Origin of the sequence: Pedobacter paludis (assembly GCF_003173575.1) — a bacterium.
Taxonomy (GTDB): domain Bacteria; phylum Bacteroidota; class Bacteroidia; order Sphingobacteriales; family Sphingobacteriaceae; genus Pedobacter; species Pedobacter paludis.
This window is the reverse complement of the sequence record NZ_QGNY01000002.1, coordinates 749729-807399: the sequence shown is the minus strand read 5'-3', so window position 1 is coordinate 807399 and position 57671 is coordinate 749729. Positions and strand designations below refer to the sequence as shown.

Annotated in this window: 57 protein-coding genes (2 of these 57 running past the window's edge); 19 read left to right on the top strand and 38 right to left on the bottom strand. The window is 35.6% G+C overall.

Features of this window, described 5'->3' with window-relative positions:
• From DF947_RS08000 to DF947_RS07915, 18 genes are all read right to left on the bottom strand, one after another.
• Positions 1–525, bottom strand: partial view of a glycosyltransferase family 2 protein gene (locus tag DF947_RS08000; RefSeq protein ID WP_109929160.1) — the 5' portion only. The gene continues 390 nt to the left of window position 1, outside the view; only the first 525 of its 915 coding nucleotides appear in the window; its start codon is at positions 523–525; its stop codon lies beyond the left edge, outside the window.
• Positions 516–1550 carry a glycosyltransferase family 10 domain-containing protein gene (locus tag DF947_RS07995; protein ID WP_146202885.1) on the bottom strand — a complete coding sequence of 345 codons (1035 nt, stop codon included), beginning with the start codon at positions 1548–1550 and terminating at the stop codon, positions 516–518. The genes DF947_RS08000 and DF947_RS07995 overlap by 10 nt, the downstream gene beginning before the upstream one ends.
• Before the next feature lie 50 nt (positions 1551–1600).
• Entirely contained in the window at positions 1601–2578 is a 978-nt protein-coding gene (locus tag DF947_RS07990; RefSeq protein ID WP_109929158.1) for a glycosyltransferase family 2 protein, read from the bottom strand.
• Between the two features lie 41 nt (positions 2579–2619).
• Positions 2620–3921 (bottom strand): lipopolysaccharide biosynthesis protein RfbH, encoded by a 1302-nt coding sequence (gene rfbH, locus DF947_RS07985; RefSeq protein WP_109929157.1) that lies wholly within the window; start codon positions 3919–3921, stop codon positions 2620–2622.
• A gap of 33 nt (positions 3922–3954) precedes the next feature.
• Entirely contained in the window at positions 3955–5676 is a 1722-nt protein-coding gene (locus tag DF947_RS07980) for a thiamine pyrophosphate-binding protein (protein WP_240615335.1), read from the bottom strand.
• Positions 5673–6584 (bottom strand): NAD-dependent epimerase/dehydratase family protein, encoded by a 912-nt coding sequence (locus tag DF947_RS07975; protein ID WP_109929156.1) that lies wholly within the window; start codon positions 6582–6584, stop codon positions 5673–5675. Before DF947_RS07975 ends, DF947_RS07980 begins: the two co-directional genes overlap by 4 nt.
• The gene (rfbG, locus tag DF947_RS07970) at positions 6577–7656 is read right to left on the bottom strand and encodes a CDP-glucose 4,6-dehydratase (protein WP_109929222.1); all 1080 of its coding nucleotides are present in this window, start codon (positions 7654–7656) and stop codon (positions 6577–6579) included. The genes DF947_RS07975 and rfbG overlap by 8 nt, the downstream gene beginning before the upstream one ends.
• 2 nt (positions 7657–7658) lie before the next feature.
• Complete coding sequence (rfbF, locus tag DF947_RS07965; RefSeq protein WP_109929155.1) at positions 7659–8435, bottom strand: glucose-1-phosphate cytidylyltransferase; 777 nt, start codon at positions 8433–8435, stop codon at positions 7659–7661.
• 8 nt (positions 8436–8443) lie between these two features.
• Positions 8444–9478 (bottom strand): flavin reductase family protein, encoded by a 1035-nt coding sequence (locus tag DF947_RS07960; RefSeq protein WP_109929154.1) that lies wholly within the window; start codon positions 9476–9478, stop codon positions 8444–8446.
• A gap of 1 nt (position 9479) precedes the next feature.
• Entirely contained in the window at positions 9480–10607 is a 1128-nt protein-coding gene (locus tag DF947_RS07955) for a Wzz/FepE/Etk N-terminal domain-containing protein (RefSeq protein ID WP_109929153.1), read from the bottom strand.
• 113 nt (positions 10608–10720) lie between these two features.
• Entirely contained in the window at positions 10721–13186 is a 2466-nt protein-coding gene (locus DF947_RS07950; RefSeq protein ID WP_109929152.1) for an SLBB domain-containing protein, read from the bottom strand.
• Positions 13187–13325: 139 nt separating this feature from the next.
• The gene (gene gmd, locus DF947_RS07945) at positions 13326–14477 is read right to left on the bottom strand and encodes a GDP-mannose 4,6-dehydratase (protein WP_109929151.1); all 1152 of its coding nucleotides are present in this window, start codon (positions 14475–14477) and stop codon (positions 13326–13328) included.
• A gap of 120 nt (positions 14478–14597) precedes the next feature.
• Positions 14598–15881, bottom strand: coding sequence for a nucleotide sugar dehydrogenase (locus DF947_RS07940; RefSeq protein WP_109929150.1), 1284 nt, complete (start codon positions 15879–15881; stop codon positions 14598–14600).
• A gap of 713 nt (positions 15882–16594) precedes the next feature.
• Positions 16595–17455: a glucose-1-phosphate thymidylyltransferase RfbA gene (gene rfbA / locus DF947_RS07935; protein WP_109929149.1), complete on the bottom strand. Its 861-nt coding sequence runs from the start codon at positions 17453–17455 to the stop codon at positions 16595–16597.
• A 125-nt stretch (positions 17456–17580) separates the two neighbouring features.
• Positions 17581–18441, bottom strand: a complete 861-nt coding sequence (gene rfbD / locus DF947_RS07930) for a dTDP-4-dehydrorhamnose reductase (RefSeq protein ID WP_109929148.1) — start codon at positions 18439–18441, stop codon at positions 17581–17583.
• Positions 18441–18980 carry a dTDP-4-dehydrorhamnose 3,5-epimerase gene (gene rfbC / locus DF947_RS07925; RefSeq protein ID WP_109929147.1) on the bottom strand — a complete coding sequence of 180 codons (540 nt, stop codon included), beginning with the start codon at positions 18978–18980 and terminating at the stop codon, positions 18441–18443. The genes rfbD and rfbC overlap by 1 nt, the downstream gene beginning before the upstream one ends.
• A 2-nt stretch (positions 18981–18982) precedes the next feature.
• On the bottom strand, positions 18983–20032 hold the full coding sequence (gene rfbB / locus DF947_RS07920) for a dTDP-glucose 4,6-dehydratase (RefSeq protein ID WP_109929146.1): 1050 nt from the start codon (positions 20030–20032) through the stop codon (positions 18983–18985).
• Positions 20033–20162: 130 nt separating this feature from the next.
• Entirely contained in the window at positions 20163–20846 is a 684-nt protein-coding gene (locus DF947_RS07915; protein ID WP_109929145.1) for a hypothetical protein, read from the bottom strand.
• 108 nt (positions 20847–20954) lie between these two features.
• Between DF947_RS07915 and DF947_RS07910 the strand changes: the two genes are divergently transcribed.
• Entirely contained in the window at positions 20955–21602 is a 648-nt protein-coding gene (locus DF947_RS07910) for a LexA family transcriptional regulator (RefSeq protein WP_109929144.1), read from the top strand.
• 114 nt (positions 21603–21716) lie between these two features.
• On the opposite strand, the gene DF947_RS07905 is transcribed toward DF947_RS07910, so the two are convergent.
• The 11 genes from DF947_RS07905 to DF947_RS07855 all read right to left on the bottom strand — a co-directional run bounded on the left by DF947_RS07905 (position 21717) and on the right by DF947_RS07855 (position 34747).
• Positions 21717–22280 carry a DUF3109 family protein gene (locus tag DF947_RS07905; RefSeq protein WP_109929221.1) on the bottom strand — a complete coding sequence of 188 codons (564 nt, stop codon included), beginning with the start codon at positions 22278–22280 and terminating at the stop codon, positions 21717–21719.
• Positions 22281–22282: 2 nt separating this feature from the next.
• Positions 22283–23056: a DUF3108 domain-containing protein gene (locus tag DF947_RS07900; protein ID WP_109929143.1), complete on the bottom strand. Its 774-nt coding sequence runs from the start codon at positions 23054–23056 to the stop codon at positions 22283–22285.
• Positions 23057–23156: 100 nt separating this feature from the next.
• The gene (locus DF947_RS07895) at positions 23157–23672 is read right to left on the bottom strand and encodes a DUF2480 family protein (protein ID WP_109929142.1); all 516 of its coding nucleotides are present in this window, start codon (positions 23670–23672) and stop codon (positions 23157–23159) included.
• A 66-nt stretch (positions 23673–23738) separates the two neighbouring features.
• Positions 23739–25823: a peptidylprolyl isomerase gene (locus tag DF947_RS07890; protein ID WP_109929141.1), complete on the bottom strand. Its 2085-nt coding sequence runs from the start codon at positions 25821–25823 to the stop codon at positions 23739–23741.
• A 221-nt stretch (positions 25824–26044) separates the two neighbouring features.
• A complete protein-coding gene (locus tag DF947_RS07885; protein ID WP_109929140.1) occupies positions 26045–26620 on the bottom strand; it encodes an LptA/OstA family protein in 576 nt (191 codons plus the stop codon).
• Complete coding sequence (locus DF947_RS07880) at positions 26620–27912, bottom strand: OmpP1/FadL family transporter (protein WP_240615334.1); 1293 nt, start codon at positions 27910–27912, stop codon at positions 26620–26622. Before DF947_RS07880 ends, DF947_RS07885 begins: the two co-directional genes overlap by 1 nt.
• Position 27913: 1 nt before the next feature.
• Positions 27914–28648 (bottom strand): type III pantothenate kinase, encoded by a 735-nt coding sequence (locus DF947_RS07875; protein ID WP_109929138.1) that lies wholly within the window; start codon positions 28646–28648, stop codon positions 27914–27916.
• A gap of 136 nt (positions 28649–28784) precedes the next feature.
• Positions 28785–29765, bottom strand: a complete 981-nt coding sequence (locus tag DF947_RS07870) for a DUF6427 family protein (RefSeq protein ID WP_109929137.1) — start codon at positions 29763–29765, stop codon at positions 28785–28787.
• A gap of 267 nt (positions 29766–30032) precedes the next feature.
• Complete coding sequence (locus DF947_RS07865; protein ID WP_109929136.1) at positions 30033–31025, bottom strand: glycosyltransferase family protein; 993 nt, start codon at positions 31023–31025, stop codon at positions 30033–30035.
• 20 nt (positions 31026–31045) lie between these two features.
• Entirely contained in the window at positions 31046–31900 is an 855-nt protein-coding gene (locus tag DF947_RS07860; protein WP_109929135.1) for a UDP-2,3-diacylglucosamine diphosphatase, read from the bottom strand.
• Between the two features lie 351 nt (positions 31901–32251).
• Entirely contained in the window at positions 32252–34747 is a 2496-nt protein-coding gene (locus tag DF947_RS07855; protein ID WP_109929134.1) for a YfhO family protein, read from the bottom strand.
• A 130-nt stretch (positions 34748–34877) separates the two neighbouring features.
• On the opposite strand from DF947_RS07855, the gene DF947_RS07850 reads away from it, so the two are divergent.
• The 5 genes from DF947_RS07850 to DF947_RS07830 all read left to right on the top strand — a co-directional run bounded on the left by DF947_RS07850 (position 34878) and on the right by DF947_RS07830 (position 38837).
• Entirely contained in the window at positions 34878–35960 is a 1083-nt protein-coding gene (locus tag DF947_RS07850) for an alginate lyase family protein (protein WP_109929133.1), read from the top strand.
• Between the two features lie 50 nt (positions 35961–36010).
• Positions 36011–36517, top strand: a complete 507-nt coding sequence (locus DF947_RS07845; protein ID WP_109929132.1) for a GbsR/MarR family transcriptional regulator — start codon at positions 36011–36013, stop codon at positions 36515–36517.
• Between the two features lie 101 nt (positions 36518–36618).
• The gene (locus DF947_RS07840) at positions 36619–37434 is read left to right on the top strand and encodes a DUF393 domain-containing protein (RefSeq protein ID WP_109929131.1); all 816 of its coding nucleotides are present in this window, start codon (positions 36619–36621) and stop codon (positions 37432–37434) included.
• Positions 37435–37438: 4 nt separating this feature from the next.
• On the top strand, positions 37439–38365 hold the full coding sequence (locus DF947_RS07835; protein WP_109929130.1) for a TIGR01777 family oxidoreductase: 927 nt from the start codon (positions 37439–37441) through the stop codon (positions 38363–38365).
• A gap of 10 nt (positions 38366–38375) precedes the next feature.
• The gene (locus tag DF947_RS07830; RefSeq protein WP_109929129.1) at positions 38376–38837 is read left to right on the top strand and encodes an SRPBCC family protein; all 462 of its coding nucleotides are present in this window, start codon (positions 38376–38378) and stop codon (positions 38835–38837) included.
• A 200-nt stretch (positions 38838–39037) separates the two neighbouring features.
• On the opposite strand, the gene DF947_RS07825 is transcribed toward DF947_RS07830, so the two are convergent.
• From DF947_RS07825 to uvrB, 5 genes are all read right to left on the bottom strand, one after another.
• A complete protein-coding gene (locus DF947_RS07825) occupies positions 39038–39286 on the bottom strand; it encodes a DUF4834 family protein (protein ID WP_109929128.1) in 249 nt (82 codons plus the stop codon).
• Between the two features lie 105 nt (positions 39287–39391).
• A complete protein-coding gene (locus tag DF947_RS07820; RefSeq protein WP_109929127.1) occupies positions 39392–39925 on the bottom strand; it encodes a hypothetical protein in 534 nt (177 codons plus the stop codon).
• A complete protein-coding gene (locus DF947_RS07815; protein WP_086548157.1) occupies positions 39925–40122 on the bottom strand; it encodes a YwbE family protein in 198 nt (65 codons plus the stop codon). Before DF947_RS07815 ends, DF947_RS07820 begins: the two co-directional genes overlap by 1 nt.
• A gap of 57 nt (positions 40123–40179) precedes the next feature.
• Positions 40180–41466 carry a DUF3472 domain-containing protein gene (locus tag DF947_RS07810; RefSeq protein WP_109929126.1) on the bottom strand — a complete coding sequence of 429 codons (1287 nt, stop codon included), beginning with the start codon at positions 41464–41466 and terminating at the stop codon, positions 40180–40182.
• A gap of 89 nt (positions 41467–41555) precedes the next feature.
• Positions 41556–43598, bottom strand: coding sequence for an excinuclease ABC subunit UvrB (uvrB, locus tag DF947_RS07805; RefSeq protein WP_109929125.1), 2043 nt, complete (start codon positions 43596–43598; stop codon positions 41556–41558).
• Positions 43599–43795: 197 nt separating this feature from the next.
• Between uvrB and DF947_RS07800 the strand changes: the two genes are divergently transcribed.
• Positions 43796–44953 (top strand): ATP-binding protein, encoded by a 1158-nt coding sequence (locus DF947_RS07800; protein ID WP_109929124.1) that lies wholly within the window; start codon positions 43796–43798, stop codon positions 44951–44953.
• A 172-nt stretch (positions 44954–45125) separates the two neighbouring features.
• On the opposite strand, the gene DF947_RS07795 is transcribed toward DF947_RS07800, so the two are convergent.
• Positions 45126–47498, bottom strand: coding sequence for a M1 family metallopeptidase (locus DF947_RS07795; protein ID WP_109929123.1), 2373 nt, complete (start codon positions 47496–47498; stop codon positions 45126–45128).
• 13 nt (positions 47499–47511) lie between these two features.
• On the bottom strand, positions 47512–48096 hold the full coding sequence (locus tag DF947_RS07790) for a HupE/UreJ family protein (protein WP_109929122.1): 585 nt from the start codon (positions 48094–48096) through the stop codon (positions 47512–47514).
• Positions 48097–48186: 90 nt separating this feature from the next.
• Here DF947_RS07790 and DF947_RS07785 point away from each other — a divergent pair, with 90 nt between their 5' ends.
• The 11 genes from DF947_RS07785 to DF947_RS07735 all read left to right on the top strand — a co-directional run bounded on the left by DF947_RS07785 (position 48187) and on the right by DF947_RS07735 (position 56866).
• On the top strand, positions 48187–48699 hold the full coding sequence (locus tag DF947_RS07785) for a DUF6702 family protein (protein WP_109929121.1): 513 nt from the start codon (positions 48187–48189) through the stop codon (positions 48697–48699).
• 150 nt (positions 48700–48849) lie between these two features.
• Positions 48850–50112: a DUF7033 domain-containing protein gene (locus tag DF947_RS07780; protein ID WP_109929120.1), complete on the top strand. Its 1263-nt coding sequence runs from the start codon at positions 48850–48852 to the stop codon at positions 50110–50112.
• A gap of 106 nt (positions 50113–50218) precedes the next feature.
• Complete coding sequence (gene upp / locus DF947_RS07775) at positions 50219–50863, top strand: uracil phosphoribosyltransferase (protein WP_109929119.1); 645 nt, start codon at positions 50219–50221, stop codon at positions 50861–50863.
• A gap of 154 nt (positions 50864–51017) precedes the next feature.
• On the top strand, positions 51018–51335 hold the full coding sequence (locus tag DF947_RS07770) for a low molecular weight protein tyrosine phosphatase family protein (RefSeq protein WP_109929118.1): 318 nt from the start codon (positions 51018–51020) through the stop codon (positions 51333–51335).
• Between the two features lie 48 nt (positions 51336–51383).
• Complete coding sequence (locus DF947_RS07765) at positions 51384–52082, top strand: YjjG family noncanonical pyrimidine nucleotidase (RefSeq protein WP_109929117.1); 699 nt, start codon at positions 51384–51386, stop codon at positions 52080–52082.
• A gap of 21 nt (positions 52083–52103) precedes the next feature.
• Positions 52104–52628 (top strand): DUF1569 domain-containing protein, encoded by a 525-nt coding sequence (locus DF947_RS07760; RefSeq protein WP_109929116.1) that lies wholly within the window; start codon positions 52104–52106, stop codon positions 52626–52628.
• Between the two features lie 19 nt (positions 52629–52647).
• The gene (locus DF947_RS07755; protein ID WP_109929115.1) at positions 52648–53967 is read left to right on the top strand and encodes a flippase; all 1320 of its coding nucleotides are present in this window, start codon (positions 52648–52650) and stop codon (positions 53965–53967) included.
• Entirely contained in the window at positions 53964–54611 is a 648-nt protein-coding gene (locus tag DF947_RS07750; RefSeq protein WP_109929114.1) for an FkbM family methyltransferase, read from the top strand. Before DF947_RS07755 ends, DF947_RS07750 begins: the two co-directional genes overlap by 4 nt.
• Positions 54612–54628: 17 nt before the next feature.
• The gene (locus DF947_RS07745; RefSeq protein WP_109929113.1) at positions 54629–55390 is read left to right on the top strand and encodes a class I SAM-dependent methyltransferase; all 762 of its coding nucleotides are present in this window, start codon (positions 54629–54631) and stop codon (positions 55388–55390) included.
• An 87-nt stretch (positions 55391–55477) separates the two neighbouring features.
• Positions 55478–55888 carry a GxxExxY protein gene (locus DF947_RS07740; RefSeq protein ID WP_109929112.1) on the top strand — a complete coding sequence of 137 codons (411 nt, stop codon included), beginning with the start codon at positions 55478–55480 and terminating at the stop codon, positions 55886–55888.
• Between the two features lie 63 nt (positions 55889–55951).
• Positions 55952–56866 (top strand): glycosyltransferase family protein, encoded by a 915-nt coding sequence (locus DF947_RS07735; protein ID WP_109929111.1) that lies wholly within the window; start codon positions 55952–55954, stop codon positions 56864–56866.
• 2 nt (positions 56867–56868) lie between these two features.
• Here the strand turns inward: DF947_RS07735 and DF947_RS07730 are convergent, their stop codons facing one another.
• The gene (locus DF947_RS07730) at positions 56869–57159 is read right to left on the bottom strand and encodes a type II toxin-antitoxin system RelE/ParE family toxin (RefSeq protein ID WP_109929110.1); all 291 of its coding nucleotides are present in this window, start codon (positions 57157–57159) and stop codon (positions 56869–56871) included.
• Entirely contained in the window at positions 57159–57365 is a 207-nt protein-coding gene (locus DF947_RS07725) for a DUF2683 family protein (RefSeq protein ID WP_109929109.1), read from the bottom strand. The genes DF947_RS07730 and DF947_RS07725 overlap by 1 nt, the downstream gene beginning before the upstream one ends.
• Positions 57366–57457: 92 nt before the next feature.
• Here DF947_RS07725 and DF947_RS07720 point away from each other — a divergent pair, with 92 nt between their 5' ends.
• Positions 57458–57671, top strand: the 5' end (the start) of a protein-coding gene (locus tag DF947_RS07720) for an alpha-L-fucosidase (RefSeq protein WP_109929108.1). Its footprint extends 1238 nt past the window's final position; 214 of the gene's 1452 nt are visible here — the first part of the coding sequence; it begins with the start codon at positions 57458–57460; its stop codon lies beyond the right edge, outside the window.

Genomic DNA, 57671 nt, shown 5'->3' with positions numbered 1-57671 from the left:
CTGAAGGATAACAGCATAATGAATCCAACCGCTTGCTAAAAATTGCTTGAGTTCACAGTTTACCCAAAGGTTTTTACGGATGATGTTATTCGAAAAAAACCCAGACCGAAAATTAGACATGATCAAAAATTCTTCTGGATTACTTAAAATACGATATGGCTCACTTATTGAATCAACCCCGCCTATGAAAATAACTCCACAGTTTGTGTTCCTTAGAAGGGAAACCAAATCATTTATATTCTTATCAAGAATGAGGTCATCCGCACCAATCGCCCAAACATATTTTCCACAAGCATAGTTGAATATGCGGTTCAAATTACCGTCAAAGCCGATGTTTTCCTGATGTTCGATTACTTTAACGCTTTTGTAAGTTTGAGCAATTTCGATAGTCTTATCCGTTGAAGCATTATCACATATAATAATTTCAACTTCATTCGAACTTAGTTCGCATTTTATTATAGCTTTTATAGCTTCTTCGATATACTTCTGACCATTAAAAACTGGTATTCCAATTGTTAGAAGCATTTGGTTTGATCTATTATGGTTTCTATTGAAGTTTTAACAAATGTTTCTATGGAAAATACATCAACAGCACTTGAGGATAGAAATTTTCTGATTGCCAGCTGATATTCTACAATCTCATTATCTGTAAGATTAGTAAGGAATTTGTGCATTTCCCCTATGGTTGAGAAATCATCGTAGTTGATATAACAATTTTTAGGTATATATTCTGCAATGTTATCGGCTCCTTTATATATAGGAATCGCTCCTGCCATAAGCGAATCAAATATCTTCTCCGTTATATACCCACTAAAGCCATAAGCATTTTCAAAGCACAAACAAAAGTTGTATTGAGCTAAAATCTCTGCTTTACGTTTAATTTTGCCTTTATAACTGGAATAATTGTTTTTAATTAACTTGTATTTTCTATTGATTTTATTTACTATAAGTCCTAATATGTTACTGTGAAAAATTTTTATATCCCAATCCGTACCATATAAGTCCAAATATCCCCTATTATGATTTTCATACCATTTAATTACCCTTAAGCGTTCTGAATAAAGTTCCTGTGGGTGTTTACTAACTTTGTTACCACTGATAACAATTAGATCCCGGTTTCTTTTTCCTAATTCAAAATTGGCTTTAATATTGTAACTATAATTGATTTTGGTATATTTTCCTGAATCATTAGCAATCAAACAATCCGACCAGGTAAGTATTTTCTTGAAAGCATTATGCAATTCAGTTGAAAAAATTTCAGACTTAATTATTGGACTTTCTAAGGTGATTAAAAAAAGTGGAATATCATTTTTAATTCCATATTGAAACATTTCATTATTTATTCCAGGATGGTCGAGAAAAACCATTGCATCAGCTTCTTCTTTATTAATCACGTGGGAAGTACCGATATTTATACCCCTTTTTTTAGCCTCATCTTTCATCACCTTAAATGGTGTTAGTAGATTGTCCCCTATATCCGTATTATCACTTGTAAAGAGAAGATTATCTCTATTTAGCCGTGTATGAAAGTTATGAAATAAAATTTTCACTTGAAGTTATATTTAATCATGAATGCCTATATTTATACTTAAAATCATTACTATTTTAATTTCCTTTTTATAGCTAAAGCGACCGGCTTGAGTATGAGGAATGGATAACCAAATATAAATAGTGTAGGAAGATGTAAAAACCAAAATGTAAAGCGATTTCGAAAAAAAGGCTTCATTAAGCTCGCTATTTTTATTCGTTCATTAAAACTGACAGGCGATAATAATATAATATCTTTGAGGTTATTATTAAAACGATCGTTTACAAAAGTTTGGAAAGTATCAGGTTTATAACCTAATTCTAACATTCTGGAGATTACCTTTAAATGAATCAGCCCTAATTTTAGTTGGTTACCATTATTGTTCCACCTTGCGTTTCCTACCCTCACAGTAACCATTTTATCAGGGAATGCATATGCCTTACTATTAATAGCCATAACTTCCATTAACGCACTGATATGAATCCATTGGTTGCCCATATATTGATCTAAACTTAAGCATAGCCAATCCTGCTTTCTTACAACAATTGACGAAATTGCTGCAGTTCTCCATTTACTCCATAAGAAAAATTCATCCTTATTCTTAAATTCTAATTCGGTATCAAGTTTATCAACAGGTAATTCAGTGTTTGTTGGAATATGTAGAAACCCAATATTCAATAACAAAATACCATAGTCTACTCCTCTTTTTATCACACCGAGTATTTTGTCGATCGCGTTGTCAGACAAATAGTCATCATCACCCAATACATGAACATAACGGCCAGCTGCTTTTCGAAATAAGTAATCTACATTTCGATCAAACCCAACATTAACCTCGTTTTTAAAATATTTTATTGTATTTGAATAGGTATTGGCAAACTTTCTTACTATTTGTTCGGTATCATCTGTAGATGCGTTATCCGATATAATGATTTCTACTTCTGCTAAATTGTTCTGGTTAAGCTGAGATAAAACGCTTTCTATAGCTTGGGCCAAGTAGGCTTGGCCATTGAATGTTGGAATACCTACAGTTAATAAAATATCTTTCATTAATATTTGGGATATTGTTTGGTAAAATAGAGAATTAGCAACTAAGCAAGATAATCTCTAATTACTTTTGCTATATAATCATAATGCTCTACATTTAAGCCTGGCCATACCCCTAACCAAAATGACTGATTCATAATAGTATCAGTGTTTTTTAAATCTCCAATAACTCGATGATTAATATTGGCATACGCAGGTTGACGGAGAAGATTTCCTCCAAACAATAAGCGAGTACCAATTTTGTTTTCCTCGAGATGTTGAACAAGCATGTGACGGTCATTCGAGTCGCCTTCTCTTAGTGTTAAAAGAAAACCAAACCATGAAGGTTCAGAATTTGGGGTTGGTTCTGGTAAGATAAATACATCTTCAAACTCTTTCATCCTTTCATAAAGTGCTGCATAGTTTTCTCTTCTTTTTTCAACAAATGAATCAATTTTCTTTATTTGTGAAACACCAAAAGCAGCCTGCATATCCGTTACTTTTAGGTTAAATCCGATATGAGAGTATGTATATTTATGATCATATCCAAAAGGCAAACTCCCCAATTGTTGACCAAAGCGGCATCCGCATGTATTGTCTTTACCTGGCTCACAATAACAGTCTCTTCCCCAATCTCTGAAACTTTCAGCTAGCTTAGACAGTTCAGGATTATTGATTAGTACTGCTCCTCCTTCACCCATGGTAATGTGATGTGCAGGATAAAATGAAAATGTTGAAATATCTCCGAAAGTACCTGTTTTTTGCCCTTTGTAAGTAGCGCCCAATGAGTCACAATCATCCTCTACCACCCAAAGGTTATATTTTTTTGCGACTCTCATTACTTCATCTAAATCAAAAGGATTTCCCAAAGAGTGAGCAATCATGATTGCTTTTGTTTTTGGAGAAACAGCTTTCTCAATATCTGCTGATAGAACATTATGTGTGGCAATATCTACATCTACAAATACTGGGATAGCACCAAACTGAATCAATGGATTAATAGTGGTGGGAAAGCCTGCAGCTACTGTAATGACCTCATCACCAGGTTTCACGGCCCTATCACCTAATTTAGGAGAGGTGAGTGCATAAAATGCAACTAAATTTGCGGACGAGCCAGAATTCACAAGAAGCGCCCGGTGTGCGCCAAAATACGCAGCAAAATCATGCTCAAATTTATTGGCAAACCTACCTGCTGTTAACCAGCCATCTAAAGCGGCGTCAACTCCTAACAGGATGTCTTCCTCATCAAGCACCTTTCCAGTAACTGGAATATAGTTTTGGCCTGGTACAATAATTTGTGTAGTTTTTCTTTTAGCAATTTCCCTTATTGTATTTTCAAGGGTTGCATCGGTTATGTTCTGTAACATACAATATTTATGATAACGATTAATATAATAAAACTAAGTTCCTTCCATTTCTATGGGCTTTGCAAAAGGCTCCATTTCTGTAATTGGTTTACCAAAAGCGATTTTAGGATAAGTATTGGTATGTGGATCAACCATAACTTGTAAAAGTTGCGGTTTATCTACATTTTCATCGCTCCAGAGCCAATTTACTCCTTCTTCTACTTGGTAAGGATGTTCAATTGTCAATGCTTCAATCCCGTAAGCAGTAGCAATTTTATAAAAATCAGGGGCACTATACCCCCAATAAGTGGATTGATAGCGCGATTCAAAATAACTATCCTGAAACTGACGGATCATTCCTAGTGTATTGTTATTAAGGACTACAATTTTGACCTTTAGCTTGTTTCTGACAATGGTCTGCAATTCTTGAATATTAATTTGCATACAGCCATCACCAACAATAACAACTACAGGCTGATTATTTAGAGCGATACACGCCCCAATACCTGCTGGTAAAGAAAATCCCATAGCCCCCATGCCCCCAGATGTAAGAAATGATTGTCCCTTATATAACTCTAAAGACTGAGCAGCCCACATTTGATGACTTCCAACATCAGCTAAATAAACTTTCGCTGCTCGCCCCTTACCTGACATTGAATGCATAAATTTGTTAGGGTTTATTCCTGTAGGGGTAAGTTCATTGATATCAGGCCAAAGTGATTTTAATTCTTCTATTCTATTTATCCAGGTGTTTGATACATTGAAATCTACAGATGTTTGGGCAAATTCTTTAAAAAATATGTCCAATTGGGCAAGAATAGGGATACATCCCATTACACGATTATTTAGTTCTCCGATTTCACAATCCACATGGTATATTTTACGATTCTCAATAAATTTTGTATCGGCACCAGTTTGCCTGATATCTAATCTACTACCAAGTACAATAAGCAAATCGCATTCTCCAAATGCAATATTAGCCCACCGATTTCCATAACTCCCGATAAACCCTACGCGAAGGTCATCATCGAAAGATATCGTGTCTAGTCCTAACAGGGTTGTAATTACTGGAACTTTTACTTTTTTTACAAAATCATCAAACAAAGTTTGGGAATTTCCTGCTTTAATCCCTCGCCCTGATAAGATCAATGGCCGTTTTGCATTCTGTATATCTTTAACAAGATCTTCTAATAAATCCTTTTCAATATTTGGCACATCTTTTTCAATGGCGAAATTATTTTTTAAGGTAATTTGAGAGCGTTGAACATCCATCGGTATATCAATTAAAACAGGCCCTGGTCTACCTTCTAATGCAATTTTAAAAGCCTGTTCGAAAACTGATTCTAAGTCTTCTGGATCATTCACTAAGAAACAGGCTTTCGTTATCGGTTTAGCCATGGCAACAATATCAGTTTCCTGAAACCCCAGTTGACGGATATCTCTATCTCCTTTTTGTTCATGCCTGTTCACCTGTCCTGTTATAAAAATAGCTGGCGTAGAATCAAAAAAACAGCTCCCCATACCTGTCAAAAGATTAGTAGCACCTGGCCCACTGGTAGCCAGGGCTATTCCAGGGAGGCCAGTTATTCTTGCATAGCCTTCTGCAGCAAATGCAGCAGCCTGCTCATGGTGCATGGTAATAATCTTAATATCCGTAGTCAGATGTAGCGAGTCCAATATATGAGTAATCATTCCACCAGAAAGTTCAAAAACACTCTCTATGCCTTTTTTTTGCAAAAAGTAAGCAATAAAATCGGATGCTTTAATTGTATTCATTTTTTAAGGTAATTATTTAGGGTGTGTTGCAAAGCTACGTTAAAATCAGTAAAATCAATTCTACCTAGTTGTCCTTTAATTTTGGTAATGTCTCCTTCTATATGCATGGATTGATGCGGGCGATAAGGGATAGCCCCATAGTTTAATTTAAAATCAGGATTAATGTATTCTTTAATTTTGTCAATTAAAGTTCGCAGTTCAATAGCTTGTTCAGATGATATATTATAAATACCTGACTGAATTGAATTAATCACTATTTCATATATGATTTTAGCAAAATCTTTTACATATAAATATGCATATTTTTGTTTACCCATAGTAAAATCCATTTGCGAGTCTGTTTGCATTTTCCTTACTATAGACGGAATTAACCAATTATGGTTTTCTTTTTCTCCAAAAATTGAGAAAATTCTCAACCATATCCAATTTATCTGGTTTATTTCACAAAAAGTTTTCATAATCTCTAAGGAAGCTAGTTTAATACTTCCATAGGCAGAGGTAGCATTGGTGGCTGCAGTTTCAGTAATTTTCCCATCCACCACCCCATATTCAGCTTGAGATCCTAAAAAAATAAATTTTTGGAGTTTTACATTACGAGCAATCTCTAAAAGTGCTATCATGAAGGATATGTTTTGTGATTGCATCTGCCAATTATCACGATCATCTGCTTCGACACCAATCCATGCGCAGTGTATAATTACAGAAGGATTATGATCTAGGATGTTTTGTTTCCACGCTCTATTTTCATCAAGATCAATCCAATCAATATTATCATAAAAATCAGCGCACCTCCAGGTATTGGATTCAGTCCGTTTCAGCCCCACAACCTGGATATTATTTGTTATTAGATTTTCAGCAATACGTGACCCTAAAAAACCCGTTATGCCCGTGATTAAAACCTTATGCATTAAAATATTTTAAAATCTGTCTATCAGTAAATTGATCGATAGAATTTTTATTATGTTTAAATTCCCTATACCAATCCATTGTCATTTCTACGGCAGACCCAGCATCAAGTTTCGGTTTCCAGTTTAATTCTTTAATAGCTTTACTGATATCAAGCTTTAACAATCCGGCCTCATGAGGTTGATTTATATCTTGCTCGACTTTATAACTTCCGTTACCCCAACTCTGAATGGCAAGATCTAACATTTCTGAAACAGGTAGTGCGTCGGTTGCATATGGCCCGAAATTATAAGCATCACTAAATTTTATCGGTTCGTCAGCCAGTTTAGCCCCCAATATTAGATAAGCAACTACTGGCTCGAGAACGTGTTGCCAAGGACGAACTGATTTTGGATTTCTCACAGAAACCTCGTCGCCATTTGATAAAGCTCTTGCAATATCTGGAATCAGTCGATCTTTAGACCAATCTCCTCCTCCTATTACATTTCCCGCTCTACCTACAGCTATTCCTTTTAGATGATGATCATAAGATGCCTTGTTAAAAAACGAATTGCGGTAGGAATCGATAATTAATTCTGCACAGGCTTTACTGGCGCTATAGGGATCATAGCCACCTAGACGATCATTTTCCCTGTAAGGGTAATCCCATTCATTATTGTGATAAACCTTATCAGTGGTAATCAAAACTACTGAGCATTTTTTCTCCATTTGTCGAACAGCATCCAATAAGTTGGCAGTTCCGATTGCATTAACTTCGAAGGTCTCGGATGGAATCTGATAGGATAATCTAACTAATGGTTGAGCTGCTAAATGAAAGATAAAATCCGGTTGACAATCTAAAATATTTTTTGTTAATGTGGATCTATCCCTTAAATCTGCAAATACCGAGTCACAAATTTGTTGCCCATTTATAAGGTTAAATAGATCATTTTCAGTATGGGATTCAAGAGCGTAACCTCTAATTTCTGCTCCCAATATGGAAAGGATTTTTAATAACCAGGATCCTTTAAATCCAGTATGCCCAGTTATAAATACTTTTTTACCCTTGTATATTTCTTTTAGATTAGTTATCATATTTACCAGATTTTCCATTTTGCTTCCCCATTGCTCCATAGGCTTTCTAATTCGATACGGTCTCTTAAAGCATCCATCGGCTTCCAAAAGCCAGCATGTTTGTATGCACTAAGTTCACCATCTTGAGCTATTTCCCTTAAGGGTTTATTTTCCCACTGAATATTTTCCATATCTTCTTCCAGATATTTGAAAATTCCTGGCTCGAGAACGAAGAATCCTCCATTAATCCACATTCCATCACCTTGTGGTTTCTCAACAAAGTGCTGTACGGTTCCATCTGGGTCCATCTCAATATTTCCGAATCTTCCAGGAGTTTGGATTGTCGTTAACGTGGCAAGTTTACCGTGGCTTTTATGAAAGTCTACAAGTTCTGTAATATTAATATCCGCAACACCATCTCCATAAGTTAGCATAAACGCTTCACCTTGAACGTATTTCTGGATTTTTTTAATCCTTCCAGCTGTATTTGTAGTTAATCCCGTATCTACTAATGTAACTTTAAATGATTCTGAATTGGAGAAATGCACATCAACTGTATTTTTTCCAACGTCAATGGATACATCTGAATTATACAAATAATAGTTTAAAAAATATTCTTTTATGGTCTGGGCTTTATAACCAAGGCATAAGATAAAATCATTGTAGCCATAGGCCTCGTAAATTTTCATAATGTGCCATAAAATTGGTTTTCCTCCTATTTCAACCATAGGTTTTGGGCGGGCTTCAGTTTCCTCCATGAGTCTTGTGCCTAGGCCCCCAGCTAATATTACTACCTTCATTCGTTTGTTTATATCGTTATAATTATATTCTCAGTTAACGGATAAGTACAGCAAAGTAATGTTTCAGTTTCCTGTAAATCAGTTCTTTCTTTTACCAGTCCGATCATTCTTGTCTTTCCTTCAACAATCTTGCCTTTACAGGTACTACAATTGCCAGTTTGACAAGAATAGGGTAGTTCGATATTGGTATCTAGAGCTGCTTCCAAAATACTTTTGCCTTTGACAACTTCAAGGTTGTATTCTTGATTTTGGAAATTCAACCTCACAGTTTGACTCTGAATATCTACAAAGTCGGCTGGATTTTTTATCAGTTCAAAATCCTCAGAAAAAATGAGAGATTTAACAACTCCAGAATGATCTAATGCTTGTTTGACAGATTCCTTTAATCCTAATGGGCCGCATATATAGTGGGAACTCTTTCCAATTACCGGATTCTCAGAAAGCATTTTTAAAGCTTTAACCTGATCGATTCGGCCCTCAATCACATCGGGGTTTTTATCCCCTACATAAACTTCAGTATGAAAGTGTTGCAAGATAAATCTGTCTGAATAAATTGAAAGGAGATGTTCTATTTGATTTTTAAAAATAGTATTTTCATAATTTTTACTTCCATACATCAAATGAACTTTTAAAAAAGTATTAGACCATAAGATATACTTGATAAGAGAAAACAAAGGCGTTATACCACTCCCAACGCCCCACAAATAAACATCGGTCAATGTCTCGTTATTTTGGAATATAAAATCACCCATAGGTTCCATCACTTCTATAGAATCATTTACTTTTACCATATCAACAATATGGTTGGACACTATGCCATTGGGAACCCGTTTGACAGTAATTTCTAAAAGTTCATCAATACCAGGAGCTGAGGAAAAGGAGTATGGCCGGATATATCTTCTGCCATTGATTCGGAAAATCAATGTAAGATATTGGCCAGCTAAATATTTTATTTTTTTTAAAGCAGGTTGCTTAAAAGAAAGCGTTACAACATTGGGTGTTTCTTGTTTGATCCTAATTATTTTTAAAGTATAAGTCGTCATATTATGCCATTAATCCTTTTATGAATTTATTTGTTAGTAACATGACCACACATAAAACCAAAGCTAATAATCCCCCAATAACTGCAAGTTTAGTTCTATTGGTTTTGTCCACATCTAGAGGTAGTATTGGGGAATCAACAACTTGTATAAGTGGGGTCTCACTTAATAATGACATTTTCGCCATTTCGAGATTTTGCACTAACGAGCTTAAGATTGCTTTACTTGTTTCAGCTGAAAATTGTGCTTTTTGAACGGGCACAAGCCTTTGCACTTCCCTAGTTGGATTTAAGTTAGGCGTAGCGTCCGATACCGCGACAGCACTGTATATAGCTCCATTCATAACGGCTCGAACTGAATCAGTTTTCTTTTGCAAAATCTTAACATTTTGCAAAGATTTTTTCGTTTTAGTTTGTATATAAAAATCATTTACATTTTTCACAAGTGCATCATTTAGCATCTTGGCAAATGCTTCATCTGATGCTTGTACATCAACTTGTATTTTACTAAGCTTTTTATCGGGCTTGGCTACGATAAGGTATTTCCGATTAATATCTGCTACGGCTTTTCCAAGGACACTATCCTGTGTACGTGAAAAATACCTGTCATTAGTTGAATCATCTAGTGTAGTATATTCTTTTCTTGGTATCTTATTATCGTTTTGTTTTAGACTATCTATCCAATTTGACTTAATGCCATTAATTTCGAGATATAAATCAATTAGCAACCTATCACTTTTCCCCTTAACAGAACTAAGCAATGCTTTTTCAATCATTGTTCTGGATTTGTATAAATCGATAATATTATCCGCTTGAAATATACCGCCACTTCCATTACCTCCAAAATCTAATCCTGCCATAGAAGCTAAGCCAGCATATTGAGCCAATCCACTTGAACTTTCGTTGGACTCCATTACAAAGGTTGTTGTTGCTGTAAACATTGGCTTTTTACTAAGTGCATAGGTAAAACCTAAAACTGCACCAATGAATATAAAAACAATTACTATGAGCCACTTTGATTTGATATAAGCAAAACCCATGCGAGTGCTTTTCGCAAGCTCCTTTAAAGAAATTTCACCAGTTTCATTTTCAATGATAAGATGCTCTTCATTTACCATTTTTTGATTAATCATTTATAAAAATCATTATAATAATACTTTAAGTTATAAGAAATTGAATTAATAACAATATAACCTCTTTGCTAATCGATTGTATTTATTGAAAATACATCTTTTTAAATAATTCATTACCGAAGTAGGCTTACTATAATAGCACCTAAAGAGGCAACCGCGGTGCCGATTCCAATCCAACTTTGAGCAGTTAACCGTTCTTTTTCGGCCCGCTTTGGAATCAAAATTTCTGCACCTGGCTTAATTATAGGATTATTATTGAAAAAAATAAATTTGCTTACTGCGGCTGCAGAGCCATTAGCGTATTTAACATAAACTCCAGATTTTCTTGCATTTGAAGTAAAGCCACCAGCTCCATTTATATATTGCCTTAAGCTCTTCCCCGGCAAATAAACGATACTATTTGGATTAAGGACTTCACCAGTAACTTTGACAGTTTGCAAGGTTCTAGGAACACGAATCACATCGCCATCTTCTACAATTAAATCATATTTAGAGTTTGGACTATCTAAAATCTTAACCAGATTGATTCCGACTAAATCACTTTGAATCAGTTTCTGCTCCACCTCCACAGCAACTGCCTCTTTGGCTCCCGCTTCCTGGGCTCTTTTAAGATTTAAGAATTTTTTATCCTCTTCATCTCCATTGTTAATCGCATTTTTATCTCTAGGATTGACCTTCTCGGCGCCAGGTCTTTTTAAGGAAGCTCCGTCTGGATAAGCAGAAGAAGTTAAGCCCCCAGCACGTTGAATCAGTTCAGAAATTTTTTCATCTTTTCTAGTAATGGTATAAGTTCCGGGGTAAACAACCTCACCCTCCAGTTTAACTTGCTTTTGAATGGTGTATCCTTCAGAGTTCCGGATAGAGATAATATCAAATGGTTTCAAAATGAAAGGTTCTCCTTCTAGTTTTAAATTTTGATCTACACTTACCGTAAAAAGCTCAGCAGTTCTGGCAGAAGCAACGGTAGCTTCGCTATTTTTTACTCTCCGCGAGATTTCAATACGGCTCGGTGTTGCACCTTCTTTAAACCCACCAGCCAGCTGAATTACCGATTCTAAGGTCATTCCATCGGCATATTCAAAAGTGCCCGGAGCCCTAACTTCTCCCTGAATACTTACTTTGTATTCATCTCTCAAATCAAATAAAGAGCTAATGGTAATTTTATCTTCTCTAAGTAAGGGAATATCAGTTTCTGTACCTGCAATGATTTTGGCAACATCAAATGAAATTAAGGATTGTGTATTATCTGGATTTAATCTATTGATGTAACCACGATTTAAAAAGGCATCTTCTGTTAATCCATCAGATTTATTGATTAATCCCCTTAAAGTTAAACCTTTTTCAAGCTCATATACGCCTGGTCTGAATACAGCGCCTAAAATCTCTACCCGATTTTGGAATCGATCCAATATGGCCTCAACAATATATTTATCACCGTTCTGTGGTTGATAGGTTGAAAACTCTGCAGAAGCAATATCAATAATTTTACGGTCTTTATCTGTATTCTGGAAGGCTTTAACTTTCGCGGTATAAGCTTGAGTGGTAAAACCACCAGCAAAATCAATCACGTCTTTTAAAGATTCTCCATTCACAACTTCAAACAAGGCCGATCGTTTAACCTCTCCAGTGATTTCAACTCTTTTGTTGAACACAGGAACATTAATCACATCCTGATCCTGAAGCCTGATGTTGTTTTGCTGAATGCCTTTAAGAAGAAAACTGTAAATATCTATAGTCGAGATGACCTTATTATTCCTAATCACCTCTATTTTTCTGAACGAGCCATTTTGTGCTGGGCCACCAGATGCATAAAGTGCATTATAAACTGTTGATAAAGAAGACAAAGTGTAAGTACCTGGTTTTACCAATTGCCCAGTTAAGGTTACTTTAATGCTTCTAATATTACCTAAATTAATCGCTAAACTCGTTCTACCCGATCTTAAAGAAGGATAGGTCTTAGACATGGCTGCACCAATTTTTGATGTAGCTTGCTCAATGGTTAAACCACCAACTGATATTCTTCCAACATATTGTAAATTGATAATTCCATCAGCACTTACCTGAAGGTTGTAGCTGGCTTCATTATCTCCAGTTAAATCGATCAATAATTTATCATCAGGACCAATTACATATCCTTTTGGAGTTGCGATTCTAAGATTAGGTTCGAATGTGATATTTCCATTTCTAAATAACTCAGAACCAAATATCTTCGGCCCGATTTCCTCATCCGAAACTTTTTTCTCATTATCAACCTTGCCGCCATCAGTGGTTTCGCTCATTTCGCGGCCCGTATTGGTAGGTTTATCATCAGGCTTTACTGCAGTACCCTGTTTACGAACTTTTTCAATTCTTAGTCTAAGCTTCTGAATTTCATCACCCTTCATCCCTTGGGCGGCGGCCATTTGTTCAAGCTGAGCATCATTATAACCCACAGATTCCGCCTTTTGAATCATTTGCAAAATCTGTGCGTCAGATAATTCATCTACCTTAACGTTAGAATAATTCTGTGCTACAGCCGTAAAACTGATAACAAGCGATAGAAAGATGAAGGATATTAATATGTTTATTCTTTGTTTCATAGGTCTCCGATGTAATCGGCATTGTTATTAATTAGTGCAAAACATTAGTAAAATAGCATTAATGAGCTATATCGTTTCAGTATTATTCAATCTTTTGTTTAATCAATAATAAATTCAAGATGTACTTATACTCAAGAACCTATTCAAAATAGTTTAATGTTCTAAAACCACCCTGTTTTAAATATTCATCTTTTTTCATCAAATGAAGATCTGATATCACCATATCCTTTACCAGGGCTGGTAAATCATATTTTGGCTCCCAACCCAATTGAGTTTTTGATTTTGTAGGATCGCCCAAAAGCAAGTCCACCTCTGTTGGTCTAAAATACTTAGGATCAACCTTAACCACTGTTTGTCCAAATTTCAGGTTTTCAGTATTTAAGCCCAATGCCCTTACTTTCTCTTCATCAATATCGATAATCACACCTTTCTCATTTTCATCCTTGCCGCTAAACTCAACTTCTATGCCAAGTTCTGCAAAACTCATCCGAACAAAATCACGAACAGTAGTGGTAATGCCTGTAGCGATCACAAAATCCTCTGGCTTTTCTTGCTGAAGGATTAGCCACATTGCCTCAATATAGTCCTTAGCATGACCCCAGTCACGTTGAGCAGATAAATTACCAAGATATAAACAGCCCTGAAGACCTAAAGCTATTTTAGCGGTAGCTCGTGTAATTTTTCTGGTTACGAAGGTTTCTCCTCTTAATGGACTCTCGTGATTAAAAAGGATTCCATTACAAGCAAACATATTATAGGCTTCACGGTAATTTTTGGTAATCCAAAAGCCATATATTTTAGCTACCCCATAAGGTGACCGGGGGTAAAAAGGGGAGTTTTCATCATAGAAACCCTTTTCGTTTTTATTTTCGGGCATCCCCCCGTATAATTCTGAAGTAGAAGCCTGATAAATTCTAGTTTTTTTCTCCAGTCCTAAAATGCGTACCGCTTCTAAAATTCGAAGTGTACCAATTCCATCTACATTTGCCACATATTCGGGAGAATCAAAGGACACCATCACATGGCTCATTGCACCTAAATTGTAAATCTCATCGGGTTGGGTTTCTTGAATAATGCGAATAAGGTTTGTTGAATCTGTTAAATCTCCATAATGCAATTTAAAATGCACATCATTTTCATGTTGGTCCTGATACAGGTGATCTATTCTATCGGTATTAAACAAAGAGGATCTTCTTTTAATACCATGTACCAAATATCCTTTTTTCAATAAAAACTCAGCTAAATAAGCTCCGTCCTGACCTGTAACTCCTGTTATTAAGGCAACCTTCATATTAACAATTCATAGATTTTTAAGCTTGCAAACATACACAATAATTTAAATGTAACGAAACTGTCATGTGTTAACAATTGATTAACTTACTTAAAATTACTCCCATCAGGAATGAAAAAATTATAACCTGGCATCTGCAAAATTTCTATCAATGAAAGACTTGGTATCGAAAATGATTGCACCCTTCTCTTTTAACGCAGCAAAATTCAATTCTAAAAATTGTTTATGAGCAACAGCAAGTATAATGGCATCATAAATTTTAGATTCTGGCTGGGTAATTAGATCAATATGATATTCTTGTTTCACTTCCTCTGCATTGGCCCAAGGATCACAGACATCAACCTCGATACTAAAAGATTTCAATTCCTTATAAATATCAACTACTCTGGTATTCCTCACATCTGGGCAGTTTTCCTTAAATGCAAAGCCCAAAATGAGCACTTTAGCGCCTTTAATGGTTTTATCTTTGGCCACCATCATTTTGATTACTTTGTTCGCTACAAACATGCCCATATTATCATTTACCCTCCTACCGGATAGAATGACCTCTGGTTTGTAGCCCAAAGATTCTGATTTATGCGCCAGATAGTAGGGATCTACGCCAATGCAGTGTCCTCCAACCAATCCAGGTTTATAATTAAGAAAATTCCATTTTGTAGAGGCAGCAGCTAAAACATCTGAAGTATCGATATGCATTCGATCAAAAATAAGCGCAAGCTCATTTACAAAAGATATGTTTACATCTCGTTGCGCATTTTCTATAGCTTTCGATGCTTCCGCAACTTTTATACTTGGAGCCAAATGGGTCCCTGCAGTAATGATAGAAGAATAAAGATCATTGATTTGAAGGGCAATTTCGGGTGTTGAACCAGATGTTACCTTTTTAATTTTAGCTAGAGTATTAACTTTATCTCCTGGATTAATCCTTTCGGGAGAATAGCCACAAAAGAAATCTTCGTTATACTTTAATCCAGAAATTTTTTCCAATACTGGAACACAATCTTCTTCTGTACACCCAGGGTAGACGGTGGATTCATAAATAACGATGTCACCTTTTTTAAGCAAAATTCCGATCATCTTAGATGCATTCAAGAGAGGCTCTAAATCGGGGCGTTTTAAATGATCAATGGGTGTTGGAACGGTAACAATATAAGTATTGCAGGTGCTGATATCTGGTAAATTTGAGCTAAGTTCAAGCCCGTAATCCTCAGCTGTATAGCTTGTTACTAATCTCAAATCTTCTAAATTAGCTTCTCGAGTATGGTCAGTAATGCTTTTTAGAGAAATAATTCTTGCATCATCAGTATCAAAGCCAACAACTTTATATTTTTTTGCAAATTCTATCGCAAGTGGTAGTCCTACGTAACCTAACCCAATTATTGCTATTTGCTTATTCTTATCCATTCAACTTAATAACGGCTAAAGATAAATAAAATCATATGCTTATGATTGCATTTAAGATAGTTAATGTATTGAATGAATATGTGCTGGGCAAAGCTCATCCAATGATTGTATTCGTCATGTCGACTAAAGCGCTGCGAAACGAATTACTCATCGGATGAATATGGCCGTTGTGTAAAATTCATCCGATATTAATGCATTTGAATGAATATGTTCTGGGCAAAGTTCATCCAATAATTGTTATTTCGTAATGTCGACTAAAGCCCTGCGAAACGAATTACTCATCGGATGAATATGGGCGTTGTGTAAAATTCATCCGATGTTAAGGCATTGAATGAATATGTGCTGGGCAAAGTCCATCCAATGATCGTTATTTCATCATGTCGACTAAAGCGTTGCGAAACGAATTACTCATCGGATGAATATGGGTGTTGTGTAAAATTCATCCGATGAGTAATTCGTTAATCATGTCGAGTAAAGCGTAGCGCAAAGGAGAGATCCTTGAACCTAAAAAAAATCCCTCTTTATAGATTTCTCCACTTCGGTCGAAAGGACGATATTAATTTGGATTTCTCGAGTAGAATCCTTGCACCTCAATCGCTATCACAACAGTTGAGCTCCACAAACCGTCATCTCGACTGGAGCTAAGCGGAACGGAAAGACCTTTGAAACTAGAAATAATAAAAAAAGGGAAGCTTTAAGCTTCCCCTTTTTTATTATTTAATTTGCTTAAGCAAATAACTTCCATACCCACTTTTAACCAATGGAGTAGCAATTGCTTTAAGCTGTTCCGCATTAATAAAACCCATTCTGTAGGCTATTTCTTCAATACATCCGATTTTTAACCCTTGGCGTTCTTCTATAATCTGAACAAATTGTCCCGCTTGCATTAACGAAGTAAAAGTTCCGGTATCCAACCAAGCGGTTCCTCTACTCAAAACACCTACCTTAAGTTTGCCACGTTCCAGATATACCCTATTTACATCGGTAATCTCATATTCTCCGCGAGGCGAAGGCTTGATATTCTTCGCGATTTCTACAACTTCATTATCATAGAAGTATAACCCAGGCACTGCATAATCAGATTTTGGAGATACAGGTTTTTCTTCAATAGAAATTGCTTTTTTGTTTGCATCAAATTCAACTACACCATAACGTTCTGGGTCTGAAACCTGATAAGCAAAAACTACTCCTCCATCAGGATCAGAACTGGCCTGTAATAATTTTGCCATTCCATCACCATGGAAAATATTATCGCCTAAAACCAAAGCAACCTTATCATTGCCAATAAATTCTTCGCCGATTACAAAGGCTTGAGCTAAACCATTTGGTTCTGCCTGTACCGCATAGCTAAATTTACAGCCTAAAGATGCACCATCACCCAACAACTTCTCAAAGTTTGGTAAATCATGAGGTGTAGATATGATTAAAATCTCTTTAATACCCGCAAGCATTAAGGTAGATAGTGGATAATAAATCATCGGCTTATCGTAAACCGGCATCATTTGCTTACTGCAAGCAAGTGTTAAGGGATGTAAACGGGTTCCGCTGCCACCAGCTAAAATTATACCTTTCATTTCTTTATGTTATTTGGTTAATTGCAAAATCGATCATGATAAAATTCAATTCTATTAACCTTTGTTATATTATTTCTACTGTTGATGATTCTTAATCAATTAACCAGCTTGAACGATTTAAACGATTAACCTTTATTTATTTTATCTATGCATTCAACAAGGCTGTCTCTCCAATATGGAATTTCTAATTTAAAGGTTTCTTTAATCTTAGATTTATCCATAACCGAAAAAGCAGGTCTAGTTGCTTTTGTTGGATATTTAGATCCCGGAATTGGATTTGTTCTAACATTAGTTTCGCTGATTCCGAATATCGCTTTTGCAAAATCGAACCACGAAGTTACGCCCTCATTGCTGTAGTGATAAACGCCGTAAGCTTTATTGTCAGAAGCAATAATATCAAATATAGCATTTGCCAAATCGATGGCATAAGTTGGCGTACCGACTTGATCAGCGATAATATTCAATTCATCTCGTTCTGCACCCAGCTTCAACATTGTTTTTACAAAGTTATTGGCATATTCAGAATAAAGCCAGCTAGTACGGATAATAACATGTTCTGGCAAAATGGCTTCAACGGCTTTTTCCCCATCTAATTTGGTTACACCGTAAACATTTATAGGTTTGGCAATATCGTCTTCCTTTAAAAGTTTTACTTCATTTCCTTCGAAAACAAAATCTGTAGATACATGAATCAAAGTTGAAGAATTTGCTTTACAGGCATGTGCCAAATTTTCTGCACCAGTTTCATTTACGGCTTTAGCCAGTTCAACTTCATCTTCAGCTTTATCTACAGCCGTATAAGCTGCGCAGTTAATTACAAAAGCAGGTTTTTCTTTTTCCAGTAAGGAATTTAAAAGATCGGGATTTAAGATATTGGCTTCCTGTTCGGCTGGAAAAACAATGTCACTAATTCCTCTTCGTTCTGCTACAGTTTTTAGGCATTGCCCTAATTGCCCGCCGGCGCCAATTACTAATATTTTGCTCATTACAGTGAAGAAAAAGAATTTAAGATTAAATCTTTGTCAGAAATAGCCTCTTTACCTGCGGGAATTAACCAATCTATATTTAAATTTTGGTCATTATACATTACGCCAACTTCTGATGACTTGTTATAAAAGTTATCACATTTATAGAAAAACTCTGCAGTTTCACTTAAAACAGAGAAGCCATGTAAAAATCCTCTCGGCACATAAAGCTGAAGTTTATTTTCGGCGCTCAACTTAACAGAAATGTGTTTTCCATAAGTTGGAGAATCTGGACGAATATCTACTGCAACATCTAAAACCTCGCCCTTTAAAACACGCACCAATTTTGCCTGTGCAAATTCTCCACTTTGTGCATGCAATCCTCTAATTACACCGTATGATGAAAAAGATTGATTGTCTTGAACAAATCTTCCTGATTGCCCAGTCTTTTCTTCAAAAGTATTTAAGTTAAAGCTTTCGAAAAAATACCCTCTTGGATCTTCAAAAACTCTAGGCTTGATTATGATACAATCCTTTAACCCCGTTTGCTCAATTTCCATTTTTAGTGATTGTACTGTTTATCGTAATAAGATTGATAATTGCCCGAAGTGACATTGTTTAACCAGTCTTCATTCTGAAGATACCAATCGACTGTTTTAGCCAATCCTTCCTCGAACTGTAAACTTGGAACCCAATCCAATTGATTTTGAAGTTTAGTCGAATCTATCGCGTAACGTAGGTCATGACCTGCTCTATCGGTTACATAAGTAATTAATTTTGCAGATTCACCTGCCTCACGACCCAATTTTTGGTCCATGATTGAACATAATAAGTTGATCAAATCGATGTTCTTCCACTCATTATGACCTCCGATATTATAAGTATCTCCGGTTTTAGAATTATGGAAAATAACATCAATAGCACGAGCATGATCTTCTACCCATAACCAATCACGAACATTTTCGCCTTTGCCATAAACGGGCACAGGTTTATTGTTTTTAATATTGTTAATGGCTAATGGAATTAATTTTTCTGGAAAATGGTGTGAACCATAATTGTTAGAGCAATTAGAAATTACACAATCCATTCCGTAAGTATCATGATAAGCCCTTACAAAATGATCAGAACTTGCTTTAGAAGCCGAGTACGGGCTATGAGGATCGTATGCAGTTGTTTCAGTAAACATACCCTCTTCACCCAATGCACCATAAACCTCATCGGTACTTACATGATAAAATCTTTTTTTATCGTAATCGCCTTTCCAATATTCCCGGGCAGCGTTTAATAAATTTACAGTGCCGATTACATTTGTAATTACGAAAGCCGTTGGATCTGCTATCGATCGGTCTACGTGGCTTTCGGCAGCTAAATGAATTACCGCATCAAAATTTTCTGTTTTGAACAGTTCATTCATTGCATTGGCATCTGCAATATCTTCTTTTACGAACCGGTAATTCGGCTTGTTTTCAATATCTGTTAAATTAGCCAGATTACCAGCGTAGGTAAGTTTATCAAGATTTACAATCTCATATTGAGGATAATTGGTTACGAATCGACGCACAACGTGCGAACCGATAAAACCAGCTCCACCGGTAATTAGAATTTTTTTCACAGTTTAAAAATGATTTTCAGTCAGCTAAAATAACATAGATATTACACATAAACAACTTATTAGCCTTAAATGGCTACAACTTAGTTCCATTTTCAACTTCTACCTTCAATTAAATACGAGAGTTCTAGGTTTATCTATTTAAAACTCGGGTAGAAACCAAAAATAATGCCTCAAACAATTTTTCCAAAAGCTCAAATTGTTCAAATATGAATTTACTATTCAGATGGCTTATACTACTCCTTTTACTTAGTGCCGAATAAAGCCATTCTTGCATGCCATATCTTAAAAAAGTTAGATTTGATATGGTATTTATCGCATTTAAATATGCCAATGGGCTTCTTTGCTCGTTTATATCTAAACAACTGATCATATGAGGATTGTTTACCAGATGCTCTGAACTACTTTTTTCTTGATCGAAAGATTTATCCTGTACAATTAGATATCCTGCATGAAGCAATTGAATAATCTGATTATGAAAAAAAAGCAACTCATTCCCATTTTCATACTGTAGATCTTCAGTTAACGCAGTTTTAAACCAGTTTTTAAGTTTTGATTTAGCGCTTGTCAAATCATTATTTTTAAAGAAATTTTCTATTATAATCTTTGGATTGCCTAACTGTTCAGTGCTCAACATAACCGGGCATGTATTTTCAAATCCAATTTGTTCTATATTTTCCTTTTGTAGCCTTAATTTACGTTCATTTGTAATCCAGTTTTCTAAATAATCTAATCTTTTATCAAAGGTGGTCGATGCCAAATCATCAATCCCCTCCTGAGTGAAATGACCATGAATCATATTTGAAGAATTTTCCATTTATAGATTAATTTAGTATTTTAACTACCTTGTGCTGCTGAAACAAACATACAGAATAAAATAAGTATAACGAATTATAATTCATTATACTTAAAATAAAAATATTAAATGACTGAAAATCAGAGACTAAAAATTATCCTAGAAAAATTAAATTTTAAAACTCAAAAGGAATTTGCAGAAAGCCTAAACATCCAACAAGGATCGCTTTCGGATATCCTGAGAGAAAGAATCGGCATTTCTACTGCAATTAAGGATAGGCTTTTTTTGAAGTTCAATGTAAATATATCTTGGCTTGAAGATGGAGCGGGAGAGCCTTTTTTAAAAAAGGGACCAGTTGTTTCGGAAGCCAAAGAAGGCGTTCCCTATTTTAATATCAGCTTAGCGGATGAAGATGTTTTTGCCTTAGAAGAAGAACAGGCAGAGTATTTTGTTAATTACAAACCTTTTAACGATTGTACTGCTTATTTACCAGTGTATGGGGATAGCATGTACCCAAAATATGCATCGGGAGAAATTATTGCGGTTAGAGAGGTAACAAACCATGATGTTTTGCAATGGGGAGAAGCTTATGTAATCATGACGGATGAAAAATCCAATAACATGCGAAGCATTAAAATGATTTATGAGCATGCTGATAAATCCAAGCTTACACTTCGTTCTTCGAATCCAAATTTTAAAGGAGATACCATTATAGATAAAAAAAGCATTACTTCTTTATATATAATAAAGGGAAAAATAACTAGAAATCTGATTTAAGCTAAGCATTGCGCCATTATACTTTAGGCTGCGTCATAGCCGCTCCCATATATCCCCGTGGTTTAAGCGTAAACATGGCATATTTAGGAAAAATACAAATACATTAAAAACAGGTTACATTGCCTCTATAGAGCTTTCCAGTTCTTTGTACCAATCTTCTCCATATTTGCGGATTAATGGTGTTTTCAGGAAACTATAAACTGGAACTTTTAACTCTCTTCCAAAAGTGCATGCATCGTGACAGATGTGCCATCTATCGTAATTTAAAACCTCAAATTCCGGGTATTTCGTAATGCGTATTGGGTATAAATGGCATGAGATTGGTTTTTGCCAGTCTACTATTCCCTGTTCGTATGCTTTTTCTATGGCGCATTTGGTAATCCCGCCTTCAAATAGCACATAAGCACATTCTTTATTTTTATCTACACATGGCGTTGTTAAATCTCCATCTAAATCGGTAACATAAACGCCTTGTTCTTCAATGGCCTTAATCCCCTTCTCGTTTAGCAAATGCTTAATTTTCGGATAAATTTCAGCCAGTATAGCCGTTTCCTCAACATCTAAGGGCGCACCCGAATCGCCTTCAACACAGCAAATACCTTTGCATTTACTTAAATTACATACAAAGTTTTCTTTTAAAACATCTTCGTGCACAAGCACCTGTTCAACTTCTATCATCATTATTCTTTTGCTAAAGCATATTTTAAACCATCTGCAGATTTAAGCTCCATGGTAACTGCACCAACCAATATTTCTACTTGGGCCTTTACAGGCACTCGGTTTCCATCATCGGTTACCCATAGATATAAGCGACTATCCTTTTTAAAAATTCTGCCTGGCTTTATCGAAGGGCTGAATTTTAAACACCTAATGTTTCCAAGCTTACATTTAACCGTTTCTTTTCCTACATATTCTACTTCCAGAGCCGAAATCTCATCTCCAAGAAAATAATTCAACTTAAATTTATCTCCTATCTTAAGTTTCGAAATGTCCAGACTTCTGGCAAAATAATAGGCAGAAACCAAATCGAATGTCTGTGTAGTTGGGGTAGTAAAAGTTCCTCTATTGGATACTACTTTTTTACCATCCTGATTAAATCTTGCTTTATCTTGTCGTTTGTAACTGGCTTCTCTAATATTTTCCTGATAGAAATAAGGTGTCAAATCTACCTTATCTATATAAGAATCATAATGGTCTCTAATTTTATAAAAAACATCAAAAGTGCCTGATGTTTGTGCATCTACGGTAAGTTTATAGGTTGGTTTGTTATCAAATTTTAAATCAGAATTGGTTACTTTGATGGTTGCTTCTGCAGCGGTGATAAACCCATATCTAAGTTTATAGCTTAAAACTTCCCCGTCTTGAAATACAGGCTTCTTCTCTAAGGGCAACTCCTGTGCTATGGCTGGCATAGCGCCAAGCGCCATTGCCAAAATTAAAAATAGTGTTTTCATTTGCTTGTGTTTTTCATTTGTGTTGATCTCTGCAAAATATCCAGAAGATTAATTCGCTACAATCAGTACGAAAGATATGCAAAAAGCAAACCAATTTTCACTAATCTTTTCTTTTGTAAACCGGAACTGTCGAGCAAGGCTCGCCAAACATAATGCTTTTAACTACTGGCGTTAAAAGATTGGTAATTTCTACATAAGCCGAAACAGGGATATCAATATCTCCACATCCTTTTACCACAACACGTTCATTGGCATAAGTATTAGGATCTATTTTGGATATCGCTTTGGTAAACATAACCGCTTCAAGCGTATCTAAACCACCAAATACGATTTCTTTTGCAAAGGGCTTCATTCTATTTGCCAATAACATATAGGCCCAAGTAGGAACAATAGCGTCAGCAGAACAAACGATTGCTACATTTTTATCTTGATATTGAGACCAATCGTGCGTTTTGATAAACTCGCGAAAATCTTTTTCCTTTAAAATTAAGCCATGGAAAAGATTATCCTTGATATCATACAATACCCTTTCTCCTTGATCGTAATAATCTTCTAAATTTAAAGTAATTAAACCGCTGCTTGCTACCTTATTGATGATGTTTTCTTGAATCTCCATGGCGTATTAATAAAAAAACCGTCCAAACTAAAAGTTAGGACGGTTACAAAATTACGTAATTTCTAATTAATAGAATTTCACGCGATTGTCTTTTATCGTAGCATTATCCTGCAAAGCCTGGAAAGCCGCACCTAAAGAGCGCTGACCTAAACTTAACATCATGCTTTCTTTCTGTTTAAACATGTTTGCAATTGGAGCTGGATTTGTAAATCCATCTACAGAGAATATGTAAACACCACGTTCGCCATCTACCGGGGCAGAAACTTTACCTGGTTGAGAACCGAATACGCTACCAACCAATTTATTTTCCTGTGCTACGCCTGGAATAATTGGGTTAGCGAAAACAATATTCTGAACTGGATTAACCGGACGACCAACTTTAGAAGCAATTTGATCTAAACTTGCCTTGCCAGCTTTGTCGAATTTCTCTTTCAGCATTTTAGCTTTAACAGCGTTGCGAACCATTGGCTCAATTTCTTTCTTAACAGCTTCTAGTGGCAGTGTACCTTTTGGTCTAATCTCGGTTACATGTGCAATTACATACGCATTTGTCATAGTGTAGATTTCAGGCAATACATCACCTTTATCTCCAGCGTAAGCGTCTTGAATCAATTTACGTGGATTATCTAATCCAGCAGCGAAACCCTGAGTTGGCGCAATTTTGTCTGCAACCGCAACTTTTAAGCCTTTCTCCTGTGCGTATTTGCTAAAATCTTTTCCTTTAACATCGTTTAAGAAATTACTTGCGGCTTTGTAGGCAGCTGCTTGAGTTTTGCTGCTTGCGCCTAAAGCTTTCTCTACATAAGCCAACTTGGCTACTTTAGATGAACCGATTTGTTTTTCGATTTTGATTACATGGATACCAAACTGAGATTTAACCACTTTGATGTCTCCTGTTTTACCATCGAATACTGCGTTTTCAAATTCAGGTACCATTGCACCACGAGCAAAAGTACCGAGCTCGCCACCTTTGTCTTTAGATCCGTCTACACTATAATTCTTAGCCAATTCTGCGAAGTTACCACCTTTCAAGATTAAGCCTTTTAACGAATCGGCAAGTTTAACTGCTTTATCTTCGCCGCCAACTTTAGCCGGATCGATTAGGATATGGCTTGCTTTTACTGAATCTGGTGAGAAACGGGTATCTACAACTTTAACTATTTTGTAGGATGTTCCTGTTAATTTTGGTCCGTAAAAACTTCCTGCTGGCAAAGCAAAAACTGCTGAGTCTACAGCTGGATCTAATTTACCTTTAGATAAATAAGTGAAAGGAATTTTAACATCAGAATTAATTGCCGCAAAAAGTGAATCGTTTGGAGCCACTTTAAAGTTTGCCGCAATTTTATCAACCTGAGTTTTTACTGCCAATGAATCTGCAGCCGTTGGGCTAATGCTGAAAGTTACATAATCAAATGAACGTGTTTCCTGTGGATTGTTGAAACGTGCTTTATTTTGATCGTAATAATCAGAATAATCAGCATCAGTTGGTTTAACCGAAGCATCAGGTATTGAAGTGTAATCTAAGCTTACATATTTGAAGTTAGCCAGTTTGTTACGATTATTGTATTCATCTGTTGCTTCTAACGAAGTTACATAAACCGAGTTACGGATTAAGTTAGAATATTTCTGTTGTAAGCTTTGATTTTTAATCTCTTGTTGCAATAAGTTAGATTGGCTAACGGCTTGAGGCTCCTTAGATTTAAGGAAGTTCATAAGCGTAACACGATCTACCTGACCTGTTTGAGGATTAGAAAAATACTGTTTAATTAATGGGCTAGGATTTTGACCTTGCAATAAATCCAATAATTCATCATCAGATACAGTTAAGCCTAAACGCTCGTATTCTTTATTTAACAAAACACCAGCTAATTCTGCATTCCAAGCTTGATCTACAGCCATTGCAGTCATTTGTGCGTTTGCACTACCGCCGTATTGTTGTTTAAATTGATTCAAATTCTGATCTACCTTTGGTCCGAACTCATCAATGCTGATATCTTTCCCATCAACCGAACCTACTGTTTTTTGGTTTGCTGCCCAAAAAGGTTTACCCACGTTAATTGCATCACCTACTAAAAATGCAACAATTGCAAAACCAATAGCAAAGACTAGAATATAGCCAGCACGGTTACGCAAAAATGTCATTAATCCCATATTGTACTTTATAAATTTATTTAGTTTTTTTTAAGAGGGCGCAAGATACAAATTTGCCTCAAAAAAGTAAACACAAAATTTTATTTATCAAGTGTTTAATTTTTAAGCAAATAGCTAGTGTAAAAAATGAGAGAATGATGGAATGATTAATTGATAGAATGATGCTCGAAAATTGCAAATTCTAACATTCTCTAATTGATCAGCCGAGCATTTACTAAGTTCTATGGCGCAATGTTATCTTTTAAATTAACCTGCCCATTCCCATTATTAATCTTATATGTGCTAAAATCCTGAGGCGCTTCGAAATTAACACCCTCAACAATATTTCCGTCTACACTTTGCACTCTTACTTTTTGGTTGGAATAAAACAGTTTTTTAGCCTCATCCCAAATCAGCTCCTCAGATGAAAATGTATCGCCCTTATTATTTTTAACGATTACATTTTTTCTAAAAGTCGTTTTTAGTTCTTGGTCTTTTCTAATCGCGTAATCAGAAATTAGAGTACCATCAACAGTACCATTTTGAACATTAAAGAAATCGATCTTTACGCCACTGGGCATTTCCTGTTCTGTACCTCCAGTTGATGGTGTGATCTTTACCATTATTGGAGCATTTCCTTTTGCTTTAACACGAGCAGAATCGCTATAAACAATCTCAACGCCTTTTGTGGTATCGCGGGTTAGCGTAATTTTACCAGAAGCTACCGAATTTGCATTTTTTAGGTCGTCATCTCCACAGGAAGCCAAAAATAAAGACAACCCCAAAAATGCAACATATATAAATGCGCTCAGTTTCATTAATCTACTCTATACTTACGGAACCAGGTATCGTTTAAGGTAAAGCCTAAGTGGAAATTGATGTATTGTTCCTTAACCAGGTTATTATTGAGTGTTCCTCTCTGGCCAACTTCTGTTGTAAAGTTAATTTTATAAAAGGCAGACCCTGCATTTGCAGATGGCAATGGAAAACCAAAACCTAATGATGCGCCCATTTGCTTAATATCCTGATTACCGATCTTGATAAAGGTTTTATCGTAATTAAACCCTAAGCGATAATCTACACGTTTCATATAACTGTTGTACGATGTATAATCTGGAGTCCATTGACCACCAATTGAAGCACCCCAACTATCTTGCAAGCCTTGATTTACATTGTTGATGCTTACCGCTGACCATTTGCTCATTCTAAAATCAGCGCCAACCATCCATTTATCATTTTGCTGAATTGCAATACCAAAGTTATGGGTTAATGGAAGTTTCAGGCTTGATTTACCGTTATCAATTGCGCTTAAAGTATCAATCGCCGTATTTTCATTGCCGCTTGCATCATACGAATATTGCGTAGCAAAGAACGATTGCGAAGAATTAATTTTACCTGATGAACTACCAGAATAGCCCAAGGTTAAAAGTGTTTTAGCGCCTACGTTGATGTCATATTGGATTCCGTATGAGTAATTTAAACCACCTACACTATTTTTGTTTTGCAACCTTGAGTTAATAGAACCTAAACTAACATATTCTGTTGAACGTGTAGTTTGTAGATTTCCAAAAATATATTCCAAGTTACCACCTATTCTTAAGTGATCTCCAAAACGATATCCATAGCCTAAATAAGCTTTAGATAAACCACCTTCACCTTGATAAATTTGATCAACCGACATGGTATCAACTTTTACCGTATTTCTGTAGCTATATCCAAGATCTGAATATGGCAAAATACCGAAACTTAATGCAGACCTTCTGGTTACAGGCGCAGCAAACGCCAAATGACTAAATGTGGAGTTGAAATTATTCTCGCTTGTACTTCCTTTTGATAGATTAGTCAAACTTGCACTCATGCCAATATCAATTGTGGTTAAATTGATTCCTGCGTAGGATGCAGGGTTTTGCATATTGATGTAATTAAAACCAGAAACTTTGTTTACTGCGGTAGAAATACCGCCCATTGCTCTAAGTTGAGGAAGTAAGGAACCTTTGATATTTCCAAATCCGTATCTCGAATAAGGTGATGATGTGGTAACCTGTGCCTGAACACTTAAACCACAAACTAGAACGAGTATGGCTGTAATATAATTTATTCTTTTGTACATTTTAATCTGCAATAGCTTCATTTAATCCTTTTAATACTAAATAGGGATCTTTACTAATTTGAGGCGCAAAGATGCTGTTTTGTAATTGCTTATACAAAAAATTAGCATCGCCACCCGTAATAATCACCTTTAAAGTGCTTTCTTTCTTATTATTTAAGGCAATAAAGCCTTCAGTTTCATTTATAATTCCCTGCAAAACGCCATTTTTTATAGCGGTTTGTGTATCCGTTCCATCTGGAATTTCAGCTTCAATATCCCAATTTACCAAGGGCAACCGGCCGGTAAACTCGTGCACGGCTTTAAATCGCATTGCAATCCCCGGACTAATACTCCCACCAAAATATTCTCCTTTGCTGGTTAATAAATCGTAAGTTATGCAGGTGCCAGCATCAATAACCAAACAGGCTATATGCGGAAACAATGCGTTTGCGCCCAAAACCGCTGCCCATCTATCTAATCCTAATGTAGTGGGTGTTTTATATTTATTCTGTATCCCTTTTGTCAATAACGTCGAAAATCGGGTATAAGTTGTATGCTGGTTTAAGAAGCGTTCTAATAAATCAACTTCTTGCTTTACCGTACTAATGATAGATTTCTGTGGCGAATACTTTTCTACCAAATAGGCCAGATCATTAACATCAATAGTCTCTAAACGTTGATGATACACGATTTCAGAACCTGCAAAAACTGCAAGTTTTGTAGAAGAATTGCCAATATCAATGCTTAATCTTATCATTTAAACATTCTCTTTTGGTAACGAAATATTCATTAAAATCAATTGCAAATCTTTCGAAAAGGCCATTAACCCAAACTTCATGGCACAAAGCTATTAATCTTTAGCAAGTTTCGTTCTAGTATTTTGTTAAAAAAGGTTAAACAAACAGAAAGTACTGCACCGAAAGCACAAATAAAAGAAACAGGGTTTCGTAAAACCACCGTTTTTTTGCATTGCTAAAATAGTAGGCTAAAAGTACGGCACCAGGCGGTACACAAAGCAGAAAGTGCCAGATACTGAAGTTCGGTTTTAGATAGAAGCTTGCACCAGCAACCAAAAACATAAAAAACAACAATTGAAATCCTTTTCGAGTACTGATAAAACTCCTAAAAAAATTCTCCCGGAGTTGTAAGGATGCCAATATGATAATTACAGCTACTGGAATAAGCACCAGATAATCATTATAATTTATTTTAAAAACGGCCGGGAACTTATTGCCCAATGGTTCCCATATTTGATAAAAAGAATCCAAATTATTATTCCAATAATAATATACCGCAATGAAAAAGAATACGGTAACAAATCCGACCAAGCCTGCAATCCATTCTCTCCAGTTAAAAGAACGGAATAAGAGCAAAGCCAGAAAAATCATAACCAGCATTGCCATGAAGGGGAAATAGATCAGGGTGCCAAGGGCAATGATCATTCCGATATCGAAAACAGTGGTAATAGAGTTTGCGCTTTTTGACAGTTTTAAAAACTTGTCAATTACCCAAATCAGCAAGAAATTACTAATTAATGCCGGACTTAAAACCATAAAATCCAAAAACAAACTTGTTCCGGCGATATACATTAAACCCGGCAAAAAGCTTGGTTTGGCCAAAAGATTGTGGTTATTTATTATTCTATTGAAAATAAGTGCCTGGATGTAAACCAATACGGTTGCGATGAAAATATTGGTTATCGGAGTAAAGGCATTTGAGAAATCTATATTGATTAACGGCCGGGCAAAAGGCTCTAAAAAATCGAAGTTTAAATGATTTGGAACCCTGTAAAATATAACTGCACGCATAAAAAATGCATATGCAAGTAAAAAAATAAGGTTAACTGGATTTAACTTTCTAAACTGATTAATCATTCCTATTGATAGTTAGGCAAAGTAAAGAAAATAATTTAAGAGTACGAGGAAAGCTGAAAGACTAAACTTTTCTTATTGGCGGATTTCAAATCCGCAGTTCAATTAGGACGAGATTGTAAATCTCGACCAGCACAAGTTTTCTAAACCTAGGCAAGTTGATAGATGGCTTCGAAATCCATCATTATCCAAAGTACGAGATGCGCTATGCTAACATCTCGAACAGCGAAATGACATCTCGTATAGCGAAAGTTGATAAAGAGCCTAGAATTAAGATTTCCTAGCGTACTTTTTCACCATATCATCAATAATCTGCGCCGTTTCATCAGGAAAATCGAAAGTATGCGTTTGTGGTTTTTCTACCCAATCCTTAATAATCGGAATCCACTTTTTATTGCTTCCCCAGATTACAGGCAGGCCAAACTGCTTTAAGGCATAAGCATTACATTGTTGCTCAAACTGGAAACGCATTGGCGCAACCAATAATTTTTTGCCAAGATAGAGTGCTTCGGCTGGGCCTTCAAAACCACCACCCGTAAACAAACCTTCACAGGTTGATAGACTTAAATTAAACTTTTCGTTATTAACAGGCTCAACGAGTACGTTGCCTTCTCTATAGCTTTCTTTATTATGTTTAGAAAAAACCTGCCATTCTACGTTAGGCACCTGCGAGAGTATTTTTACCAACCTTTTATCATCTATCGCTGGAAGATATACCGTGTAATGTCCTAAATTCTTGCTTTCCAATTGGCGAATCTCGGTTCTAATTACTGGTGTATGAATAAAACTATCGTAGCGGTCAAAATGAAAACCGATATGGTGTGTTGTTGGTGCGTAATGGCTCAAGATAACTTTGCCCCAATCTATAGTTTTTGGACGCGGAACTTTTTTGGATTTAAATGCGGCCTGATGACTTAACGAAACACAGGGAATGCCCTGCAGTTTACAAGCCCAGGCGCTTACTGGTTCAAAATCGTTTACAATTAAATCGTACTCTTTAAGTGGCAGCTGTTTCATATCTTTTCTAAAACGGAAAAGATTCATGCTCAACCAGGTTTTAAAATGATCTACCCCACCCTTTTTACCGAAGATAAAACTGAAACCGTGCAACTGATATTTTATCGGCTGACTTAGTTTAACATCTGCCTGCGTTCCGCTGATTAAAATATCAAGTTCACCATATTTTTGGAGCAAGGGAATAATTTCTCTTGCCCTGCTTACGTGACCATTGCCTGTGCCTTGTATTGCGTAAAGTATCTTCATTTATGCCCGAATATCTAAAATTATTGGGCAATTTCATATTTAATATTTTGTAAAAGTAAATTTATATCGAGTTTGCTTTTTAAATCTTCAGCATCAGATAAAATTCCGTCATCCATTTCATCCTTCACAAAATCCTTATGATCATATTTAAATACTTCCCATTGTTGATCGTTGTACTCCAAAGCGGTTAAACTTTCAACCCAGTCTCCACTGTTTAAATAAGTAACCATACCAGCATCAGATGTGATTTCTCTCTTTTCTGCCTGATGGATATGTCCACAAATAACATATTCGTATCCCTTTTCAATGGCCAGTTCTGCAGCGGTTTGTTCAAAACTATTGATGAACTTAACCGCATCCTTAAATTTGGCTTTGATTTTTTTTGAGAAACTCATTTTCTCCTTTCCAACAGCATTTAATACCCAGTTTACAAAGCTGTTAATCAGAATTAATGTATCATAGCCTACTGCACCGAGTTTGGCCAACCACTTGGAATGTTGCATGGTTACATCAAAAACATCTCCATGAAAGAACCACGCTTTTTTGCCATCCAGTTCTAAAATGAGTTTATTTTGAAGGTGAAAAGAGCCCATTTCCATCCCATCAAATTTCCTCAGCATTTCATCATGGTTTCCGGTTAAATAATGAACTTCTACGCCTTCAGAAACAAATTTCATCAGTTTGCGAATTACTTTCATATGCGATTCTGGCCAATAGCTTTTACTAAACTGCCAAATATCAATGATATCGCCATTCAGTATGAGCCTTTTGGGCTTGATGCTTTTTAAATATTTTAAAAGTTCTTTTGCGTGGCATCCATAGGTACCCAAATGCACGTCGGAAATTACGACTACATCAACATATCTTTTATCCATAACAGAAAATTTTAGGGGGGAGAGAATTTGATACCGCTTGAGTAAAGCAGTTTAGAAATATAGAATTTGAACTAAATATCCTCTTCCTCATCGACGGTTAAATCGAACGGGCTAAAGAAATACAGAACAATAACTAATAAACAGATGGCAAAAAAAGACTGTAGCATATCCGTAAGTTTTAACAAAGATAGAGCCAATTAAATTACCTGATTGTTAAGTAGTTGTTAAACTTTTGTCACAATAGCCAAAAGATGTTAAAACCTATAATTTGGTGACATTGCATACAGAATTTAAACAAAAAAAAGCTCGGATTATTTAAATCCGAGCCCTTAAAAAATCAATAATTCTGAATTACGCCTTGATTGCTTTTTTCTTCTTCTTATTTTCAGAATAGAAACCGAAGCCTAATCCCGCCAATAATACAATTGATCCGGCCAAAGAGATTTTCTCTCCTGCATAGTATGACGTAGGATGGAAAATAAATTCCAGTTTGTGATTTCCAGCCTCAAGTTGAGCTGCACGTAAAACATAATCCGCTCTGAAATATGGTTTTTCTACCCCATCGATATACATTTTCCAGCCTTTATTGTAGTAAATTTCAGAGAAAACTGCAATCGCATCTTTCGCGGTAGAATAATCATAAGTCAAATGATCAGGAGTATAGGTTGTTAATTTAATAAAACCTTCCACACCTGTACCAAGACGTTTGGTATCAATTAAGCTTTTATAACTCTCATCTACAATGGCCTCTTTCTTGGCATCGAAACTGCTAATTGCCTTCATTTCCTCATCAGAATTTTTAGCAAACTGAACACTTTGAACAAACCAGGCATTACCACATGCCGTGGCATTGCGTTGCATTTTGTACGATCCGTTTTGTTGATCCTGAGTGATGATGTATTTTGTATTCAACATATCCAAAACATCCTGATTGATGCTTTTGGTTAACTGATTGTCAACCAATTCTTGAAAACGTTTTAACCTTGCCGAATGGAAACCACCTACAGTTTTATGGAAGTAAGAGGTTTCTGCACTTTTAAATGGATCGCCTAACGATAAATCGAAAACCCTGAAATTTGGGTCTTTATCCGCAGAAATGAAATTATCCACATCTCTTGGCTGATAATGATTTTCGAGCTCTGATTTGTTTACGAAGTTTTGATTACTCAAATAACGACGGTCAACCTGCCACATATCAATTAAAATTGCAAATGCCAACAACCCAAAGGCAAGTTGTAAGCCAAGTTTTTTCGTGATGAAAGCCCATGTAATTCCAAAACCAATTGCCAAGAATAATAATGTGCGCAATGCATCGGCACGGGCCAAAGCAACACGATCAGAAATTAAGGCGTTGCTAATCTGCTCTGCCGCACCCCTATTATTCTGCAAAGTCTGTGTTAAAGCATCTACAATCTGTGCTTGATTAGAAGTTGTGAAGCTGAAGAAAGCAGTTGGAATAATTGCTATGATTAAGGCAAAACCGCCTGTTATCCCTGCAGACCAAGTTAATCTTTGTACTAAATATTTTTGATCATACTTGCCTTCCTGCGCTTCTTGAATAGCAAGAATAGCCAAGAAAGGAACCAATAAACCCAAAACAGCAAGAATAGATTCTACTGCTCTAAATTTATTATATCCCGGTAGGTAATTGAAGAAAATATCAGAAATGTATGGGAAGTTAGATCCGAATGAAAGGAGTAACAATAAAATACTAGTTCCTAAAATCCACCATTTCCAACGGTGTTTTACTATAAATAAACCGAATACAAAAAGTAAACAGATAATGGCTCCAAAATAATAAGGGCCAGAAGTGCCCGGTTTATCTCCCCAATATTGTTGTGCGCCTAAATTTTGAGCAAAATATCCAATAGCCTGACGAGGATCTACGCCTGCAAGATTTTTTTCTATCGCTTTATACGTATTGCTTTCTGGTTTAACCAATTCATCAATGCTGGTTGCACCACCATATAAATTCGGGATTAGAAACGTAAAACTCTCACCAACACCCTGGCTCCATTGGTAGGCATAAGCTTTATCCAAACCAGTCGCTGGTTCAGCTTTATCGGTAGTTAAGTTAGATTTACCCCGGATGGTTTCTTTACCGTATTCGTAGGTTGTCCACAAAGTACCTGCATTTACCAACACAGCCAGGAAAAGACCTGCGATTACGTAAGCCACTGCTTTTCCAAATGCCTGTAATTGCTTTGCTTTATAAGCGTGATATAGCTCAATGCAGGAAAAAATAAATAAGGCAATAAATAGGTAATACGTCATTTGGATATGGTTCGAACGAATCTCCAAAGCCATAAACAAAGCCGTTAAACTTGCTCCAACCAGATATCTTCCCCTTAATGTAAGAATTATTCCCGCTAAAATTGGCGCAAAAAACCCAATTGCAAGCGCCTTATTGCTATGGCCCGCAGCTATAATTATAAAATTATACGATGTAAATGCAAAAGCTATAGCGCCTGCGGCAGCGAGCCACGGATTTATTTTGAGTACACAGAATAATAGATATGCACCTAATAAATATAATAAAACGGTACCAACAGGATCTGGGAAAACACCCTTAATTATATCGATGCCGTAGGTTGTAATGTTTAAAGGATACTGCACCCAGATTTGATAGGCTGGCATACCTCCGAACATCTGATTGGTCCAAAGTGGGCCTTTTTGTCCGGTTGCTTTAATATCCATAATCTCTTTCTGCATGGCTTTTGCCTGCAACACATCGCCTTGTTGTGGCGCTTTACCCTGTAAAACAGGACTGAAGTAGGCAAAACAAATGACTACAAAAAATGCAATGATGGCTAAATGAATGCCATTTTTATTAAACCAGTTATTCATTAAGGTTTGTTTAAGTTTAAACGAACGTCAAAAATAAAAAATTGAGCGGGATAAAAAAGGAATAAATTAAATGCTTCGGTAATAAATAAATTAGATTTGTGTAAACGATTCCTTATTCAACTGTTTTATTATGAGAAAGTTTCTAATAACAATAGCCATTTCTAGTTTATCGCTGTCGTCGTTTTCTCAGATTGTAAGCTTAAATCCCCAAGAAATTACGAAGCTGAAAACATTGATTACAAAAGATCTAGAGACCAAAAAACTTTACATAGGGTTTCAAAAATCTACTTTAAAATATCTTGATGAGCAACCAAATCCCATCGATACCATCCGTACCGAAGGTTTATTAAAGGGAAATCCTAAAAAGGAAAAGACATCCCTTGCTTTAAAAGATATGAGCAAGATGTTTGCACTGGCACTCGAATATCGTTTAAGTGGAAATAAAGAATGTTTAAGCAAATGTGCAGAATTTTTGAAGGCATGGTCTAAAATCAATCAGCCTAATGGCGATCCTATTGATGATACAAATTTGGATGATGCTATAGAAGCTTATGATTTGACTAAAAGCGAGCTTACACCAACCGATAAAAAATTAATAGATAATTGGCTTTCTGCCACCGCACTAGCAGAAATAAACAGTAAAAGAATGGTTGCAGGACGAGGAACAGCAACCAATAACTGGAATTCGCATAGATTAAAAATTGTTGGCGAAATTGGTTTCGCCTTAAATGATCAAGAATTCATCAATTGGGCGATTGAAAATCTGAAAACACAAATCAACGTTAATTTAAATGCTGATGGAACAAGTATAGATTTTAAACAACGTGATGCCATGCATTACCACGTTTATGATTTAGAGCCCATGTTAAGATTGGCAATCATAATCGACAGAGCAAAAGGAATAAATTTTTACACATACGAATCGCCAAAAGGTTCATCAATTCAAAAATCGGTTAATTGGCTGTTGCCCTATATCAAGGGAGAAAAACAACATGAAGAGTATGTAAACACCACCGTTAAGTTTGATCGAGATCGAGCTAAAAATAACGAACCAGGCTTTGCGCCAGGCACCATGTTTAAACCAACTTTAGCTTTGCCTGTGATTAAACTATCCATTTATTTCGATCCTACACAAATTGCAGTTCTATCATCAATAGATCAAAAGGCTAAAAACTGGCAAACCATCATTGATCAAATCCTATTTTCAAAATAAATAAAGTTTCAATAAGTTTTGAAAGTTTAAAATAATATCTATATTTGTTTATGGAATTAGCAGCAGCAAAACTGAAATTTATAGAAGCTTGGGGAAAATTAGGCTCCGAATGGGGAATTAATAGAACCATGGCTCAGGTACATGCCTTACTTTTAATTTCTCCTGAGGCATTAACCACAGAAGATATTATGGAGAGTTTAAGTATTTCAAGAGGCAATGCAAATATGACACTTCGCGATTTAATAGGTTGGGGATTAATCGAAAAGCAACATAAAGCCGGCGAACGAAAAGAGTATTTTTTTGCTGATAAGGATGTTTGGAACATTGCCCGCCAGGTAGCCAAAGAGCGCAAAAAAAGAGAATTAGAACCTGTGCTTAAAATTCTGAATGAACTTTCTACCGTAGCTGGCGATGAAAAGGATCCAGAATTTAAAACCTTCAAAAAATCGGTTACAGATATAAATAAGCTTGCTAACAACGTCGACAAAACCCTGGAAACCATGCTTAAAGCCGAAGAGAATTGGTTTTGGAGTTCTATCTTAAAAGTTTTTAAATAGAGAACCAAGACGGTTAAAAACTTAAGCCCTATTTTATGATATGGCTTTATTTTTAAATCCATTCTTTCATTTTTTACTGAAAGTTTAAAAATTAAAATAATATGAAAACGCTTAATCACCATATCATTTTGTTCGATAATGAATGTCCAATGTGCTACGTTTACACCAAAGCATTTGTTAAAGTTGGGATGTTGCCAAATAACGGTCGCGAGGCTTACCAAAATATGCCTACAGAAATTTGCCCTTTGGTAAATCAGCAAAGAGCGGCAAATGAAATCGCACTCGTAAATACCGAAACCGGAGAAGTAACTTATGGTATTCAAAGTCTATTTAAAATTATTGGAAATGCGTTCCCTATTTTCAAACCTCTTTTTGGATTTAGACCATTTATCTGGATAATGAGCAAAGTGTATGCTTTTGTTTCTTACAATCGGAAAGTAATTATCCCAGCTGAAATTAAGGAAAACACTTTACAGCCAAGCTTTAAAATCCATTATCGTATTGCCTATTTATTATTCAGCTGGTTGGCTGCAGCATTTATTTTAACTAAATACGCTTATTTGTTAACTGATTTTGTTCCACTCGGCGGCGAATACAGAGAGTATTTAATCTGTGGCGGACAAATGATTTTTCAAGGAATTATCATAAGTTTCTACAAAAAAGATAAGTTATGGGATTACCTCGGCAACATGATGACCATTTCTTTTGCGGGCTCATTATTGTTGATTCCAACCTTACTTGTTGCAAGGCATTTCGAGTTCAATCCAATATTCTTTATGCTTTACTTCTTATTTGTTGCCGGGTTAATGCTTTTAGAACATATCCGCAGAAGTAAGCTTTTAAAGCTTGGCTGGGTAATGAGTGTCAGTTGGGTAATATATCGTTTAATTGTTTTGGGATTAATTTTAAGCTTTTAAAATCATGAAATACGGAAAAATAGTTCTAGCTGGAGGTAATGGATATTTAGGTGGTGTTTTAGCCAAACATTTTAGTGCACTTGCAAATGAAGTTATAATTTTATCAAGAAAACCTGAAGCCGAAAATGGAAATATCAAGACTTTAATCTGGGACGGAAAAACAATTGGGCCTTGGAAAGAAGCATTAAATGGTGCAGACTTGCTCGTAAATTTATGTGGTAAAAATGTAAACTGCAGATACACTGAAAGAAACAAAAGCGAAATTATCAATTCAAGAATATTTCCTACTGAATTGTTGGGAAAAGTAATTGATGGCTTAGCAAATCCGCCAAAACTCTGGATCAATATAACCTCCGCTACCATTTATCGCCATGCGGAAGATAGACCTCAAAATGAATTAGATGGAGAAGTTGGATATGGATTTTCTATTGACGTTTGCAAAGCTTGGGAGAAATGTTTTTTTGAAAGTGAAACGCCTAAAACGCGGAAAATAGCCTTAAGGATGGGCATTGTTATGGGTAGAACCGACGGCGCTTTTCCCCGCTTACTTACGCTTGTAAAATTAGGAATGGGTGGAAAACAAGGAAACGGCGAGCAACAGGTGAGCTGGGTACACGAACAGGATGTTGCGAATAGTATAGAATGGTTGCTTAATCACGAAGAAATACAAGGTGTACTAAACTGTACTGCTCCAGATGTAATCAAAAACAAGCTTTTAATGAGCAATATTAGAAAAGCTTATGGAATTAGCTTTGGCTTGCCTGCTCCTGCATGGCTATTGGAAATGGGTGCCAGAATAATCGGAACTGAAACTGAACTGATTTTAAAAAGCAGATGGGTTGTTCCTACAATCTTATTGAACGGTGGTTTTCAATTTCAATATGGAAAATTTGAAGAGGCTGTTCATGATATTTTGAGCTTAAGGGTTTAAAAAACTTAAAATGCAAACCATCACCATTAAAACTACAATTGATGCATTTATTGGAAAATGCTTCGATTTATCCCGAAGCATAGATCTCCATGTGCAATCGATGCGAAATTCTAATGAGAAAGCAATCGGCGGGAAGCAATCGGGATTAATAGAATTAAACGAATTTGTAACCTGGAAAGCCAAACATTTTGGGATTTATTTAAAAATGACCAATAAAATTACAGTTCTAGAATATCCCCATTTATTTATTGATGAGATGATTGACGGCCCATTTGCGAAGCTCAGACATCAACATAAGTTTAAATCAATTGGATCAAAAACTGAAATGATCGATTTCTTTGAATTTAAAGCTCCATTTGGAATTTTTGGTCGGCTAGCCGAACGATTATTTTTAAAAAAATACTTGGAAAAATTGCTGATTAAAAGAAATAAAATAATCAAACTAGAAGCTGAAAAGCCTCAAACAATTTAGACCTTTAATTTTTTTGGAGACCTATCGTCATCTCGACTGGAGCTTAGCGAAATAGAGAGATCTTTTAAAGAGAAGTATTGAGAATATCGGTTGAATATGTCAAAGATTTCTCTTCGTGGAAAACTCGTTCGAAATGACGATCAATAATCAGAAAAGCCATAAAACAAAAAACCCTGAAACGAGTTCAGGGTTGTAAATTTTTATTTAACTTCTTCGTAATCTACAAAGTCGCCGAGTTTATCTGTTTTGCCTTGATCTGGTCTTGGAGGCATATAATCTATCGAAATAGAACCTTCAGGTTTCGATCTTCTTTGCTGTTGCTGACCTGTTGCCTGTTGTTGCATTTTACTTGCCAGATTATTGAAAAGCATTGGCAGAATCAAACGGATTAAAAGTCTGAGCAACCAAAGCACCAATATGGTTATGAAAATGAATTTTATTAGTGGCATATTAATTTAATGTTACTACAAATATAGACGTAGGTAATTTTATTTTGTTACTTTTTTAATCTTTAATTGCAATTTGATTACAAATTATTAACGTAAAGCCTCCCCTTATGGTTTTAACAAAATCTGAATGTACCTTTCTTCCTTAATTTTATCTGTAGGTTTTTCAATCACTTTTACGCTTTCAATTTTATTCTCTGATAGGTAAAAACCCTCTCGAATTATTAATTTCTCAGTATTGATGTAGATTGGCAAATTTAAATCTCTCTTTTTGATTTTACCCAACACTTTGTAAAGAGCAAGAAGTTTAACCCCTTTCTTTAATGTAACCGAAATTACACCATTCTTTGCTTTATCGCCGTATTTGTCTTTTGCCTCAGAATATTTAAAAACCTGCATAGATTCTATATCCTTTGGATTGATTGCTGAAAAGCTAGTGGGATTAAAATCTTCAATATCATTAACTACATAAAGCGGCGGATTTGCAAGCACTCCAGCCCTTGATGGTGCACAAATTCTTACAGGCTTTTCAGATTTAATAACCCGATTCTTTTCCAAATCACGATTAAAGGCATCTGATATCTGAGCCGAGGCATTGCCGGCAAAAATTAAAAATAAGATTAGTAAAGCTTTAAGTTTCATCAGTCTTCGATTATCTCAGCAACACGGCCTACCTGACCATCTTCGAGCCTAACCTTTATTCCCCGAGAATGAAATGCCGAAGAAGTAAGTAAATCTTTAACCACACCATAAGTGATGTTTCCCGATCGTTGATCTTTCTTCAAGATAATTCCGACTTCTAATCCTGGATAAATGTCTTTTCTGTTTTGCCCGTCCATTTGCGCTGTAATAATACTGATGATAGAAGCATCAAAATTCCATAATTATTTTGAATACTATGGCAATTTACTAAAATCTATTTCAGGTTTTTTCCCGGTTGATGTCCTGTTCAAAATAATTTTTGGCGTTGTAAAATCATTAAAAAACCCACCGTTTTTTAAATAAAAAGATCCTTTTTCAATTCCTCCGCCATAATCCATTCGGTAACCTTTAGCACCGGTATTATCGGTTGTAAATCTGGCTGATTTTAACTCAGTCCAATTTCCTTTATCATCGCAAATCCATTGATTGTTAAAGAGAACCATTCTTGATTTATCGCCTTGCTCTGGAACAAAATTTTCTAAAAAGGAATGAAATCTTTTTAAATACGTTTGAGTTAAAGGTCTTTTAAAACTTGCAATTAGTTGCCATTTACCCATTTCTGGTGCAAAAAAGTAAGCCGTATAAGTTGTTGTACTGTGTTTATCTGGAACACCGTGCAATAAAAACTTATACGTATTCCCGGCTTTCCAAATGTAATTTAAATAACTCTGTCCGCCAGAACCTTCATTGCCAAATTCTCCTGTATGTACATTTTCGCCTTTCTTAAGCATTTTAATTTTGTGCGATTCTGGAATACTTTTAGGGTCATCGGTACTAAATGGACTCCATACCGAAAATAAAATATGACGTTCTGTAGGGCTATTTACCTGCATCCCGAAATAACCTTCGCCAAAACCATTCGCCATGAAATAAGAACCCATAATATCTTGCCCAACCGGAACTGTAACTTCATTGTAATACCATTCGGCCTTTAAACTTTCTGGTTGAAGATAATTTAAATGAACCGATGGACCTCTCCTGCCCCAATGGAAAAAATTACCCTCGTTGTTCTTTACATATGCAACCTTACCATCCAAAACAGTTCCAGAAATATTTAAGGTAGAAAAAGAAGGAAATTGATTTTGAGTTTTGCTGATGCCCGTAATTTTTAAAGCAATATAGCCTGTATCCTTAATTTTCCATTCGCCGATTTTACCGTCGAAAGGTTTAGATTGATTGAATGCAATTTTCTTCGATTGATTATTGATGCTGAACTCTAAGGTTGATTTTCCATCAATTACGGGTTTATCTATTATAGAGATCTCCACCGAACCCGGCTTAGTAACTCTGAAATAAACTGTAAAAAATTCATTCGGATTTTTCCAATTGGCAATCCCCAAATTGGTGATGGTTCTGCTTCCATCTACATGCATAGAACTGTACGCATTGCCTGCTAGTGGTAAAGAAATGGATGTTTGACCGAAAGAAATAAAGCCAACAAACAGAAATAGGATAAAGAAAAGGTGTTTTAAGGGTTTCATTTTGTGATTAGTTTGAATCGGAAACAATCTATATTGATGCTTCCTTATCCTATATCCGATGAAACCCTTAAAAGTACCATATGAAAATTTTATTTTCCGAATTTTTCGTTATACATTTTTTCTAAAGCGAACATTTCATCACGCAGTTTCGCAGCCTGCAAGAAGTCCATATCTTTGGCGGCCTTCTGCATGTCTTTTTTAGTGGCATCAATTGAACGCTGTAATTCTGCCTTACCCATATACTGAACAATTGGATCGGCTGCAATACTGATTTCCGCATTTTCTACATAAGCTCTTGCCTTGTTATCGCTTGCTTTTTGAGAGAAATCCAACACTGAAGTTTGTTCCAATATCGCCTCGCGAGATTTACCAACCGTTTTAGGTGTTATGCCATTTTCTAAATTATAAGCAATTTGAATATCTCTCCGTCTGTTGGTTTCGGAAATGGTTTTTTCCATACTTTCGGTAATTCCATCTGCATACATAATTACACGGCCTTTATCGTTCCGAGCCGCACGACCAATGGTTTGGATCAATGATTTTTCTGAACGCAAAAAGCCTTCTTTATCGGCATCTAAAATGGCAACAAGTGTAACTTCTGGCAAATCCAAACCTTCTCGTAACAAGTTAATTCCAACCAAAACATCAAATTCGCCTAAACGTAAACCACGAAGAATCTCTACACGTTCTAATGTTTTAATTTCAGAGTGAATGTATCTGGTTTTAATGTTTAGTCTATCCAAATATTTAGTTAATTCCTCGGCCATACGCTTGGTTAAGGTGGTTACCAAAATACGTCCACCATCCTTAATTGTAATGTCGATTTCATCCAACAAATCATCAACCTGATTAATCGCCGGGCGGATTTCGATAACGGGGTCCAACAAACCTGTTGGGCGGATCACCTGCTCAACCACCACACCTTCCGATTTTTCGAGTTCGTATTCTGCAGGTGTTGCACTTACATAAATGGTTTGTGGCGCAAGTGCCTCAAACTCGTTAAAGTTTAAGGGTCTATTGTCTAGCGCCGCAGGTAAACGGAAACCATATTCTACCAACGATAATTTTCTTGACCTATCGCCACCGTACATGGCTCTAATTTGAGGAACGGTTACATGGCTTTCATCAATAACCATTAAATAATCTTCGGGGAAATAATCCAATAAACAGAAAGGGCGCATTCCTGGGCTTCTGCCATCAAAGAATCGAGAATAGTTTTCGATACCTGAGCAATAACCCAATTCTTTCATCATTTCGATATCAAAATTGGTTCTTTCCTCCAAGCGTTTGGCTTCGAGCAAATGCCGATCGGCAATTAACTGATTTTTTCTAATCTCCAGTTCTTCTTGAATGCCCCAAATGGATTGCGTAAAACGATCTTTAGGCGTTACGAATAAATTAGCTGGATAAATGGCCATATCTTCCAGTTTCTCTAAGGTTTTGCCAGAAACTGGATCAATTGCCGAGAGCTCTTCGATATCATCTCCAAAGAAAGAAATCCGATAAGCGTGATCTAGGTAAGCTGGATAAATATCAACGGTATCTCCTTTAACCCTAAAAGTTCCACGCTTAAACTCGGTTGTGGTTCTTGAGTATAAAATCTCTACCAAACTGTGCAGAAAGGCATTTCTCGAAATTCTCAATCCAACACCAAAACGGAAAACCATTCGAGAAAAATCTTCGGGATTTCCCATACCATAAATACACGAAATAGAAGAAACAACAATAATATCTCTTCTACCACTCATTAATGAAGAAGTGGTACGCAAACGCAATTTTTCTATTTCTTCGTTAATACTTAAATCTTTTTCTATATAAGTATTGCTTGAAGCTATAAAGGCTTCTGGCTGATAATAATCGTAATAGGAAACAAAATAATTGACAGAATTCTCGGGAAAGAAATTTTTGAACTCTCCGTAAAGTTGGGCCGCCAAAGTTTTGTTGTGACTTAAAATCAATGTTGGCTTTTGGGTTTGCTCAATTACATTGGCTACCGTAAAGGTTTTTCCAGAACCTGTAACCCCCAATAAAGTTTGATAATGTTCGTCAGCATTTACGCCATCAACCAGTTGTTTTATGGCATTCGGTTGATCTCCTGTTGGCTGATATTCGGATGTGATTTTAAATTTCATTGTCTAACTCAAATATACAATTTTGGCTTCAAAGACTAAACAGCGGAAAGTCAGGAAAGTTGGTTTTTAGTTTTAGCTATGAACCGATATTATGTAAATTCAAAATAAAAGCTATGTAATTTCAAAATAAAAGTTATGTAAATTCAAAATAAAAGCTATGTAATTTCAAAATAAAGATTAAATTTGAATAAAAAAAGATGTTTGTTAATAGGCAAATTGAAAGTATAATTAAGTCGCAACAATCAAAATTCCCGATATTGGCAGTTACTGGGCCAAGGCAATCGGGCAAGACAACCATGCTTAAGGAACTATTTAAGGATTATAGATATGTTTCTCTTGAAAATCCAGATATAAGATCTTTCGCCAGCGACGACCCTCATGGATTTTTGAACGAATATGCTGAAAAAGTAATTTTAGATGAAGTACAAAGAGTACCCGAGCTTTTCTCTTACATACAAACCAAAGTAGATGAAAGTAAAATTATGGGGCAATATATTTTATCAGGATCTCAAAATTTTCATCTTTTAAATAGCATTACCCAAACACTTGCCGGAAGAGTGGCTTTGTTCAAATTATTACCTTTAGATTTTGAGGAGCTGAAAACAGCTGATTTATTAGCAGAGACTTATCAAAAAGCAATATTTCAAGGATTTTACCCAGCAATTTTCGACAGAGAAATAGATCCGAATATATATTATGCCAATTACCTTCAAACCTATGTAGAAAAAGATGTTACCGAATTATTAAACGTAAGGGATCTAACTACCTTCCGCACATTCATAGGTTTATGTGCAGGGCGAGTAGGGCAATTATTAAATATAAGCGGATTGGCTAATGATTGTAACATTTCGCAACCTACAGCAAAAGCATGGTTATCAATATTGGAAAGCAGTTACCTCGTTTTTTTATTACAGCCATATCATGAAAATTTTAACAAACGATTAGTAAAAAGTCCAAAATTATACTTTTACGATACGGGATTATTAAGTCATTTATTAGGAATAAGATCTGTTGAGGAGATAAATACAAATAGGTTAAAAGGTAATTTATTCGAAAACCTAATATTGGCAGAGTTTCAAAAGAAAAATTATCACCAATATTTACATTTAGACTATTATTTCTGGCAGGATAGCAATTCAAACGAGGTAAATATTTTAACGAAAAGAAATGGAGTATTTGACATTTTTGAAGTAAAGGCGACAGAAACAATTTCTCCTATATTGTTTAAACAATTGGATCGTTTCGAAGAATTAGCCCTGCCATCTGCAGTAAAAAAGACGTTAATTTATGGAGGTCAAAAGAGCCAAAATAGAAGTAAATATAAAGTATTGTCTTGGCAGGATATATCTATATAATAATTTCAGATAATGCTTTATACATAAACATATATGCCTTGTAGGCTTTAAACAAGCATTAACCTAGTAAATCAAAAGTTAAACTTTCGATTTACTAGGTTAAACAAAAAATCCCCGTTAAATTTTAACGAGGATTCAAACGCTGAATGGAATTCAGCATATATTTTTATTATTATTTACCAGCGGCTTTCTGCATTGGGTTTTGTCCAACAGATTGGCCTCTAACTGCGCCACCTGTTTTCATTTTGTAAACCTTGAACTTGCTTTCTTTAGCCTTACCGCCCCAAGTGTTGTTGCTGGTATCAATATCAGCAGTTTCGCGAAGTGGATCTACTAAAATAGATTCAACTTCTTTATCCTTAACGTAGAATTTAGATGTTTTTAGTTCGTTATGTCTCCAAATTTGAGCCGGAATGCGATCTATTTCCTTTGTTCCATCTTTGTAGGTAAACTCAACAATAATCGGCATTACCAAACCGCCTTTGTTGCTAAAATCTAATTCGTAGAAATATTTGTTTTGATATTTCTGCTGATCATTTTCGGCAACAACATCTAACGGAATTGGTGTTTCAACCTTAGTTGCCGTCGTTGTATCAACTGAAACTAAACCTCTATCGTATTTGTAATAGAAATCTTGAGCTGCGGTATTTTTATCCGTATAGAACGCTATTTTCTTATCTTCTCTGTTTCTGATTTTAGAAATATCCTGAAATGCATTTACAGCAGGCCTATCAATTTTAACCATTCTCGATCTTGCTACTGGCAATGTTGTTGGAAAATCTGCTTTTGCAAATTTCACGCTATCCAAAGAGATATCGCAAGGCTCCGTTCCATAAAACCAACCTCTCCAAAACCAATCTAAATCTTCGCCACTTGCATCTTCCATCGTACGGAAGAGATCTGCTGGCTGAGGATGTTTAAATGCCCATCTTCTTGAATATTCTTTAAAAGCATAATCAAAAAGCTCTCTGCCCATAATGGTTTCACGAAGAATGTTTAATCCAGTTGCTGGCTTAGAATATGCATTCGGACCAAAACGAGCAATGTTTTCAGAATTGGTCATAATGGGTTCCAATTCATCCTTAGGCAGTTTCATGTAATCAACAATGGTGTAGGCTGGACCTTTTTTACTTGGGAAAGTATTATCCCAAAGTTCTTCGGTTAAATACTCAACAAAAGAGTTTAAACCTTCGTCCATCCAAGTCCACTGGCGCTCATCGCTATTAACAATCATTGGGAAGAAATTGTGTCCAACCTCGTGGATAATTACGCCGAGCATTCCATTTTTTGTGCTTTCGCTATAAGTTCCGTCAGCATCTGTACGACCATAATTGAAGCAGATCATCGGATATTCCATTCCGTTTGCGGCTTCGATGCTTTGTGCAACTGGATAAGGATAAGGAATTGTAAAATCTGAATAAGTTTTAATAGTATGGGCTACTGCTCTTGTAGAAAATTTGCTGTACAAGTTATAGGCTTCTTTTCCGTAAAAACTCATACACATAACGGTGTTATTATTGGCTTGAATTTTTTGAGGCATCGCATCCCAGATAAATTTACGAGAAGCTGTCCATGCAAAATCGCGAACATTGTTGGCTTGGAAAACCCAGGTTTTCTTAGTCGTTGCTTTTTTGGTTTCAGCAGTTTTAGCTTCTGCCAAAGTTTGAATTTCTACAGGAGCAGCTGCGATTTTGGCAGCATTGTATCTGCTTAATTGAGTTGGATTTAAAACTGCGCTGTAGTTAATACATTCGCCCGTTGCTCCAATTAAATGATCGGCAGGAACTGTCATTTGAACTTTGAAATCACCAAAAGTTAAAGCAAACTCGCCTCTACCTGTAAACTGATGATTTTGCCATCCCTGGAAATCACTATACACACATAGACGCGGGTACCATTGCGTCATCGTAAATAAATAGTTTCCATCAGCAGGGAAAAACTCGTAGCCACCACGGCCACCAACGCTCATTCTATCGGTAATCTTGTAGTTCCAATCTACATTGAAGATGAATTTTTGGCCTGTTCTTAGCGCAACGGGCAATTCGATTCTCATCATCGTTTTATTTACCGTGTATACTAATTTTTTGCCTGTGGCATCTGTAAGTTTAATGATGTTGATTCCATTTCCGTTATTGGTTTTTGAACTTAACTGATCAATGTTTTGAGTGGTTCCCATCAAAGGAAGTTTAGTCGCATCCTGATAGTTGGCACTCTTATCGGTACTGTGCTCATTTTCATCAAGCTGTAACCAGATGTACGTTAATGGATCAGGAGAGTTATTGGTATAGGTTACCGTTTCCGAGCCTGTAAGCAAAAGATTTTTTTCATCAAGCTCGCACTTAATATTATAATCGGCACGTTGTTGCCAATATTTTACACCAGGCGCACCACTTGCGGTTCTTTGCTCGTTCGGTGTAGGTAAAATTGTACCTAGTTGCTCAAACTTATTTCCATGGTTGCTCCCAGGATTGTTCTGAATGTCTTGAGCGATAGCCAAACTGCCGGTAAAAAGCAGGAGGCCGGTTAAAGTAAACAGTTTATTCATGTTTGTTATTTTGTTAAAAGGGAATTCTCTCCAAAGCCATTTTTAAAGCCAGGCTAAATACGGCTGCCGAAATAAATAATACCCAACTTAGGCGCTTTACATGGGTATAGTTAAAAACAATCCAGGTTATGGCCAAAATAATTGCAACCATAAATACCTGACCAGCTTCTAAACCTACATTAAAGCCGAATAATCCCCAGCCTATATTTTGGTCTTTAGCAAGCATAATCCGAATCGAATTTGCAAATCCCATCCCATGGATTAAGCCAAAGCCCAAAGCTAAATAGTAATTTATCTTAACCGATTTAAGTGAAAAATCTTTTCTGAATAAATTACTCAACGCCGTTATTACTATCGTGCAGGGGATTAAAAATTCTACCCATTTGCTTTCAAATCTGATCACATCTAAAACACTTAAAAGTAATGTTAGGGAATGACCGATTGTAAAAGCAGTTACTAAAATTAAGACCTGTTTTAAGTTTCTATAACTGTAAATTGCAACTAAGGCTAAAACAAACAGCTGATGATCTAAAGCATCGGCACTTATAATATGTTCCCAGCCAAGTTTAAAGTAAAATACGAAATCTTGTAACGGCATGATAATAAATTAGCTTTATGCATGAAGCTTTAGTACTTTTGAAAGCTTAAAATTAAAGTATTAATTGTTAAAAAGGCAAAATTGTTATCAATGCATCTGTTAAATACCAAATTTGTTACCATATTTCTTGTTTTCGCATTAAGCGGAATCATAAATGGCAAAAAACACCCCTTACATGTAAGCACAACTGAGGTAAATTTCAATGCAAAGGATAAAACCTTAGAAATTAGCGCAAGAATTTTTACTGATGACTTCGAATCTATTTTAGTTAAGCTTTACAAACAAAAAACCGACTTATCCAACCCTGCTTTAAAGCAAAAAATGGATGAACTGATTAAAAAATATCTAACAACACACCTGCAACTAAAAGCAAACGGCAAGTCTGTTGCATTAAATTATATTGGTTTTGAAATCGATCATGAAGCCACGAATATTTATTTAGAAGTAGAAAAAATTCCTACAATAAAATCTGTTGAGGTTAATGATACTATTTTGTACGATATGTTTGATGATCAGATGAGTATCGTTCATATTGTAAAAGCATCAACCCGAAAAAGCACCAAAATTCTTTATCCAGACAAAACCTTCACGGCAAACTTTTAATTGTAATTTTTGTATTAGATATTAAATTAAGGTTAAAAAAAGTTTTAAGTTTAATATCCCAATAATGTAAGTAAATCGTGAAGAGATAATTTTACTTGGGAAAAATTGTTTGTAATCTTAGTTATACAGTGCCAATTTGTTTAAATAAGTATGCATTTAATCGTCTTCTCTACATTATTAACTCCTCGAATAAAGTATATCTTCAATTTTATTTTTAAAGATATTTTGAAAGCTGAGGTAGAATTTACTGGCAACAGTCAGTATTTTTTGCAAAGCGATAATATAAAAATTAGTTATGGGGAATTGCCCTTAGCAGATGAGCTGTTTTTCAAAAGCACATCTCTACTTCTATCAAACAAGGTTGAGGAATTTAATTTAAAAACAACTTTGTTTGGAGAATATCAGGTTCCGTTTCCGGTTAAAGATTCTCTATTGCCTTTTGATGTTTTTGCCGCTTCGTTCTTTATCGTAAGCCGGTACGAAGAATATCTTCATCAAAAAACATCTACAGAAGATTTCAAAGCAAGTAAAAGCCATCAATATAAATGGAGGATTTTAGATAAGCCGATTATTGATGAATGGGCGCTTATTTTAAAAAATTTAATCCTAAAGAAATACCCCGGCTTTAGGTTTTATGATAAAAAATTTATTCAGCAGCCTACCATAAATTTTACCATTACACCCAATGTGCCTGATGGTTTTTTATCTAAAACCAAGTTTTTTATCAGCTCGGTATTTAAAAAAGAGAATGTTTATCTAACTTCAAAATTTGATAAAATTACAGGTTTGGGTGTTGATAACGAGGCTGTTCTAGCTGATTTGGAAAAATCTCTTGATAAAAAAAACAATCCGCTTTTCTTCATCGGCTTCCCCAATGTACCGGATGAATATATTCGAAGAAATGGAATTTCAAATTTGCTGGCAGAAAAATCAGTTGGCTTATTAAAGCCTTGTGATAACGAAACACAGAACGTTAGCGGCATTAAGGAAGCCGTATCAAAACTCAAGAAAATACATCCCGAACAAATCAATCTGAACAGTCAGCAATTGGAAGTTTTACGTTTTCCAATCTGCTATTTAAATCTCCTAAATTCTGGCATTAATTCAGATTACTCTATGGGTTATGCCGATACTGCAGGTTTTAGAGCAGGAACATGTACACCCTTCAATTGGTACGACTTACAATTGGAAAAAGTAACCTCCTTAAGTGTGAAATCTTATTGCATTAGCGATAGCGTATTACAATTTAAACATCTGGAAGAAGCCAAGAAAATTGTTAATGATTACATTGATGCCGTAAAAGTTGTTGATGGTGCTTTTTTCAGCAGTTGGCAACTCAGAAGTTTATCTAATAATTACAAATACAAAAAGCTAAAAACTGTATTTAACGATATGCTTAAATCTGCGGGATAAATTAATGCATTAAATTTAGGATTATGAACGGGCATTTTGCTTTATAAACCCTAAATTTAAACTTAAATAAAGTGCATTTTTATCGCACCGCCAGAAAAAGCTTATTATGATTTTTAACCTCAGCAAAACAAAATCCATCGCAAACACCTTTGTTGCAGAACTTCGAGATCAGGAAATCCAGAAAGATTCTATGCGTTTTCGGAAAAATCTGGAACGCGTTGGCGAGTTTTTTGCTTACGAGATCAGTAAAACGTTAACCTATAAATCAAAAGAGGTTACAACACCATTAGGCTTATCGCCATGCGAAGTGTTGGAACATCAGCCTGTTTTAGCAACCATCTTAAGAGCCGGACTTCCATTACAACAAGGCTTGCTGAATATCTTTGACCAGGCCGAATGCTGCTTTATCTCCGCCTATAGAAAAGTAGAAAAAAGTGGAGATTTTATTATTCAGATGGATTACGTTTCTACACCAGATTTAGACGGAAGAGTCTTAATTATGGCCGATCCGATGTTGGCGACCGGGCAAAGCATGGTGATGTGCTGTAAAGAATTGATTAATCGTTATAAAATTAGCGAACTGCATATCGTTGCCGCAATAGCCAGTACCGAGGGCGTTATGCATGTACGGGCAAACCTGCCAAAAGCTAAATTATGGCTTGGGGCTATTGATGAAGAAATGACAAGCAAGTCGTACATCGTGCCAGGTTTGGGTGATGCCGGCGATTTGGCCTATGGCGAAAAAGTGTAAACAGAATCAAAAAGTTAATATAAAGCCACAGATTTACAGATTAAAAAAATCCGTTATCTTTTTAATTGTAGTTACAGAAATTAAGAATCTGTGGCAAGTAAAAACTGAAAGCCTGAAGTCATGTCGTATACTTTTACTTAAGGAATTAGACTGAATGAACATCCTCTTTGTGTGTAGCAGAAATAAATGGAGAAGCGCTACTGCCGAAACCATTTATCAAAATCATCAAGAACACAATGTAAAATCTGCCGGGACAGAGCCATCAGCGAGGGTAAAAATTAATGCAAAACACATTGCATGGGCCAATTTAATCTTTGTAATGGAGAAGAAACATAAGCAAAGAATTACCGAAAAATTTAGGGAAGAAATAACCGGAAAGGAATTAATTGTACTGAATATTCCTGATGATTATCAATATATGGATGAAGAATTAATCGAGGAAATTACCACGAAAGTTTCACCGTATTTATAGTCTGCTTAATTACCTACCTTTGCCCACAAACCAATCAACCTTAAAACATTGCAACATCAAAAAAAACATATTTTCTTCGATTTAGATCATACCATATGGGATTTCGATCGCAATGCCGAAGAAACTTTAAACGAGCTTTATCATACCTATAAATTGCATGATTTAGGTTTAACTTCCTGTTCAGATTTTATCACAACATACACAGAAAACAACCATCAGCTTTGGGCAGATTATCATTTGGGAAAAATTACCAAAGACTTTTTAAGGGCCGAACGTTTTAGCAAAACCTTTATTCAATTGGGCATTCAGCCAGATGCGGTTCCACATCAGTTTGAAGATGATTATGTAAACATCTCGCCTACCAAAACCAATTTATTTGAAGGCGCTGAAAATGTTTTAGTTTATCTTCAGCAAAAATATACACTGCACATCATTTCTAACGGATTTAAGGAAACCACTTTAACCAAAATGGATTTATCTGGACTTAACCCTTACTTCACCAACGTGATTATTTCTGAAGATGTTGGGGTTAACAAACCAAATCCGTTAATTTTCGAATTTGCATTAGATAAAGCAAAAGCGAATAAAGCGGAGAGTATTATGATTGGTGATAGTTTGGAAGCGGATATTTATGGCGCCTTAAATTTTGGAATGGATGCGATTTTCTTTAATCCGACAAAAAAAGAAAAGCCAGAGGATGTGAAAAGAGAAATTGCACATTTAGAGGAGTTATTGATTTTATTTTAAGCTTATCTACTATCTTTATTTATGAATACAAGTAAGATCAAAACCTCTTTACACCAAATTGTTAATGCTTACAAGACAAAACTTTCTTTGTATTCTGATGACGTTTTCCAAAATACACCTCCAATTAATGGCTGGAGCTATAGCGAAGTTTATTCCCACATCTTCGATTCGAGTTTACTTTCTTTAATCGCTCTTGAAAATAGCGCAAAAGGTAAAGGAGAAGATCAGCCTACGCACTTTGCTGTTAAAATGATTTTATTTTTTGGCTCATTGCCACCAGCAAGAAAATATAAAGTTCCGAAAAGGTTGGCCGAAAGGGTAAAAAAAATAAGTAAAACCGATGCTCTGGATTTCATTCTGGAATTTGAAAAAGTTTTGGATGAGGTATATCCTTTAATTTCAAAAGCGAAAACAAATTCGAAAACCAAACATCCCAGATTGGGCTTTTTAAATGCAAAACAATGGTTAAGATTTATAGAAATCCATTTGAAGCACCATTTAAAACAATTGGTTCGCATAGAAAAGAGTTTTCAGCAAAGCGTTTAAATTTTACATCTTTGCGTTAATGAAATTACCCGCTATAAAAGGTTTTGATGAGGAAGCATTCAACAAGTATTTAAAAAATACAGGATGGGTAATGTTTGGCAAGGCGCTAAGCCTTATAGTAAACCTTTTAATTGCCAACTATCTCGGTCCGATTTTATTTGGCGATTTAAGTTTTGGTTTATCATTAGTTGCCATTTTAGCTGCAGTTGGTACCTTGGGTCTTGATACGTTTATTATCCGCGAGATTATTCATGAACCCAGCAAACGCGATGAAATTTTAGGCACTTCGCTATGGCTTAGAATGGCTACAAATGCAGTTCTCATTCCAATAGCCATTGGCATTTATTTAATAAGTCACCATTTATCGTCAAATCCTGGCGCTCCACTTACTGTATTGGTTGGCTTACTAGCTGTGGCATCTTTCTTTAAATCATTTAATGTTATCGATGCCTATTTCCAATCGCAGGTACAGTCCAAATATGTTGTTCACGTACAGAATATATGTTTAATCGTAACGTCGATTCTCAAAATCGTAATCATAAGCTTAAGCTTGCCACTTTTATATATCGTTTTGGCGTATGTGCTAGACGGACTAATTTTAGCGACTGGTTTGGTAATCACTTATCAAAAAAGAGGCTTCAACATCTTTAATTGGAGTTTCGATAAACAGAGGGCCAAATCTCTATTAAAAGAATCTACACCATTAATCCTTTCTGCGGTAATGGTTTCCATTTACATGAAAATTGATGTTGTAATGCTTAAAAGTATTGGCAGTAAAGCAGTTGGCATTTACAGCGCAGCACAGAATTTAAGCGAAGCATGGTATTTTATTCCCGTAGCAATTGTAACATCTGTATTTCCAGCTTTACTAAATGCCCGCAAAACTGATCTGGAAAGGTATCAGAAACGTTTGGGAAATTTATACGATCTATTGGTTTTCATCAGCATACCAGTCGCGTTATTCATTAGTTTTTTTGGCTCGTGGATTATCCACATCATTTATAGCGGCAAATACGATGGTGCAGGGCCTATGTTATCTATTCACATTTGGTCGGGTATTTTTGTATTCTTAGGAACGGCCAGTTCTCAGTATTTAGTTGCCGAGGGCTATACAAAAATTTCGTTTTACAGAACAGCTGCCGGCGCAATTGTAAATATTGTTTTAAACCTATGGCTTATTCCAAAATATGCCGGGGTTGGCGCATCATTAGCTACACTTATAGCCTGTTTTGTATCAACATTTTATCTTTTAATAATTCCTAAAACTAGGCAACAAGGTATAATGATGTTAAAATCATTATTTTTGGTCACAGCATTTCAAAAAATATTTAAACGTTGAGTACTCTTAAAGCATTAACAACTCTAATTGCTAAGCCCAGTAGGCTAAAAGCATTATTATCTTACGGGCATAAAGGCTATTTAAACAGCATCGGCTGGTTTACCGCTTTTGATAAAAAACAGGCTGTAGATGGCAAAGGCGAAGCTTTACCATGGGTAACCTATTCTTTTATCGATTTTATCAAGGAAAGGATAAACAATACTCAGAACATTTTTGAGTACGGATCTGGAAGCTCAACAATATTTTACGCCAAAAAAGCCGGTACGGTTACTTCTGTAGAGCATGATAAAGGCTGGTTTGATATGGTTAAAAATACAAGTCCGGCAAATGCCGAAATGATTTTTTGCAAACTGGAAAAGAATGGCGAATATTCGAAAAAAGCCTCCATGTTAAACAAAAAATTCGAGATCATTATTGTTGATGGCCGTGATCGGGTAAACTGTTGCAAACATAGCGTAGATGCATTGAGCAGTGATGGCGTAATTGTTTTAGATGATAGTGAACGTGAGGTTTACAATCCCGCAAGGATTTTTCTTAAGGAAAAAGGCTTTAAAGAATTAAGTTTCAGCGGGATTTCTCCGGGTCTTTTTTACGAAAAAGCAACCTCCGTTTTTTATAAGGCTGATAATTGTTTAGGCATATAACATCTATTAACTAAATTATGCTTAGCGAAGAAGTAAAAACAGCCTACGATAATTTTTATACCAATAGCGATGTTGCCTGGCGAATGCTTGGCGCAAAATATAAGGCTCAAAACATAGTTGATGTTTGTAAGAGCATTAAGCCCAAAAAAGTTTTAGAAGTTGGGGCTGGCGATGGAAGTATTCTTCATTTTTTAAACGAATGGAGTTTTGCTCCAGAGCTTTATGCTTTAGAAATTGCTCAAAGTGGTGTAGAATTAATTAATGAAAGAAAACTTTCTCACCTTAAAGAAGCACAGACTTTTGATGGATACAAAATCCCTTATGAAGATGATTCTTTCGATTTAATCATTTTGGCTCACGTGCTAGAACATGTAGAACACGAACGGATTTTGATTAGGGAACTGAAAAGGGTAGCAAAATACATCGTTGTAGAAGTGCCAAAAGATTATCGTTTTGGTGTTGACAAGCGAATGAAACACTTTCTGGATTATGGCCACATTAATATGTATACGCCAACATCCTTAAGGTTTTTGTTGCAAAGCGAGGGTTTGGAAGTTCTTGAAGATAAGGTTTCAATGACTGCTCCAGAAACAGTTAAGTTTAATGAGTTTGTAAACAGAAAAGCGCCAAAAACCTTTACAAAGAATTTAAAAATCGAGTTGGAATATCGAATTAAAAAAACTTTGGGAAACCTTCTCGGAGAAAAGAAAAAGGAACAGTTTGCAAATGCTTATACCGTTTTAACCCAAAAATCGGATTCTAACTTGCATATATTTTAGAATTTACCATATATAAGTTTATATTTCGTTAATCTCTATTCACTAAAACATCCCTTTATAGTTTGACCTAAACTTAAAGAGCGTAATATGATTTTGACTAGGGATTATTTAAAAAATTTAGTTTATAAAGTTAACGGAGCAGCAATTGAAGTGCACAAAGCTTTAGGCCCAGGCTTACTGGAATGCACCTATCATAAATGCATGATCCATGAGCTAAAAGCAAAAAACATTAATTTTAAATCCGAATTAATCATACCAATAAATTATAAAGGACTAGAGCTCGATGCAGAATTACGTTGCGATTTGTTAGTTGAAGACACTTTAATTGTAGAATTTAAATCAGTGGAAAGCATTCAACCTATTCATGTTGCACAATTATTAACTTATATGAAGTTGCTGAAACAACCAATGGGACTGATGATCAATTTAAATTGTCTACACATATTTAGCGAGGGGCAAAAAACTTATGTTAATGAAATATATGAATCGATTTATTAATCTGTTTTACACACAGCTTATATGTTCCTTAAATTTCTTATGTGGTAAAAAATAGATAACAATATGCAAAACCTTGCCCCAATAGCACTTTTCGTATATAATCGTCCGCAGCACACTTCGCGTACCTTAAAGTTTTTGCAACAAAACAATCTCGCAGCCGAAAGTCGTTTGTATATATTTTCTGATGGTGCAAAAACGCCACAGGATGAAGAAAAAGTTGCGGAGGTAAGATCGATAATTAATAAAATTGAAGGTTTCAAAACTGTTAAGGTTATTGAGCGAAAAGAAAATTCAGGCTTAGCCAATTCGGTTATAGCAGGTGTAACACAACTCATAAATGATTATGGGCAGGTAATCGTTTTTGAAGATGATTTAATTACTTCGCCACATACCCTTACTTATTTCAACGATTCTTTAAACCGCTACCGCGATGAGGAAAAAGTGATGCACATAGGCGCATATATGTATCCGTTAAAATCAGAAAATCTACCACAGGCTTTTTTTTATAGAGCGGCTACAAGCTGGGGCTGGGCAACTTGGGATAGAGCCTGGAAAAACTTTGAGCCTAATATCGATACGCTCTTAAAGCAATTCGACAAAAAAAAGAAATCGGCATTTTCTATTGATAACAGCATGAATTTCTGGAAGCAAATGCAGGAATTTAAAAAAGGAAAAAACAACAGTTGGGCAATCCGTTGGTATGCATCGATTTTTCTAAAAGGCGGCTTAACCTTAAACCCTTCTCAATCGTTGGTTAACAATATTGGCCACGATGGTACTGGCGTTCACTCTGGAATTAACGACATTTATAACGTTATCATCAATCCAAAACCCATTACGCAGTTTCCAGATGTAATAAAGGAGAATCAAGAGGCTTATCAAACCATCAAGAATTTCCTAGCCAACAGAAAAGGGAATCTAGCTTCGAGAATCAAGCGTTTTGTAAAGGAAAAACTCGCTCAATATTTCTCAAAATAGAATTATTTAAATATTGGATCTTGACGATTATCCCAAAAGCAAATTATAAGTATTTTGCTTCCGTTTACCTGAAAGAAAATCGAACAGTTTTTGTGTACAAGACATTTTCTTATCTGATTATTTTCTTCTATAATTTGATAAAGAAATGGATTTGCACCAATCTTTTGAACCGAAGATGAGGTTAGATTTTGAAATTTGATTAAAGTATCTAATCCGAATTTTTCTAATAGTTGAGCAGAAATTAAATCGAAGGTTTCTTCCGATTCAACCGTAAAAACTACATCATAAGACATTAAGCTTTAAAATGTTTTAATTTAAATTCATCGAAAGAAATCGTTTCCCCTTTATTTGCCTGTTTCAACCCCCGCTCGATACTTTGATATACGTGTTTCGGTAATTTTTCAGTTTGAGATTCAAAATTGATATTCTGTTCTATCATAAAAGCCTTTAATGCTTCTAATTGCTTTTCATTGTCTGGATGTACCAAAAGTGTTTCCATACTCAAATTTAATTTAAATTTTATCAATTCCCATAACCGAATTACATTTCAATAACTATTCTTTGTATTTTGTTCTATCAATAACGAAAAACATGAAATGGATAACCATATTACTTCTTTCAATATCATTTACAGCAAATGCCCAAAACCCACCCAAACCTTATGGAGCACTTCCATCTAAAAGGCAACTGGCATGGCACGATATAGAAGTTTATGGTCTAATTCATTTCACCCCGACTACTTTCGAAAATAAGGAATGGGGTTATGGAGATGCTGATCCAAAAAGCTTCAATCCAACTGACTTTA

Excerpts from the sequence above, each read along its gene's own strand:
- DF947_RS07990 (WP_109929158.1), bottom strand. The coding sequence starts at position 2,578 with ATGAAAGATATTTTATTAACTGTAGGTATTCCAACATTCAATGGCCAA.
- rfbH (WP_109929157.1), bottom strand. The coding sequence starts at position 3,921 with ATGTTACAGAACATAACCGATGCAACCCTTGAAAATACAATAAGGGAA.
- DF947_RS07980 (WP_240615335.1), bottom strand. The coding sequence starts at position 5,676 with ATGAATACAATTAAAGCATCCGATTTTATTGCTTACTTTTTGCAAAAA.
- DF947_RS07975 (WP_109929156.1), bottom strand. The coding sequence starts at position 6,584 with ATGCATAAGGTTTTAATCACGGGCATAACGGGTTTTTTAGGGTCACGT.
- rfbG (WP_109929222.1), bottom strand. The coding sequence starts at position 7,656 with ATGATAACTAATCTAAAAGAAATATACAAGGGTAAAAAAGTATTTATA.
- rfbF (WP_109929155.1), bottom strand. The coding sequence starts at position 8,435 with ATGAAGGTAGTAATATTAGCTGGGGGCCTAGGCACAAGACTCATGGAG.
- DF947_RS07960 (WP_109929154.1), bottom strand. The coding sequence starts at position 9,478 with ATGACGACTTATACTTTAAAAATAATTAGGATCAAACAAGAAACACCC.
- DF947_RS07955 (WP_109929153.1), bottom strand. The coding sequence starts at position 10,607 with ATGATTAATCAAAAAATGGTAAATGAAGAGCATCTTATCATTGAAAAT.
- DF947_RS07950 (WP_109929152.1), bottom strand. The coding sequence starts at position 13,186 with ATGAAACAAAGAATAAACATATTAATATCCTTCATCTTTCTATCGCTT.
- gmd (WP_109929151.1), bottom strand. The coding sequence starts at position 14,477 with ATGAAGGTTGCCTTAATAACAGGAGTTACAGGTCAGGACGGAGCTTAT.
- DF947_RS07940 (WP_109929150.1), bottom strand. The coding sequence starts at position 15,881 with ATGGATAAGAATAAGCAAATAGCAATAATTGGGTTAGGTTACGTAGGA.
- rfbA (WP_109929149.1), bottom strand. The coding sequence starts at position 17,455 with ATGAAAGGTATAATTTTAGCTGGTGGCAGCGGAACCCGTTTACATCCC.
- rfbD (WP_109929148.1), bottom strand. The coding sequence starts at position 18,441 with ATGAGCAAAATATTAGTAATTGGCGCCGGCGGGCAATTAGGGCAATGC.
- rfbC (WP_109929147.1), bottom strand. The coding sequence starts at position 18,980 with ATGGAAATTGAGCAAACGGGGTTAAAGGATTGTATCATAATCAAGCCT.
- DF947_RS07915 (WP_109929145.1), bottom strand. The coding sequence starts at position 20,846 with ATGGAAAATTCTTCAAATATGATTCATGGTCATTTCACTCAGGAGGGG.
- DF947_RS07910 (WP_109929144.1), top strand. The coding sequence starts at position 20,955 with ATGACTGAAAATCAGAGACTAAAAATTATCCTAGAAAAATTAAATTTT.
- DF947_RS07905 (WP_109929221.1), bottom strand. The coding sequence starts at position 22,280 with ATGATAGAAGTTGAACAGGTGCTTGTGCACGAAGATGTTTTAAAAGAA.
- DF947_RS07900 (WP_109929143.1), bottom strand. The coding sequence starts at position 23,056 with ATGAAAACACTATTTTTAATTTTGGCAATGGCGCTTGGCGCTATGCCA.
- DF947_RS07895 (WP_109929142.1), bottom strand. The coding sequence starts at position 23,672 with ATGGAGATTCAAGAAAACATCATCAATAAGGTAGCAAGCAGCGGTTTA.
- DF947_RS07890 (WP_109929141.1), bottom strand. The coding sequence starts at position 25,823 with ATGGGATTAATGACATTTTTGCGTAACCGTGCTGGCTATATTCTAGTC.
- DF947_RS07885 (WP_109929140.1), bottom strand. The coding sequence starts at position 26,620 with ATGAAACTGAGCGCATTTATATATGTTGCATTTTTGGGGTTGTCTTTA.
- DF947_RS07880 (WP_240615334.1), bottom strand. The coding sequence starts at position 27,912 with ATGTACAAAAGAATAAATTATATTACAGCCATACTCGTTCTAGTTTGT.
- DF947_RS07875 (WP_109929138.1), bottom strand. The coding sequence starts at position 28,648 with ATGATAAGATTAAGCATTGATATTGGCAATTCTTCTACAAAACTTGCA.
- DF947_RS07870 (WP_109929137.1), bottom strand. The coding sequence starts at position 29,765 with ATGATTAATCAGTTTAGAAAGTTAAATCCAGTTAACCTTATTTTTTTA.
- DF947_RS07865 (WP_109929136.1), bottom strand. The coding sequence starts at position 31,025 with ATGAAGATACTTTACGCAATACAAGGCACAGGCAATGGTCACGTAAGC.
- DF947_RS07860 (WP_109929135.1), bottom strand. The coding sequence starts at position 31,900 with ATGGATAAAAGATATGTTGATGTAGTCGTAATTTCCGACGTGCATTTG.
- DF947_RS07855 (WP_109929134.1), bottom strand. The coding sequence starts at position 34,747 with ATGAATAACTGGTTTAATAAAAATGGCATTCATTTAGCCATCATTGCA.
- DF947_RS07850 (WP_109929133.1), top strand. The coding sequence starts at position 34,878 with ATGAGAAAGTTTCTAATAACAATAGCCATTTCTAGTTTATCGCTGTCG.
- DF947_RS07845 (WP_109929132.1), top strand. The coding sequence starts at position 36,011 with ATGGAATTAGCAGCAGCAAAACTGAAATTTATAGAAGCTTGGGGAAAA.
- DF947_RS07840 (WP_109929131.1), top strand. The coding sequence starts at position 36,619 with ATGAAAACGCTTAATCACCATATCATTTTGTTCGATAATGAATGTCCA.
- DF947_RS07835 (WP_109929130.1), top strand. The coding sequence starts at position 37,439 with ATGAAATACGGAAAAATAGTTCTAGCTGGAGGTAATGGATATTTAGGT.
- DF947_RS07830 (WP_109929129.1), top strand. The coding sequence starts at position 38,376 with ATGCAAACCATCACCATTAAAACTACAATTGATGCATTTATTGGAAAA.
- DF947_RS07825 (WP_109929128.1), bottom strand. The coding sequence starts at position 39,286 with ATGCCACTAATAAAATTCATTTTCATAACCATATTGGTGCTTTGGTTG.
- DF947_RS07820 (WP_109929127.1), bottom strand. The coding sequence starts at position 39,925 with ATGAAACTTAAAGCTTTACTAATCTTATTTTTAATTTTTGCCGGCAAT.
- DF947_RS07815 (WP_086548157.1), bottom strand. The coding sequence starts at position 40,122 with ATGGACGGGCAAAACAGAAAAGACATTTATCCAGGATTAGAAGTCGGA.
- DF947_RS07810 (WP_109929126.1), bottom strand. The coding sequence starts at position 41,466 with ATGAAACCCTTAAAACACCTTTTCTTTATCCTATTTCTGTTTGTTGGC.
- uvrB (WP_109929125.1), bottom strand. The coding sequence starts at position 43,598 with ATGAAATTTAAAATCACATCCGAATATCAGCCAACAGGAGATCAACCG.
- DF947_RS07800 (WP_109929124.1), top strand. The coding sequence starts at position 43,796 with ATGTTTGTTAATAGGCAAATTGAAAGTATAATTAAGTCGCAACAATCA.
- DF947_RS07795 (WP_109929123.1), bottom strand. The coding sequence starts at position 47,498 with ATGAATAAACTGTTTACTTTAACCGGCCTCCTGCTTTTTACCGGCAGT.
- DF947_RS07790 (WP_109929122.1), bottom strand. The coding sequence starts at position 48,096 with ATGCCGTTACAAGATTTCGTATTTTACTTTAAACTTGGCTGGGAACAT.
- DF947_RS07785 (WP_109929121.1), top strand. The coding sequence starts at position 48,187 with ATGCATCTGTTAAATACCAAATTTGTTACCATATTTCTTGTTTTCGCA.
- DF947_RS07780 (WP_109929120.1), top strand. The coding sequence starts at position 48,850 with ATGCATTTAATCGTCTTCTCTACATTATTAACTCCTCGAATAAAGTAT.
- upp (WP_109929119.1), top strand. The coding sequence starts at position 50,219 with ATGATTTTTAACCTCAGCAAAACAAAATCCATCGCAAACACCTTTGTT.
- DF947_RS07770 (WP_109929118.1), top strand. The coding sequence starts at position 51,018 with ATGAACATCCTCTTTGTGTGTAGCAGAAATAAATGGAGAAGCGCTACT.
- DF947_RS07760 (WP_109929116.1), top strand. The coding sequence starts at position 52,104 with ATGAATACAAGTAAGATCAAAACCTCTTTACACCAAATTGTTAATGCT.
- DF947_RS07755 (WP_109929115.1), top strand. The coding sequence starts at position 52,648 with ATGAAATTACCCGCTATAAAAGGTTTTGATGAGGAAGCATTCAACAAG.
- DF947_RS07745 (WP_109929113.1), top strand. The coding sequence starts at position 54,629 with ATGCTTAGCGAAGAAGTAAAAACAGCCTACGATAATTTTTATACCAAT.
- DF947_RS07740 (WP_109929112.1), top strand. The coding sequence starts at position 55,478 with ATGATTTTGACTAGGGATTATTTAAAAAATTTAGTTTATAAAGTTAAC.
- DF947_RS07735 (WP_109929111.1), top strand. The coding sequence starts at position 55,952 with ATGCAAAACCTTGCCCCAATAGCACTTTTCGTATATAATCGTCCGCAG.
- DF947_RS07730 (WP_109929110.1), bottom strand. The coding sequence starts at position 57,159 with ATGTCTTATGATGTAGTTTTTACGGTTGAATCGGAAGAAACCTTCGAT.
- DF947_RS07725 (WP_109929109.1), bottom strand. The coding sequence starts at position 57,365 with ATGGAAACACTTTTGGTACATCCAGACAATGAAAAGCAATTAGAAGCA.